The organism is Rectinema subterraneum (assembly GCA_009768935.1).
Taxonomy (GTDB): domain Bacteria; phylum Spirochaetota; class Spirochaetia; order Treponematales; family Rectinemataceae; genus Rectinema; species Rectinema subterraneum.
In genome coordinates, this window is sequence record WESA01000012.1 from 1 (window position 1) to 54,946 (window position 54,946).

Consider the following 54,946-nt stretch of genomic DNA (forward strand, 5'->3'; position numbering starts at 1 on the left):
CCTGCAACGCCACACCATCTGCCAATCGCTGACCAATGACGCCATATCCTGCTACGCCAACTTTCACTTTTGCCATAAAAACCTCCTCTTAGATCCCCGCCTTTTCCCGGATATATTGTCGCGCCTTTATCGCATATTCAAGCGGATTGGCAAGCGCCGGGTCCTGCTCGGCCTCCACAACCCACCAGCCTTTATAGCCGGCATTTTTCAATATCTCGAAAACCGGCGCAAAATCCAGACCTCCGTCCCCGGGCACTGTAAACGCGCCGTTGCGGACTGCCTGCAGGAAACTCCATTTTTCGCGCTTTGCCCGCTCGACGACATCAAAGCGCACATTCTTGAGATGCACATGCCAAATTCGCTTTAGATATTTTTTCAGCACTGCAAGATGGTCTTCGCCCGAAAACACAAGGTGCCCAGTATCGTACAAAAGGCCGACAAGGTCAGGGTCGGTCATTTCCATAAAGCGGTCGATTTCCTCTGTTGTCTGTACCCCTGTCCCCATGTGGTGATGGTAGACAAGCCGCATGCCTTTTTGCTTGGCGATTGCGCCAAGATGGTTGAGGCCTTCGGTAACGCGCTTCCATTCATCTTTGGTGAACCGGGGTTTTGCATCGAATATAGGCAAGGGCTTGCCCTGTATGGAATTCCCTTGTTCTGCCGCGCCAATCACGCGCGCGCCGACTGCATACAGAAAATCGCACTGCTGGACAAAATCGCGCTCGACTTCCTTGAGTGGCTTGGTCGTCAGAAAAGAAGAAAACCAGGCATTGCAGATCGTAAGACCGCGCAGCTTAAGCGCCTTGTTGAGCACTTCCGGATCGCGGGGGTATTTGTTGCCGACCTCGCTGCCCTCGAACCCTGCAAGCGCCATTTCTGAAACGCACTGCTCGAACGGGATTTCGCCGCCAAGCTCGGGCATGTCATCGTTCGTCCAGCCTATTGGCGCGATCGCCAGTCGAATGTTCTTTTCCATAGTGTATCCTCCTCGATTGAATGGATGCCGCGCGCATGGAGCGAGCGAGCAGAGCGTGCGCTGCTTGAGCCTATGACTCAGCGCTAGGCGAGCGTACCCTTTTGGCAAGCGCGCTTCCGATACCCATTAGAATTTGCGCGCTTTTGCAAGCTCGGCCTTCATCTCCTCTGCAGCACGCACGACCTCGGGGTTGTCCGATACTTCCGCGGTTCCCACACGCCACCAGGATTCATAACCGTGGGTCATGGATTTGGGTGAGACGCGGGCATGGATCACGACGGGGCCTTTTGCTCTGAGCGCGCGGCGGACTGCTTTGCGGAATTCTTCTACCGTGCGCGCGCGAAGTCCCAGCGCACCCCAGCTTTCGGCGTTCTTCGCAAAGTCAACCTGAACCTGCTCGCCGGCAAGGAGGCCGGTTTTCGGGTCGCGCTTTCGCCACTCGTTGCCAAAATGAGCAATTCCCTGGCTGTGCTGAAGATTGTCGATGCACTGAAAGCCCGAGTTGTCGCACACGACAACGATGATTTTGCGGCCTTCCTGCACGGCGGTGAGCAGCTCAGTGTGGAGCATGGTGTATGCTCCGTCCCCGACAATTGCCACACATTCGCGCTCGGGCATGGCGAGTTTGGCCCCGAGGCTTGCGGCGATTTCGTAACCCATGCATGAGAAACCGTATTCCATGTGGTAGGTACCGGGAACGCGAGTACGCCAGGTGCGCTGCATATCGCTCGGAATCGAGCCCGAGCCGGAGACGACAATGGCATTCTTCGGCAAAAGCACGTCGTTGAGCTCGCCGATGACGCGGATCTGGCTCAAGCCCATGGGATCTTCTTGCGTGTAGAGTGAATCGACTTCGCGCGCCCATTCTTCGCGGGCGCGGGCAATTTTGTCGCCCCATCGGGCTTTATAGTCGGCTGCGCCCAGGGCCCGGCTCATAGCCAGCAAGGTGAGTTTTGCGTCGGCGATGATAGGCTCGGCGTTCATCTTGTTCGCATCGAAGGGGGCCACATTGATCGATACAAAGCGCGCCTTCGGGTTCTGGAAGAGCCACTTGGAGCAGGTGGTGAAGTCGCCGAATCGGGTACCCACACCAATGATAAGGTCTGCTTCCTTGGCGAGGCGGTTTGCGGCGAGACTCCCGGTTACTCCGATACCAGAAAGATTGCATGGGTGATCCCAGGGGACAGAGCCTTTGCCTGCCTGCGTCTCCCCTAAGGGAATGTCGAATTTTTTGCAGAAATCGGCGAGGGCCCGGCCGGCTTCGGAATACCGCACGCCGCCGCCGCAGATCACATAAGGCTTTTCTGCGCTCTTGATCAACGAAACAATGCGCGCGACTTGGGTACTTGTCGGCGGCCGTCGCTCGATATGGTGGATTCGCTGGTCGAAAAGCTCGACAGGGTAGTCGTATGCCACGCCTTGCACATCCTGAGGAAGCGCAATGGTCACCGCGCCCCCCTGTGCGGGGTCGGTGAGCACACTCATCGCATGGATGAGCGCAGTCATAATCTGCTCTGGCCGGGTAATGCGGTCGAAATAGCGGCTTACGGGACGGAATGCGTCGTTTGCGCTGATGGTAGCATCGTGCGGTACCTCGAGCTGTTGCAGCACGGGGTCTGGCTGGCGGTCGGCAAAGACATCGCCGGGCAGAAAAAGCACAGGGATATGGTTCACGGTTGCGGTGCCAGCTGCGGTGACCATGTTGAGGGCTCCCGGGCCGATTGAGCTGGTGACGGCCATGATTTTTCGCCGGTTGTTCTGCTTCGCATAGCCAATGGCCACGTGGCCTGCGCCTTGTTCATTCTTAGCCTGAATGAAGGGGAGGTTGTGACCGGGAGCAGCAAGTGCTTCCCCGAGCCCTACCACCACCCCATGCCCGAAAATCCCGATTACACCGCCGACGAATTTCTCGACCTTTCCATCGAATTCGATGTACTGGTTGTCGAGAAACCTCACAATCGCCTGACCTACGGTCATTCGAATTGTTTCCATAATGATTCCTCTTTTCTCAGCACGCCATCTATCGTGGCATGCCTATAAGATTTCCCCTGAAAAACGCGCGCATTGCTGCGCTCCTGTTTATTGTCGTTCGCGACGCATCTCCCAAATCTGAGCTCCGGGCTTGTCGACCCACACATGATCCGGGTTGAACTCGGGCGAGATATAGGGGTTTCCGTCCAGATGGCGGATTACCCACAGATACCACATGGCATATCCCGGAGCTGCGACCTGCGGATGATCTTTACTGTCGGTGATGAGCAGGGTATCCCGATTGCGCACTAGATACGCCTCTGTCCCCAATGCGGTCATGCCAAAGCCTTGCTCCGGATAGAATCGGTAGTGATAGATTTCTGGTTGAGGATGGTGGTGAGGCGGATAGCTTGACCAGCGCCCAGGCTGATTGACAACCTCGCCCAGCACAAGGTTCGACCATGGTGCATTGGTTTTGTTGAAGACCGTGCGCACGATACGAGTACTTGTTTCCTGCAGAGTCCCCTCGTTGCGAAATTCGGTCTGGCACTCGAACGGCAAATACAGGCGCGGAGCAAACCGGGCGTCATTTGATGTCGCCGACACATAGAGTACTGCGCGCTCCGAAAGCGCCTGGATTTCAACCTCTGTCCCCGCCGGCAAATGCAAAACTATCGGATTCTCCTCGAGAAGGCTTGTGCGAGAGGCGCGGATTCTGGTGCCTCCTTCAGCCAGCGATTCGATGTAGATAGATTTCAAATCTGGAATCCAGTCTTCGCTCGAGCCGACCCATTCGACTTTTGTGCTCACCAAAAACTCGACCATGCCTTCGGCAAGCAGGAACGCGCGCTCGTCGTTCGCATTGGATCGCCATGAAGTGCCTTTTTGAAGGCTGAGCGATGCAAAATCCATGAGCATATGTGCTCGATCTCCAGATCGAAGGACTAAAAGCTCATAGCCTTCTGCATAATCGCCCGAATGATGTAGTACCATATGCTCCTCACAGCACTTCGGAGACTTTTACCGGGCGATGCTCCGCGAGCGACTTCTTTGCTGCAAGTCCGATGGCAAGGTTCATGAGCCCATCGTTTCCAGTAACCGGAGTCTCGCTGCCAGTTTTGATCGCCTCGAAAAAGGCTCTCATTTCGGCAATGAAGGCATCGCGGTAGCGCTCGAGGAAGAAATAGAGCGGCTTGTCGCCATGGACACCGCTTCCGTCGCTCAGGCGTACCTGCGATGGCGTATCGTTCTCGGTGGCTGCGCAGCCGCCCGAACCGAACACTTCGACGCGCTGGTCGTAGCCATAGACAGCTTTGCGCGAATTATCGATGACGCCGAGCGCACCGTTGGCGAATTTGAGCGTGATGATGGCGGTGTCGACGTCGCCGGCTTTGCCGATTTCGGGATCGACGAGAACTGCACCGCTTGCAAACACTTCTTCGACTTCGCTCCCCGCCTGGAAACGCGCCATGTCGAAATCGTGGATGGTCATGTCGAGAAAAATGCCGCCCGATACTTTGACATAGGCCAAAGGAGGCGGCGCTGGGTCGCGCGAAGTTATTTTAACGAGCTGTACTTGACCGAGCGCGCCGGACTTTGCGAGCTCGCGAATATGGGCAAAGTTGTGGTCAAAGCGACGGTTGAAACCGATCTGGAGGCGGACGCCTGCTTCTTTGACCGCGGCGAGGGCGGCTTTGACTTTTGCGATCGTAAGGTCGACCGGTTTTTCGCAGAAAATGTGCTTGCCTGCGTGTGCGGCTTTGATGATGTAATCCGCGTGGGTGTCGGTCGAAGAGCATATGAGCACCACGGAAATCTCCGGATCGCGCAGCATTTCTTCGGCATCTTTTGTGACATGCGGGATACCGAGGCTTTTTGCCCATGCTTCGATTTCAGGCGTGAGGTTCGCATCCGCGACAGTTTTGACTCTCGCTTCAGGCATATAGTACACAATATTCGAAACATGAATCTTTCCGATTCGGCCTGCGCCGATGACACCGACTGTAATCTTGTCTGACATATCTTTTCCTCCTGATAACGAATTCTTTACGCGTGCGAGAGATATTCGATGCTTGCCCGTAACGCAGAAGCGAGTTCTTTCGCGCCGAGCGCCTGAACTTCCGCCGAGAATGGTTCAAACGAATACATGCCGCGATATCCAGCCTTTTCGAGCCTGGCCATGAGGGCGGCGCTGTTCATGACATCAGCGGGGCCTGGCAGCACGCGATGCGCATCCGAAAATTGCGATTTCGGTATCGATGCCTCGACGCCCGATACATGGACGAGCCCGATCTTTTGGATAACCGCTGGATCATCGAACATCGCCGGAGAATCGGGGCCAAGATAACTATGGAATGTATCGACGAGCACACGATAGCAGGAAGCGCCGCTTTCGTGTATTGCCTTCAGGGCCACTTCCGCAGATGCAAGCGAGGAAATGCTAAAGCCAAGCGGCTCGACATACCCGAGTACGCCCGCCGCGCTGAAAAGGGGCGCATAGGTGTTCAGCGCTTCGACAGTGTCGTGATATTTCTGCTCTGGCGATCGCGCATCGTCGGCGCGATTATTGGGACAAAGCACAAGCGCAGGGCATTCGATTTCCTTGCAGAGTGCAAGCAGCGAATCGAGCTCATCGAGCGCTTTGGCGCGCGCACTCGGCAGATTGAACTGCTGCAGAGCATTTATCGTGATAATCCGGACGCCAGCCTCTCTGGCCAGCTGCACAACTTCGGAGGCCTTGAGCCCGTTGGTTACTGCTCCGTCCCTGATGTCGTTGCGCAGTTCAACCGCGGAAAGCCCCAGCTCAGCTGCCAGCCCGAAAAATTCTGCCAGTCTCAGCGCCGGCGCCGCAATTCGATTCAGCGCGAATCGCCTTGTTTCTATCATATTATTATCTCCTTTTCACACAAACAAATCTGAGGCTGGCTGCACTTCAGCCCTGTCTGCGCCTCTCATTTCTGCCGCGCATTCTTGCGCATATCGAATACTACCGCCGAAACAATAATCACGCCCTTGATAACCTGCTGCAAATACGGCGAAATGCCCAAAAGCAAGAGCCCATTATTCAGTATTCCTAAAATGAGAATACCTGCAATAATGCCGGGCACCGTTCCAATGCCGCCCGTATGGCTTGTACCGCCTATTGTCGCTGCAGCGATCGCGTCGAGCTCATAGTTGTTGCCGAGCGTTGCAATGCCCGAAGCAGCTCTCGCAGTGATCAGAATACCGGCGATCGAAGCGCAGAACCCGGAGACAGCGTAGATCGCTATCAGGTTCTTGCTGACCTTGATACCGGAGGTGCGGGCGGCATTCACGTTCCCGCCGATTGCATATACATTCTTTCCAAACCGCGTATGGCTGAGAATGACATAGGCAATCAGTGCGACCAGCGCGAAAACAATAACGACATACGGAATCGGGCCGAGAAGTCCCTGACCGATAATCTTGAATTCGGGGCGCAACATGGGCACGGGGTATGCATTGGTCAGAATAAGCGCCAATCCGCGCGCGATAATCATCGAGCCGAGCGTTGCGATAAAAGGAGGGATTGCGGTGTAAGCAATGAGCGCCCCATTGGTGATTCCCACGATTGTACCTGCCGACAAGCCTGCGATTACCGCGACAATAGGCGGCAACAGCGGCAGATTGGGGAATATTCGCGCTGAATAACTCGGCTCCTGCACAAGGCTCGCCGCAATAACAGAAGTCAGCGATACAATCGAGCCGACTGACAGGTCGATGCCTCTCGAAATAATGGTAAAGGCCACCCCGATAGCCAAAATGCCTCGCCCCGATTCCGTAATTAGTACATTGATGAGGTTTTGCGCCGTAAGAAAAGAAGGCGAAAGGAATGACAATACGACAATCATCACGACAAGAACAATGAAAATCGCGTATCTATTTATGAATTTTCCGACATCGCTCTGTTGTGCCATGACATTCTCCTTCAGGCTACTTGATTATTATTGTACTTTGCTGCGGCGTACCGCATGATAGTTTCCTGGTCAGCTTCCTTGCGGTCGAGTACTGCGGTGATCTGGCCGCGGCTTACTACCAGAATCCTGTCGCTCATGCCAAGAATTTCCGGCATCTCCGAGCTGACCATGATAATCGATTTGCCTTCGCAGGCGAGTTTTGTGATGATGGTATGGATTTCGGCCTTTGCGCCGACATCGATGCCTCGTGTTGGTTCGTCCAGTATGAGGATTTCCGGATTGGTGAGCAGCCAGCGTGCAACGAGAACCTTCTGCTGGTTGCCGCCCGAGAGGTTCTGGATGAGCGCTTCGAGCGATGGCGTGCGGATTTTGAGCCGTTCCTTGTATTCTTCGCAATCTTTAGAAATCTTTTTATGGTTGAGAAATACGCCAAACTTTGTATAATGTGCAAGGTTGGCGACAATGGTGTTGATTTTGACGGAAAGGACAGGAATTATTCCGTTGAGTCTTCGGTCTTCGGTCAAAAATCCGATTCCGGCTTTGATCGCGTCTGCAGGGGTTCGGATATCTGTTTTCTTGCCATCGATGAGAATCTCGCCGGCGCTTCTTTGTCGCAGGCCAAAGAGAGCTTCCATCAATTCAGTGCGTCCGGCTCCTACTAGACCTGCCACTCCTAGAATCTCACCCTTGCGCAGATCAAAAGAAATATCATGTAAAAGGCCTGGAACTTCGAGATGGCGCACCGACATTTTCACATCGCCAATCTTGCTCTCCATTTTCGGGAACATCTCGGTGAGCCGCCGCCCAACCATAGCGGAGATAAGCGAATCGATTGTCATTTTCTCGATTGGTTCGGTAATTATGTGATTCCCGTCGCGGAGCACAGTGACCTCATCCGCGATCTGGAAAATTTCTTCCATTTTGTGGGTGATATAGATGACCGCAACATTGCGTTCCTTGAGCTTGCGGATCATATCGAAAAGATGCTTGACTTCATTAGGAGTGAGCGCGGAAGTCGGCTCATCCATAATGACAATATCCGCGTTATACGAAATTGCCTTGGCAATTTCGATCATCTGCATTTTTGCGACAGAAAGTTCTTTAACCTTGATTTTCGGGTCTATATCGATTTCGAGCTCGCTAAGAAGCTGCCTGGTCTGCTCGTACATCGCTTTATGATCGACAAGAAAGCCGGCAGCGCCCCGCATCATAGGCTCTCTGCCAAGCCAGATATTCTCCATGACGCTGCGCTCGAGCACAGGGTTTAGCTCCTGATAAATCATTGCAATACCAAGCTTTAGCGCAGTATAAGGGTTGGGAATCGTTACTTTCTTTCCTCGCAGCCAGATTTCTCCAGAATCGGGAGGGTTAATGCCCACAAGGCACTTCATGAGGGTTGACTTGCCTGCGCCATTTTCGCCCATAAGGCCATGGACCCGGCCAGTTTTGACCTGCAAATCAACGCCGTTCAATGCACGGACTCCTGGAAATGTCCGCACAATTCCTTTCATTTCCAGAATGTAGTCTTCCATTGCTGCTCCAGATAAGGGAAGGCGGAATGCCCCTCGGCCACAGGCTCCGGGGCTCCGCCTCAATCAATGTGACCGCTCAGTACTTTGCAACGTTTTCAATCGTCACAGGTTCGAACGGTACCCAGCCGAATTTTTCGATCTTCTGGCCTTGAGCTGCCTTGAGCGCGAAATCGAGGGCTACTGCGCCCTGTGCTTTGGCGTTCTGGAACACGGTCATGGCCATTTCGCCCTTCTTTACCGCTTCTTTTGCGGGCGGGGTTGCATCGATGCCAACGACGGGGATCTTCTTGAGATCCATCTTGAGGGCTTTCATAGCTTCGATTGCGCCGAGCGCCATCTCGTCATTGTTGCAGATAACCACGTCGAACTGTTTGCCGGTGCCGAGCAGTTGCTGCATCTGGTTCATGGCTTTCCAGCGGTCCCATTCTGCCGTGTCTTCATACACTTTAACAAGCTTGAAGCCGGCTTTTTCGAGGGTTTCCTTCACACCGCGGGTGCGCTCATTGGTGTTTTCAAGTCCGAGTTGGCCCATGAAAAGCACATAGCGAAGCTCGGTTTTGCCCTTGAAGAACTTGGCGAGGAATTCGCCCTGCATGCGGCCGGCATCGTATTCCTGCGAGCCGACATAGGCTGTCTTGACGCCATCGATGACAGCATCGCGCGGGCGGCGGTTGACGAAAATGACAGGGATGCCCCTTGCGCGCTGGATGATGGTCTCGACAGTGTCGGTGTTGATCAAGTTGACGATGACTGCGTCATATTTTTTTGTTGCGAAAACGTCGACCTGAGCCATCTGCTGGTTCACGTCCTGCTTGGCATCCTGCGAATCGACGACGACGTTGGGATACTTCTTCGCCGCTTCCAGAATTGCCTGCTCAAGCGAGGAGATGAACTGATCGCGGTCATACAGTGTGACACCGATGTGGTAGGTCTTCTGCGCGAATGCAGTTCCTGCCACAAGCGTGAGTGCAATGACGGCCAGGATCAGTTTTTTGCCGATACTCATAGTGCCTCCAAAAACATTGATTTTTCTCAGCAGGCAACGCCTGCTGGTTTTAAATTTGGGGGTCTGACCCCAAAATTTAAATTTGCAATTTCACTACTGTGCCCTTGCGAAACGATTCGGTCATCGCCATGCCGACACGGGTGGCCGCGGTACCGTCCTGGGGCCTTATTTCAGGTTTGCGGCCTTCGCGGATACACGCAACAAATTCGCGGGCTTCGGTGATAAAGCCCTCTTCGAAGCGCTCGTAGAAATCGCGCACACAATCGGTGCGGGCTCCAGCAGAATCGAAAATTTCGACGCGGTTTTTGCGCGGGGTGGTGCCAATTTTGAGAATGCCCTTTGTTCCGACAATTTCGGTGTGGGTGTCGTGGCCGTGGAAGGCTGTCCGGCTCGCGGAGAGCACGGCGATGGCTCCGTTTTTGAAGGTGGCAAGGCAGACGGTGTTGTCCGCGTCTCCAAGCGTGGCAAAGCCTTGATGCACAAAACTGCCGCCTACGGAGTGCACCTCAGCGATTTCGGAGCCGATAAACCAACGCGCCAGGTCGATATCGTGTACATTCATATCGAGAAAAATCCCGCCGCCGGTCTTTACAAATTCGAGCTGGAACTCGGCATATTCATCGAGGTCGCAGGTCTGCGAGCGGACAAGGAAGGGTGTGCCAATTTTGCCGGCTTCGATAAGATCTTTCGCATACCGATATGAAGGATCGAAACGACGCACGAATCCGACGAGGAACACCTGATTGGAGTGGGCTTGCACGGCTCGTTCAATCTCCGCACATTCTTCGAGCGTCACCCCCATAGGCTTTTCGACAAACACATGCAGCCCGCGCTCGAGAGCAGCGAGCGCCTGCTGCGCATGATAGGTCGAGGAACTGGCTATCCAAACCGCGTCGAGCGAGGCCTGCTCGAGCATTTCATCAAAAGAAGCATAGAGCTCAGGCACGCCGAGCTCCGTCCCCGCCCACTCGCATTCGGCTCGGATTGGAGAGCAGGCCGCGATGAGCTCTGCTCCTGGAACGAGATTCGCGAGATTGTATGCATGGCGCTTCCCAAGCCGGCCAAGGCCGACGATGCCGATTTTTACTTTATTCATGAATTCTAACCGGTTCCTTTCTCAATTTAATCCGGTCCGCCTGCGCTTGCCGCGCACCCATGATGCATGGGGCAAGGGAAGCAAATATTCGCGCAAGCCTGCAAACGTTTTCTGAAAACGTTTGCATACGGTGAAGATATTATTGCTCAGGTTTTTGAATCTGTCAAATGGAATTTTGAAATTTTTTTGGAATAAAGAAACAGGGTATCCTCAGCTATAAAGAATGCCGCACGCAGGCTTCGTTTCATGTGCTTTTTATTATACCGCCATTGTGCTCAGCGCGCACGATCGACACATTCAGCGCAACAATGACGAGCGAAAAAAGCGCATATGTCAAAAATCCAGTCCGGATGCCCCATGCCGCAGAAATCCCCGACATAAGATAGGGAAATGCGAATCCACCCATGCCGCCGCCCATGGCTGCAAAACCGACAGCTTCGCTCTGGGTGTGGGGAAAGAAATCCCCGATAATGCTCATAACAGTCGGGTAGATGATAGAGCAGCCGAAGCCGGAAAGCATAACCAGCATGCCGGCAATAACATTGAGCAGCGCTCCCGTGCCCAAAAAACCGACCGTTGCGAGCCCGATGACAGAAACTGCCATCACCACCGAAAGCGAAATGAGTATCTTCTCTCTTGTAATGCTTCGCTGAATGACCGGCAATCCGAATCGCCCCAAAAGCAGGCCTGCCCAGAACAGCGAAACCATGAACGACCCTGTCGGAATCGGCGTTTTGAACACGCTCACAAAATATTCCGCGATCCAGTTCGAAATGCCCAGCTCGACGCCCACATACACAAACAGCGCAAAAAATCCCAACCAGTATGCAGGATGCTTGAACAAATCGCGCCTGGAGCTGCCGGGAGCATGACCTCTGTCCCGTCCAAGCGCCGAAAGCGGCATGAACTGCAAAAAGATTGCTATCAAAAAGAAAAGGACACCAATTCCTCGGTACACCAGTGTCCATTGCAACCGAGCGCTGATGAGAATTGCAATAATGAGCGGGCCGACAAAGGCTCCAATGGAGAATGCGCCGTGCATGAGGCTCATTGCTCGCCCGCCACCAGGCCCTTCCATACGGAGCGTCCCCCAGTCTACTGCAAGCTCGATGCCTCCCTGCCCGACACCGACGATAAAATACAGCAGCATATTGAGCCACGGCGTCGGCGTTGCAGCGAAAAACTCGAGCCCGATAAAAATGAATAGCAGCGCAAAGCTGATTGTTAGGCGAAATCCCAACGCCGAGAGCAAAATGCCTGCGACATAGCTTGAAAGGAAGTAGCCGACCGAGCCCAAAGCGATCACTGCTCCGGCTGTTGTATATGACCAGCCGAAATCAGCAAATATCTTTGGAAGGGTAGCGCCGATGACAGTCATGGAAATGCCGAACAGGGTGTATACACAAAAAAGCACAATGTAAAGCGGAAAAAAGCGTTTTTCGACGAGCATAATGTGCTATTGTGCAATTGCCCGCGTTCTTCGTCAACGGTGCGGGCGAACTGATGAAGGCGGACCGCCGGCGGACTGCCGATTACCGCGCGCTCATCCTGCCGACGGAGGGGGCCTTCTTCAAACAGAGCCTAGATGAAAATCTATTCAGAAGCTATGATAGCATTATATGACAAGCATTAAGGATATCGCGCGGCTTGCGGGTGTTTCTCCTTCCACGGTTTCACGGGTGCTGAACGAGCGCGAGTACGTGCGTGAAGAAGTGCGCCAGCGCGTTCTCGATATTGTGAAAGAGCAGGGCTACGTGCAGAATCATGTCGCGCGGTCGATGGTGCTCCAGAGAAGTTTTACAATCGGTGTCGTAATTCCTTATCTGTTCAATATGTTCCAGCGCCAGCTCTTTGCGTCGATGGAATTCTTTCTTGAGCAGCATGGCTACAAGACGCAGTTTTTCTTTTTGCGCTGGTCGGAAGCGAGCGAGCAGGCATTCTTGCGGCGGCTCAAAAGCGAAACGCTCGATGGTATCATTTTTATTCATGAGCTGGATAATCCCATCATTTATCAATATATACAGGAAAGAGAACTTCCGGTCGCGCTCTGTACGTTCGAGAAAAGCGAATTCGGCTTTCCCGCGGTCCATGTCGAAGAAGAGGCATCGGCTTCGCTTGCGGTGAATTATTTGCTCCAGAAGGGGCATCGCAATATTGCGCTCATAACCGGCGAGCACTTCAGTTTCGGGCGCCAGCGCGAAGCGGGTTATAAAAAGGCTTTGGCTGCGCATGGCCTGCAGGTAAATCCCGAGCTTATAATCCGGGCCGCATCGTACAATCCCGAAGCAGGGCGTGCCAGCATGCTGACCCTGATAAAGCGAAAACAGCCCATGAGTGCAGTATTTGCGGTGACTGACGAGCTTGCGATTGGCGCAATGAAGGCGCTCTATGAAGCCGGGCTTCGCGTGCCGGAGGATGTGAGCGTGATAGGTCTTGATGACATCGATATTTCTGCGTTTACCACGCCCGGCCTTACGACAGTGCGCCAGCCGATTTTCGAGATGGGCAAAAAAAGCGCGGACCTTGTGTGCGATTGGATTGCTCATGGGCGCGCGCAAGGGAGCGCCGAGCTCTTTTCCACGACAATTGTAGAGCGTGAATCGGTACAAGCGCGCGTAAAAGAGTAGGAGTGCGCCTAAAACTGCTGGCGAGCAAGCGCAATGCCTTGTGCTCGAGGCAAATTCAGGCGCGGACGCGAAGCTGCGGACGCGCAAAACTACTCGCGCCCGCCATTCCCTTCCGACTCAAAATGGCTCGCTGACTCAAAACGGCTCGAACTGCTGCTCCTCGAACCAGAATTGGCGCGATTCTTCCTGAATTTTCAAAAGTTCTTCGTAATGGCGCATCTCCCATTCAGAAAGGGAATTGAAAAAAGCTTTAAGGTGAGGCTCCTTTGCGAGTTCCGCCATTTTCTGGTAGTGCTGAGTGGCATTCAATTCAAGCAACACGGCGCTTGATACTGCAGCGCTGACATGACGATCGGATGCCACACGAGTGAGGAATTCCTGGCTGAAGATGGGACTTCGGTGCTGGACTGTCTGGATCTCGGCAGCAAGGTTGGTGGAAGGCATCTGCCCGCCGAGCAATTCTTTATAGTAACTCAATAGCCAATTATAGTGACGTTTTTCTTCATCAGCCCTCAAGGCAAAAAATTGCGCAACATCGCCTTCGGCACGGAGCGCGGCTTCTGAATAGATGGTCACGCTGTCAATTTCGCTTTTCATGGCATTCTTGATTGCCTGCATGAGTTCGTCCATGGAAGCCTCCTTCGTTCTTATTCACTATACAATATAAGATAACGCAAAATTGGGCGCAGGGGGAGCCAGGATACAAATTTGCAAATCACTTGCAATTTTTGGCCGGCATGGATATATTTTGCAAGTCATTTGCAAATTTCGCTGAAGCAAAATGCAAGACAAGGAGCTATGATAATGAAAAGAATGCTTCGGGCGCTGTTCTTTATTCTGTTTGCGTTGGGGCTGGCGGGCGCTTCGTTCGCGCAAGCAAAAAAACCTGCCCTCAAAATTGCGGTAAGCATTCCACCCATGCAGGAATGGGTTTCGCGCATTGCGGGGGACAGAGCTTCGATCACTCTTGTATTGCCGCCTGGGTCGAGTCCTCACGCATTCGAGCCATCGCCGCGCCAATTGGCAGAGCTTGGACAGGCTGATATCTGGTTCACCATCTCGGTTGAATACGAATACTCGCTCAGGCCGAAAGTGAGCGCCATGTTCCCCAAGCTCTCGATTGTCGATGTGACAAAGAATGTCAAATTCCGGACCTTGCGCCCCGGAGAACAGGAGACTGGCGAACCAGCCAGCGTCGGCCAGCTCGACCCAGCCCTGACGAATCGCGATCAGCACACCTGGCTCGGCTACGAACAGGCTAAGGCTGAAATCACGTTCATCCGCGATACCTTGATTGCAAAGGATCCTGCGGGGACAGAGGTTTACAAGAAAAACTACGATGCATATCTAAAAGAAATCGATGCGGTTTATAATTCTCTGCGCACAAAACTCGCGCCGCTCGCCGGATCAAAGGTGTTTGTGTATCATCCCGCGTTTGGCTATTTCCTGGATATGTTCAATATTACACAGGAAGCGGTTGAACTTGGCGGCAAAGAACCAACACAAAAAGAGCTCACCGCACTCGTCGAGCTCGCAAAAAAAGAGAGGGCAAAAGCCATTTTTGTGCAGGCACAGTTTTCGCAAAGTGCAGCGCAAGCGGTGGCGAAAGCTGTCGGGGCTGCAGTTGTGCCGATCGATCCTCTAGCTTCGGATTGGCTTGCAAATCTAGGGCGCATGGGACAGGCTTTGCTGAATGCGGGGCAAAGGGGTAAGTAGCATGGGCAGTGCAGTAGCTGCAAAAGTGGCGGCTGAAACGGCCGCGGCGAGCACAGCGGGCGCAGTGGCCGCTCCAAGCGCAGCGGGCGCAACAGAATGCGCTGACTCAATCAATGCCGCCGAGGAACATCTCCCCCACCTGCCGGAAAATGTAGCAATTTGGTGCCAGCACCTCGCGTTCCGCTTCAAGGACATCGAAGTATTCGACGATGTCTCGTTCCATGTTCATCGAGGAGAATTTGTCGCGCTGACAGGCAAGAACGGGGCAGGCAAAAGTACGCTCCTCAAGCTGATTGTGGGGCTTCTCGAGCCGTCGCGCGGCAAAGTTTTGGTATTCGGCGCACCGCCTCGCGGCCGGATTGAATCGATCGGCTACGTACCCCAGCACGCGGGGTTCGACCCCGCCTTTCCTATTCAGGTCGAAGAAGTCGTCGGTATGGGAAGGCTCTCGGGGCTCTCGCCCATTGCAAAGCACCAGAAAAAAGAAGAAATCGAATGGGCGCTGCGCCAGGCTGAGGTGCATGACTTGCGTGCGCGGCCATTTTCAGCGTTGTCGGGAGGACAGAGGCGCAGAGTGCTTGTCGCGCGGGCGCTTGTAGGGCATCCCAAGCTCTTGGTACTTGATGAGCCAACCGCGAACATGGATATGGACAGCGAAAAAAAATTCTATGAAACGCTTGCGCGCATAAAAGGCACGACAACGGTACTCATTGCAACCCACGATTCGGATTTTGTGTCGGCGCTGGCAGATACGGTGCTCTGTGTCGGACAGAATGTAGACCATCCACATTCGGTGCATCGGCATGCGATCGAACGGGCGGTCAATGCGCCTGCCGAGCTCTATGGCGGCGAAGTCGTCCGTGTCCGGCACGATATCGAGCTGCCGGACAATGCGTGCTGTGAGGGGAAAGAATAATGAGCGGTTTTTTGCAGGCTCTACTGAACCCGGCCGTCCCTTTTGTGCGCAATGCGCTGATTGGGAGCGTTTTGGCAGCTTTTCTGTTCGGGGTGCTGGGATCTTTGGTAACAGTGCGGCGGATTGCGGGGCTGGCGGGAGCTATTTCGCATACGGTGCTGGGGGGCATCGGGCTTGCGCTGTTTTTAGCCTCGCGCGGGGCGCCGAAATGGATAAGCCCGATGCTGGGCGCGCTGGTGTTCGCCATTTTGGCGGCACTGACTATCAGTGTGGTGTCGCTAAAGGCAAAACAGCGCGAAGATACAGTGATCAATGCGCTATGGGCGATCGGCATGAGCCTCGGTGTGGTGTTTCTTGCCAAAACGCCGGGCTATGCTGACCCTATGAGCTATCTGTTCGGCAATATCCTTCTTGTCACGAGCGGAGATTTGTACCTGCTCGCAGCGCTCAATGTGATCGTGATTGCGCTGGTTGCACGGTACTATCGGCATATCGAGGCAGCTTCGTTCGACGAGGAATTTGCGGCGACCAAAGGTGTGCCGGTGACGGCGATATATCTTGGTCTTCTGCTTATCATTGCGATTGCTATTGTGCTGCTGCAAACGTTCGTAGGGATTGTCATGGTGATTGCTATGTTGACCTTGCCTGCGGGAACGGCTGGCTATTTTTCGCGCAACCTTGCGGGAATGATGATACATGCGACGATTCTGTCGCTGGTGTTTTCGGTGAGCGGTCTTGCTGTGTCCTGGACGTTTGACCTGCCTGCGGGCGCGGTGATTGTTCTGCTGTCGGGGGCGGTCTTTCTGGCCTTTTCGATAGGGAACATGCTCTCGAAGCGAAGCAAGCGCAAAGCGGACCAGCAAACTGGGCTGGAGGGGAGCGCATGATATGACAAAAGCGCGAATGCATGTTCTGGAAAGCATTTCCAGGGCAAAGGAGCCGCTCTCGGCCCGGCAGCTCTGTGAACGCTATGCGCAGGAGCACGACCCTGCAACAATTTACCGCGCGCTGCATTATCTGGAAGAAAAGGGCAGCCTTGACTCATTCATTCTCCACTGTAGCGAACACGGGACCGAGCGCTATTATGTAGTGCATGCCGGCGAGCATCGGCACTGGTTCCATTGCGAACATTGCCATCGCTTTACCGACCTTGGGCTTTGCCGCTTCGATACGCTCGTTGACCAGATGAGCAAGGAAAAGGGCCTTTCCGTCACCTCGCACACGTTTTATGCGACGGGAATATGCAAGGAATGTCGCGATAAGGGTTTCTAAGAGCCCGCTCAGGCTGAAAACCGCATCAAAATCGCCAAAAAGCCGCTCCAGGTTGTGGCGCTCACGTTACAATTTTAAAATTGCTCCGCAATGGCACAAAAGCGCGGGCCTGCGCTATAATTTCAAAATCACACTAAAATCGCGGCGCGCCCCTACAATTCCGGTTTGCCATGCATTACGATTATGAGTGACGGAAGGAGGGGCGCGTGATCAAATTCCTCAAACAACCGATGATGCGCAAAGTGCTCATAGCGCTGGCGCCGATTTACCTGTTTTCCATCTGGATGTATGGGCTTCGGGTTGTCGCGGCTGCGGTCGTGGTTTTTGTCTGCGGCATCGCCACCGAATGGCTGTTCGAGCGAAAGCGCCAGGGAAAGGTCAGCGAAGCGGTACTGGTGAGCTGTGCGCTGTTTGCGCTCGCATTTCCGCCTAAAACACCGCTCTGGATTCTGGCGGTGGGCATCATTTTTGCTGTTGCGATGGCCAAAGGTGTGTATGGCGGCTTCGGGCGGAATATCTTCAATCCCGCGATTGCGGGGCGTGCGTTCGTCTACATCAGCTTCGCGATAGTGCTGTCGAGGGCGTATACGGGGTTTGGAAATTTTGGTATTGGGGCTGTCGATGTGCTTTCGTCGGCTACGCCGCTTGCACAGATGCGGGCAGGGGCGAAAGTTCCGCTGTCAAGCCTTGTGTTCGGGCTGAGGCCAGGCGCGCTCGGCGAAAGCATGACCTTGCTCATCGTGCTTGCGGGTGTTTACCTCATTCTGACGAAGACCGCGAGCTGGAAAATCATCGTGTCGACGCTGGTAGGGGGCGCGGTGACAAATCTCATTCTGCTCGCCGTGGGAGCAGCCAAAGCGCTGCCGATGGAAAGCCTTCTTGCGGGATCCTTCCTATTTATGTCGGTATTCATGGCGACGGATCCTGTCTCGGCTCCGAAACGGCAGCAATCGCACTATGTGTATGGCGCGCTGATCGGGGCGACAGCAGTGCTCATCCGCACCTTCTCGGCTTTTCCCGAGGGTACGAGTTTTGCGATTCTCTTCGGGAACACCTTTGCGAACCTGATTGATATTGCGGTTGATTCGCTGGTCAAAAAGGCGCCTGCCCAGGCGAAGGCACCTGCCAAGCCGGAAGGAGGCGCATGATGAAACTGAACAGGAATTCGGTCATCTACGCGGCAGTGTTCACCTTTGTGGTGTGCGTCGCCTTTGTGATCATTCTGGCGATTGCGAATCAGGTCACGTTAGCCAGGGTCAATGCGAATAAGAGGCTCGAGTCGCGCACCGCCGTTCTGAAAGCCTTCGGGCTTGCTGACAGTACAACCCCATCGAGCGAAATCGATTCAAAATACACCCAGCTTGTCACCGAAAAAAGCGTAGAAAAAGCAACCGCCTACACCGCAACCATCGACGGCCAAACTTATGTTGCGGTCAAACTCACTATGCCAGGCCTCTGGGGACCGATCACCGCAGTGCTTGCAACCGACCCTGCAGGCACCGTCGTGCGCGGCTTCGAGATTGTCGATCAGCAGGAAACGCCAGGCCTTGGCGGACGCATTTCCGAACCATGGTTCTCGGCACAGTTCAAAGGAAAGAAAGTGCTTCCCGATGGTACGATCGCCTTTGAGCAAGGCTCAGGCAAAGGCAACTTCGATCCAAACAATGGCACCGTCGATGCAATCACCGGCGCAAGCCGCACGAGCGATTTCGTCCGTGCGCTTGTAAATCGTTCGTTGGCGCTCGCCCGCCAGATAGGAGGAACGCTGTGAGTGACACAGGAAAAACGAGTGCCCCCGCAAAAGTGAGCCCTGCCGGCAAGGTGATGCGGGATGGCCTCTGGTACAATAACCCCATATTTGTGCAGGTGCTGGGTATCTGCTCGACCCTGGCTGTCACCAACAATCTTCGTAACACACTCATCATGGTGCTGGGCGTGAGTTTCGCCACATCCATGGGGAGCATGACACTGAGCGCGCTTCGCGAGCTCATCCCGCGCAAGGTGCGCATGATTGTGCAAGTGCTTGTGCTGTCGTTCTATGTCATCATTATTGATATTGTGCTGAGGGCGTATCAGCCGGCGATATCCAAGCAGCTGGGGCCCTATGTCGGCCTCATTATTACAAACTGTATTCTGATGGGGCGCGCTGAGGCGTTTGCGGCATCGAATCCTCCAGGGCTTGCGTTTCTGGACGGGCTTGCGAATGGGCTTGGCTATGGCTGGGTTCTCCTTGTGATAGCGATTGTCCGCGAATTCTTCGGATTCGGCAGTCTGTTCGGCTTCAAACTCGTGGGCGATTGGTTTACTCCATGGACCATCATGGTGATGGCGCCGAGTGCGTTCTTCCTGGTTGCGATCGCGCTGTGGATTGCGAACAACTACAAGGCGAAGGTGGCGGCGGCAGCCAAGGCTGCTGCTCCTGGAGCAGCCGGCGCTCCAGCCGGACAAGGAGGCAAGCCATGATCGATGCACCAAGCGTTGGATTACTGTCGCTTTTCCTGGCGAGCATACTCACGAGCAATGTGCTCCTTGCGAACTTCCTCGGCACGTGCTCCTTCATTTCGATTTCGAAGGATTTCAAGAGCTCGATGGGGCTGGGCGTGGCGGTGACTCTTGTGATCGGCATCACGGCGGCGGTGTGCTGGGCCGTGCTGTACTTTATCATACAGCCGCTCGGCATCGAGTATCTTTCATTTATTATTTTCATAATCGTGATTGCGGGCGTGGTGCAGATGCTCGAGATGATTATCGACCGCTTTTCGCCGGCTCTGTACTTGGCGCTTGGCATTTTCCTGCCGCTCATCACTGTCAACTGCGCGGTCCTCGGCGTCATTCTTTTTATGCAAATCCGCAAGTACAGTTTCCCGCAGGCGGTGATATTCGGTTTCGGCTCGGGTGCGGGCTGGTGGCTGGCTATCATGTTGCTCGCGTCGATCCGCAAAAAGCTCGATTCGAATAACGCAATTCCTGCAGGGTTGAAGGGAACCGGTATTACGCTGATTACCATTGGCTTTATGGCGATGGCATTTGTCGGGTTTTCCGGCATGATCGCGGTGCAGTGAAGGAGGCGCTCATGAGTCCGATTCTGGTTGGTCCACTGACAGTAGCTGGCATTTCGGCCGTGCTCGCGCTTATCATTGCTGTACTCGACAAAGCCCTCAACAACTATGGCGACGTTGAAATATCGATCAACGGCGGCGAAAGAAAACTCGAAGTGAAGGGCGGCTCGCCGCTTCTCTCTACGCTGGCCGCCGAGAACATCTTTGTGCCGTCGGCATGCGGCGGTCGTGGCACCTGCGGTGCCTGTAAATGCAAGGTCATTTCGGACGTTGGGCCTCACCTTCCGACCGAGCTGCCTTTTATGTCGCCCGATGAAATTGCGCATAATGTGCGCCTCTCCTGCCAGGTCAAAGTGCGCAAGAACATCGAAATCGAGCTGCCGCGCGAGCTATTCAGCATCAAGAAATACAAAACCCACGTCGAAAAAATCCGCGATGTCACCCATGATATCAAAGAAGTGCTTTTTGCCCTCGATTCCGGCGAAATCGATTTTGTTTCAGGCCAGTATGTTCAGCTCGTTGTCCCGCCCTATGGGGACATCAAGGAGTCAACCCAGCGCGCGTATTCTATGTCCTCAAAGCCCTCTGACAAGAAGCATGTGGAGCTTCTCATCCGGCTGGTGCCGGGCGGCATTGCGACGACATGGGTTCACAAATTCCTCAAGGAAGGTGATGCGGTCGAACTTGTCGGCCCCTTCGGCGAGTTCCGTGTCCACGATACCCCCGCCGCGATGATCTGCGTTGCAGGAGGCTCCGGCATGGCGCCCTTCAAGAGCATTTTCTACAACCTGTACGAAACGAGCGCCTTCCCCGAGAAAGATATCTGGTATTTCTTCGGTGCCCGCACGAGCAAGGACATGTTCTACTTGGAAGAGCTGCGCGAACTGCAGGCAAAGTGGCCGCGCTTCCATCTGGTAGCTGCACTCTCCGAACCAAGCCCCGAAGAGAACTGGGCAGGCGACACCGGCCTCATCACCGATGTGCTCGACCGCTATCTCCAGACTGTTATTCCCAAAAACGACAAAGGATGGGAAGGCTATCTCTGCGGGTCCCCTGGTATGATCAACGCCTGCATCAATGTGATGAAGAAAAACGGCATCACCGAGGACAAGATTTATTATGACAAATTCGCCTGAGCCAAGGAGGATTGGATGAAACAGTCACCCGCCGACAAACAGGCTTTTGAAAGAATGGCGCCCGGCATAATCACCGCCGCCGGTTTTCTTGGATTCGACGAACGGAGCCCTGACCGCATCATCGCAGAGGACGAGAGAGCCTTTGAAGAGCTCGGGCTTGATTTCAATAACGTTGCTGACAGACTCGAAGAGTTGGCCCACAAAGGCGAAGCCGGCCTAGGCGAGCCCATCACTGTGGGGGAACTCCTTGTGCAATCAGGCGATGCGCGCGGTATGCTCCCTTGCCCGTGGGAAGATGGATTTTTTCATAAAAATGCAGTGTCGGTGAGCCCTGCGGATACTCCGCTCGAGGCGTGCGTCGAGGGCGAAGACATGCTCATTTACAGCGAACTTTCGATTCATATGCTGAGGGCGCACCACTTTTGCCAGGGGCGGGGCTCACCATTCAGGCTTGAGCCGACGTTGCTGAAGCAGCTGCTGTTCTGACAAGCAAGAGGTTCTGGCCGGGTCTCGAAACGATGTTCCTTTTTGAAGTATGATGGTGTCGTCTGAGGCCTATTCTCAGAGTGCCTCAAGGAGCATCTGTATGGAAAAGAGAACAAAGATCGTTGCGACCATTGGTCCGGCATGCGAAAGCCTTGCGACAATTAAAGACCTGATCCGCGAAGGCGTCGATGTCTTCAGGCTCAATTTTTCCCACAAGACATATGAAGAAGCCACTCGCGATGTAACCATGATTCACGAAGCGCGCAAAGCACTCGATAGACCAGTAGCCATTATGGCGGATATTAAAGGCCCAGCCGTGCGGCTTTATGGCTATGCGGAAGAAATTGCCCTGAAACCGGGGACAGAGCTCACCATTGAGAGCGCAGACCCTGCCGGAATCGAAAAACTGGTTTCTTCCAAGCCTCTGCATGTCTACACCAATCTGCCGGATATCGATCGCATCTGTGCAATAGGCCAGAAAGTTATTTTGATGGACGGCTACTTCAGCGGAAAAGTTGTCAGGAAGGCGCCGAAAGCCGTGGTGGTCGCGGTGGAAAATGAAGGGGGCTTGCGGCCAAAAGCGCATCTCACGCTTCCTGGCGTCGATTATCCAATCCCATTTCTTTCCGAAAAAGATATCAATGACATCAGCTGGGCGGTCGAAAAGGATATCGATTATATCGCGCTTTCTTTTGTTCGCTGTGCGACGGATGTTGAGGAAGTTCGGCGTCTTGTGCAGCGCACCGCGCTTTCGCAAGGCAAAACGACGAACATCAAATTGATCGCGAAAATCGAGTCATCCCGAGGGCTCGAGAACATTGACGAGATTATCAGAGCAGCTGATGGCATAATGGTGGCTCGCGGCGACATGGGCGTCGAAATGCCCATAGAAAATGTGCCGATCGCCCAGAAGCAAATCATCCGCAAATGCTATCTTGCCGCAAAGCCAGTCATCACCGCGACCCAGATGATGGAATCGATGATGGAAAACCCTATGCCGACCCGCGCAGAAGTATCCGATGTCGCAAACGCTTGTTTCGATTCCACCAGCGCGGTCATGCTTTCAGGGGAAACCGCAATCGGCAAATATCCCGTCCAGGTCGTTCGCATGATGCGCACAGTAGTCGAGACTGTCGAAAAAGAGTTCGATTATATCGATTTTCACCACGATGTGCCGCCGGAAGTGCAGAACGGCGACATACCGGCAATAATGTCGTATAACGCAGTTTCGGTTGCTTATCGCTGCGACGCCAATGCTCTCATCGTCCTCACGGAAACCGGCCATGCGGCGCGCTTGCTTTCGCGTCTGCGCCCAAGAATGCCCATATACGCCTTTCTGACGAACGAGCGCCTGTACCACCAGATGGCGCTCAATTGGGGCGTCGAGCCTTTTATCCATTCAGGAAAAGGAACGCGCCTCGATGCAGTCGTCGCGGAAGCCATCTCGATTTGCAAGCGCAAAGGGCTTTTGAAAAGTGGTGACCGCGTGGTGATTGTAGCTGGCCTGCCGCTCGCGCATCAGGGCACGACGAACATGATTCGGGTGGAGACGATTGAGTGAAGAGCGAGCGCGCTGCGAAAGGTGCGATGCTGGACAGCGGTCAAGCTGCAGTCATGAAATCCGGCGACATGCGCCCCGAAATCGACCTCGAGCTGCTCTCGAAATTGAAGGAGAAGAATCTTGCTGCGCTCGGACTTATTGTTCTCGAAGGGCGCATTGTTATAGAAAAGGCGCTTGAAGCGGGGGTTGTGCCGCGCTTGCTTGTATGTACGGAAGCTGAAGAAGAATATTGGCAGGAAAAATCCCGAAACCGGACTGTAGTGCAGGGTAGTGCGGCGCCGCAAACGCGTACCCCAGCGCAGAACAGCTCAAAGCCGCAAACCGGCGCCTCATCCTTTCCCGTGCGCGTCATGAACCACGAAGCCCTCTGCGCCTTTGTCGATTTCAAATTCCATCGAGGCGCGATCGCAATCGCTGAAATGCCGCGGATTAGGCGGTTCGAGGCGGCGCAGAACGAGCTGTCGGCCAGCCAGGCGAGTATGCTGAGCATGGCGCGCTTGCCGCGGCCAGATGACAGCGTGGCCCGCACAATTTATGAGCGCTCCAGAGAAGCCTTTCTTTGCCTCTGGGACATCACCGATCCCTCGAATCTCGGCGCACTCATACGGACAGCTGCCGGGCTCGGCGCCTCAGGAATCTTGCTCGGCCCAGGTTGCGCAAACCCGTATTACCGAAAAGCCATCCGCGCTTCGATGGGAAATGCGTTCAGTGTGCCGCTCTGGAGCGCGGACCTTGCCCTTCTCGATACGCTGCGTCTAGGCGGAGCGGAAATAGTCGGCGCTACACTTTCGGAACAGGCAGTGTCGCTTGATGTATGGGCTGCACAGCAAGGCGGCTTTCTCATCCTCATCCTCGGCAACGAAGGTTATGGCCTGCCGCAGGAAGTCCTCTCTCGCTGCACCAGCGAAGTATCTATCCCGATGGCACGCGGCGTCGATTCGCTCAATGTTGCAGTGGCGGGCGGGATTTTGATGTACGAGTTGTTTGGGAAAATACGGGGAACTGAAAAAGAAAGCCAACAAAAAGCGCTCAAGAAAGTGCCGAAACTCGGCATCAATGGAGACCGCTATCCTGATTCGGTCGACTTGATAAGAGAGGACAGAGAGCAGTGACTATTACTTTCATTTCATCGATAACTGTATTGAATTAGAATCGCCATGTTGGTTCCCTGGTAGATTGCATTCCGGGCCGCAGTGCTTGCTTTCACTTTTTACTGCATTGCGATATGACAGCTGTATTATCTCTATGTTAGCATAATTCGAATTTTTTCAATTAAACATTGACAAATGAAAAAAACCGTGCTTTCGTATAAATTGTTACATTATGAAACCACTCTCATTATGTAACAATAAATACCTAAGGAGGCATCGGATATGAAAAGGAAAAGCATTGCTATGGCTTTTCTACTCATTGTTGCATTCGGTTTTCTTGCAGTGCAAGGAGCGTTTGCACAAAAATCCCGGCTTGTATTCATGACCGCTGGCGATGTAAATATGCTCGCGCTCGGGCAGAATGTGTTCGCTCCCGGCTTTATGGCTGAAAATCCTAACGTGCAAGTTATCACAATTCATACTGGCCCGGGGAATGCAGGTTCTCAGACAATTTATGAAAAGCTGCTAGCGGAAAAGAAAGCCAATAAAGCGGCGGGCGATGTGGACGTCGCACTTGTACACGAGATTTTCATGAAATGGAGCATGGATCAGGATTTACTGCAGCCTTACGCGCAAATGACAAACACCTGGAAATATGTTACATCGCCTTTTGCAAAGACTTCGTTAGGAATCAATATTGAAGGCTATGTCATGCCACTTTTCCAGAGCCAGACTGCCATAGCCTACAATCCGGACTATGTGAAAAATCCACCAAAGTCCTATGCTGAACTCAAAGAATGGGTCAAAAAGAATCCCGGCAAGTTCGGATACAACGGCATCAAGGGCGGTGCATCCGGTGTTGCATTTGTCATGGGATGGGTATATGCGGAGACAGGGAAATACAAGAAATACGCGGTCACCGGCCCATTTGATAAGGCTGAAGTCGATTCTTGGGAACCAGCTTACAAAGCGCTCAAGGAATTCAATAAAAATATAGTCATCACTGCAGGAAATGTTGGCACTTTGGATGCCCTGAACAGAGGCGAAATCTGGATGGGACCAGTATGGGTGGATATGTTCTTTACCTTCATGAATGAAGGAAAGCTGGATCCAAAGATGCGGCTAGCCCTTCCCGAACCAGGGATGCCCGGCCAGCCCATGTTCTTTGTCATCCCAAAGAATGCTCCTAATCCTGAACTGTCTCGCAAGTTTATCGAATATGTCACGAGCCCTAAAATTCAGGCAAACGAGATTGTAATACGGTTCAATTGGTACCCTGGCATCGATGGGTCTGCGCTCAAAGGCTCGATTCCTCAAGAAGTCTTCGACAAGATTTACCGCGATGTAACGCCCGCGGATCTGCAGAAAAAAGGATTGGCTTTCCCGCTGGCTGACTATTACAATGCAATGCTCGAAGCATACGAAAGATGGGCTCAATGACATCCTTGCAACCGAAAATGTGGGGGGAGCGAAAGCTCCCCCCGTATGTTCTGCTTCTTTTCCCGGCAGTCACCTTCATGGTGCTCATGTATGCGTGGCCATTCATTTCTTCTGTGCTGCAGAGTTTTATTATAAGCGGAAAAGAGGGTGGGCTTACTTTGGCAAACTATGTCAAAGTATGGGAATTATATAGAAAGGATATTGCATTCACTTTTGCGGTAACGATTTTCAACACATTTCTGGTAGGGGTCGTTGCAGTAATATTTTCTGTTTATTTCCGTCTCCGCCAGAATCGGGTCAGCGCGCTGCTGAGTGCAATTTTCAAATTGCCGATTTTCATTCCCTTTGTTGTCGTATCGCAGATGATGAACAGCTTTCTTGCGCCGCATGGATTATTGAACACTGCCCTTGCACAGCTTGGGTTGGTGAATCTGGATAAGCCGCTTCAGCTTTTCAATTTCGCCGGGCTTTCGTTTGGCTTCGCGTGGAAACAGATTCCTTTTGCAGTGCTTATCATCCATGGCGGCTTTCAGATGATCGACAACAGCTATATCGAAGCAGCGCGGAGCATCGGAGCGAAGTTGCCGAGTGTCATACTGCGCGTGCTTGTGCCTATGAACAAGTCGAGCATTATTGTGGCGCTTGTTCTTGTGTATTCGCAAATTATCGGAACATTCACATTGCCGTATATGCTGATAGGAGGCAAAGTTCCTACGACAATTACGGTGGATATTGCGCACAGGGTGAATTATTTCCGCGATTTTGGCGTGGCGAACGCGCTCGGTGTATGTTCCTACATCATGGTTCTTTTTACGGCAGCATATTATCTGAGGTCGAAAATTAAAGAAGCACGGCAGGAGGTTTCACAATGAAACGAATCCTGAAAAAATCCGCAGAGCTTGCGCTGCTGGTCACCGTGTTCTTAATTGTTATCGGACCAATGGTAAGCCTTTTCCTCTGGTCGGTTGCGCAAAAGTGGTACTGGCCCCATCCTTTGCCACAAGCGATTACCTTTGATTACTGGGCGCAGGCGCTCGGGCTGAAAACAAGCCTGGCTATCGGTGCAGTGAGCATTGTATCTGCATTCACGCTTTCAATATTGATTGCATTGGCGACAGTAGTCATTGCGATGGCTATAGCGATTCCAGCTGGCTATGCGCTCGCAAAATATAAAATTCCTTTTGGTACAATAATTTTGTTCTTATTTCTCTTGCCAAATGCATTCCCTCAGCAGCCGGTATTCGTGAATATTTTGCAGGTATTCACAAAAATTGGCCTGTCTGGAACGATCCCTGGCGTCATGCTGATCCATATTCTTGTTGGTCTCGTATACGGCGTATGGATTACAAATGCAACATTTCGCTCGATTCCTCCCAGCATGGAAGAAGCAGCGCGGAGCGTCGGAGCAACAGCATTTAAAGCTTTCTATAAAATTTCATTGCCACTTGCAGCTCCTGGCTTGTTTTCGAGTGCAGTTTTTGTTTTCCTGACTTCGCTCGATGAATTCACGGGGACTTTTTTCATCGGCTTGCCATTTATCAACACACTCCCGCTTACTCTCTACTCATCCAGTGGCTACAACATGCAATTCGCTTCAGTTATTGCGCTTATCCTTCTCGTGCCGAGCGTAATTTTTATGCTTCTCATCCAAAAAGTTCTGAAAGCTGAATATGTCGGCGGTATGGGTTGATTTGTATAATTTGTATAAAAGGGGAATACTTCGATGGCTGAATTAGTGCTCAAAGATTTGGTGATCAAATATGGTAAAGTAACCGCGCTGAACAGACTCAATCTGACAATCAAAGATGGAGAGCTGGTCACGCTTCTTGGTCCATCCGGCTGCGGGAAGACAACGACATTGCGTTCGGTTTCGGGTTTTCTTCCTGTCCAGGAAGGAGATATTTTTCTCAATGGCAAGCGCATTACCGATATCGCGCCAGAGAATCGAGGTATCGGACTGGTTTTCCAAAACTATGCTTTGTGGCCGCACATGACGGTTTTCAAAAATCTTGCTTTCGGCCTGGAATTGAGAAAACTGCCTGCCGAAGAAATAAAAAAGAGAGTTGCAGCTGTTCTGGCTTCAGTCAAAATGGATGAATACGCGGACAGATTTCCGCGACAGCTCTCAGGTGGCCAGCAACAGCGCATCGCACTAGCTCGCGCGATTATTCTCGAGCCAGATATTCTCTTGCTTGATGAGCCGCTTTCGAACCTCGACGCACTCCTGAGGGAGCAGATGCGATTCGAGATTGCCGCGATCCATAATAGGCTGGGCATAACGACCATGTATGTCACCCATGATCAAACAGAAGCCATGGTGATATCCAACCGGATTGTCGTCATGAGAAATGGAAAAGTGATGCAGGAAGGAAAACCGGAAGACATTTATATGCGCCCGCGCAATAAATTTGTTGCCGGTTTTATGGGGACCACTTGTTTTTTAGAAGGCATTGTAGAGCGCTTCGACGGTGAGCGCTGCATTCTCAAAACTAATGATGGTTTCGAGTTGTATGGTATAGGCACAGAGCTGCAAATTGGCCACAAAGCCTATGCCGCAGTCCGTCCGGAATATATTCTGCTTGGCAAGCGCGCTGAAGCATCTTATGGGTCTTCGGAAAGGAACTGCTTCAAGGCTATAGTAGATCGCTCCAATTTTACCGGTGAATTGTTGGATTACCAGCTTAAGCTAGGCAGTAATTTCATCCGCGCCAAAGAATATGAGGCAAAAACGATTTATGGGATCGGGCAGACAGTCGATGTGAAAATCGACGAGGAGCGGTTGCCGATAGTGCATGATACCGATCCGGAAGCTGTAGCAGTATGAGACTATGCTTTTTTGGTACATCCAGCGCTATACCGAGTGCAAGGAATGGATATACTTCATTTCTCATCGAATTGGCGAATAAAACCGTGCTGGTAGATACCGGAGATAACGCAATCCGATCCATGCTCGAGATGGGTCGCGATCCCATGATGCTCGATGCGATTATCCTGACTCATGAGCATGCGGACCACCTCGGAGCATTCCCGGCGTTTATTGCTGCGCTTGAATGCATGAATCGGACGAAAAAACTCTTGGTCATCATGCAGCCCGAACTTGAAAAAAGAGTGCTGACCTTGCTTGCTTTATTTGATTATTACCCTGAGCAATTGCATTTCGAGCTAGAATTTGCGGCAGAATGGCATACCGACGGCTTGAAAATCGATCTATTGCCCGGGAATCATAGCAAGTTCACCATGATGCCTCGATTTGTGGCGGATAACCGGACGCTGCTCTATACTGCAGATACTCGGTATAAGGCTGGACAGTATGCAGCGTTAGGCGCAGCGTGCCATACGCTCATCCACGAGGCAACGTATTCGCATCCAAAATTGCCGCAGGATACCAGGCATAGTTCAGCGTTGGAAGCCGGTATGGCTGCGAGCGAAATCGGAGCAAGGAATCTATTTCTATGCCATTTCCAGGACGATGCATATAAAAATCCTACCGAGCCAGCCATAGAAGCAGCACAATCCTTTGGTGGCGAAATAATTGTTCCCGGGCTGATGCAATGGTACACGATAAAAGAGGACTGAACGTGACAAATGCAACAATCGAAGATGTCGCGAAAGCATGCGGCCTTTCTCGGGCTACTGTTTCTCGCGTCATCAATGGTGAGCCAAATGTCAAGCCGCTCACTATAGAAAAAGTCAAAAAAGCAATTGCCGAACTAGGATATCACCCAAATATCCACGCGCAGGCACTTTCTGGCGGCGGAGCGAAAACTGTCGGCATTATGCTGCCGCGCATATGGCGTTCTTATTATTCTTCTTTGCTTTCAAGCATAGAAGAAGTCGCGGCACAGGAAGGTTATTACGCCCTTATCATGGCAAAAGATTATTTGAAAAATGCGGAAAGAATTTTCGACGAGGGGCGTGTCGATGGATTCATTTTCAGAAATATGGACCATGTAGAAGAGCATGAGAGACTTTTTCTCAGGCTTCGAAAGCGAAATGTGCCTTTTGTGCTAATAGGGAATCCTTTGCGCGATTATCCAGCGATTACGATTGACAATGTGGGGGGTGGGAGAGCGGTTGCAAAACATTTTGCTATGCATGGATTCAGAAAGATTGTGTATCTGGGCGGCCCATCCGACAATGTCGATTCAAATGATCGTTATTTCGGCTTCCGTATCGGTTTTGAAGAAAGCGGAATGAATCCTGAAGGAATTCTCAGGATTAATGGAGATTATTCGACAAAGAGCGGTTATAATGCAATAAGCGAAATTATGCTTACGCAAAAGCCGGATGCAATTTTTGCCGCGAATGACAGGATGGCGCTTGGCGCCATCCTGTACTTGCACAAAAATGGTGTATGCGTGCCCCAGGATATCGCGATTGCGGGATTCGACGATTCATATTTTGCAAAATATATTACGCCAGCCCTTACAACGGTGCGCCAGCCGTTCCGAGAAATGGGCACCGCAGCGATGAAGCAGCTGTGTTCAATGCTTAAAGGGAGTTCAGCGAATCCCGGTAAAATTATCCTGCCAGCGAAGTTTATCGTTCGCGCATCCTGCAGCTGTCCCTATAGCCACGACGATTCGCTGGACGTTTTGGACGCTGTCGAGAATAGCGAGTGAATATAGGGGGCTGCCTATTTTAGGGCAGCAAAGCTAGGATTCTTTCTTCCCTGTCTTTTCTTCAAGCCTTGTCCCCCAAAATACTGAAAACGCGAGGAGCGCGGTGACCGCCATGAGCGAAGTGGTAAAAGACCCGGTGGCGTTGTTGATCGCTTCCATTGCATAGACGAGGAGTACCGATACCTGCCCGGCAAGGGTGACCAGGCCATTCGAGGTTCCCTCTGGCGTAGGACGCGCGACCTCGGCGGCATACTGCATGCCTACGGGATTCACGGCGATGAGGAAAAAACCGAGCACAAAAGCGGATGCCGCAATCAGTGCAAATCCCGGAGCGAGCGCAAGGCCGAGGAGTCCTGGAATTGCGCCAGCGAGCCCCAGAATAATGAATGGAGTTCGCCTCGCCGAGCGGTCGGAGAAAAAGGGAATGATAACTGCCCCTGCAACTCCGCCCACCAGCATAATCGCGCCCAGCATTCCTGCTTGGCTTGAACCAATTCCGCGCGGCCGCACAATCCCTTCGACCCACGTCGTCACGCCGTTGAAAATGCCCATGCCGATAAACGCGATCACAAGAAAGCGCACAAACGAGGGCGTGCGCAACGCATGCTTGAGTCCCTCGATCATGAACGCGCGCTCGCGGCACGCCGACTCATCCGGCGGCAGCCTCGGCTTCTCCCTCGCGGCCAGCACAAACACCCCCGCGGCCACACTCGCCGCCACCCCGTACACCAGCTGCACCTGCGCAATGCTCATGCGCTCGGCCAGCATCGGCGTCAACACCAAGCCTGCCGCCGTGCCCAGAATGCTCGCAATCGTAATCAGCCCCACTGCCGTCGCCCGCTCGCGCGCCGGAAACCACGCGGCCGGTATTTTCGTCCACGAATTGAGCAGAAAAGGCTGCGCCACCGCAATGCCGCAGGTGACCGCAAAGGCAAGCGCGTAATTGTGCCCGGCCGCGCCGCGCAGCAACCCGAATATTCCCACCGCCATCGAAGCGGCCCCGACCGTCCACACATATCCGAACCTGTCGATGAGCCACGAAGCGGGAATTGAAAACGGCACAAACGCGATCATGAAGGACATCGCGAAAAAGCCGACCGCCATCTCCGAAACGCTGTAGTAGGCGGCTGCGGCGCTCGTGATGGGCGAGTACGCGATCCACAGGGTCTGGATGGTGAAATTGACCAGCATGGTCGCCGCAAGGATTACCCAGCGGTACGGATAGACGCGGTAGGATGTATGTTCCATGGATGACAGTATGGAGGAAAAGGGCGGGTGGCGTAAACTGGCCGATGGTCGGGGCTGCTACACAGTGGTGTCCTGAGCGGGCGGCAACACTTGGCGCTTTGGGGTGCCCCAGGACGGGTGGCGTAAACTGGCGGAGGGCCGGCACATCGAGGCGCCCCAGGCCGAGTGGCGTAAACTAGCGGAGGGCCGCATATTATAGCGCCGCCTCAAACGTATTCTCAGTAATGATATCGAAGCTGGGCAATGAAAACCGTATCTTCAACCACTTTGTAGATAATACGATGCTCTTCGGTGATCCGGCGCGACCAGTAGCCTTTGAGGGCGAATTTCAAGGGCTCGGGCTTGCCCTTGCCTGAAAACGGCGTTCTTTGAATCTCCAGAATCAGCTGGTTGATTCTCTGCAGCATGGTGGGATCACTATTTTGCCAGAAGAGATAATCTTCCCAGGCATGCTCGGAAAACAGCAATTTCATGAGTCTATCGAGTGCTCGATGCCATGGCCGCTTTCCAGTTGCTGAATGGACTCAAGCAAGCGCCGCGCATTGGCTGGACTTTTCAGAAGATACGAAGTCTCTTCGAGCGACTGGTAGTCTTCAAGCGACATAAGGACAACGGCCTGGTCGCTATTCCGGGTTATTATAACAGGGTCATGATTATCACAGACCAAGTCCATGGTTTTTGCGAGGTTTGCCCGGGCTTTTGTATAGGTAATCGCTTCCATATATGGTCTCTGTACAGGATAATGTACATATATTATTGAAGTTTGTCAATTGAATGGAGGCGCCGCGCATCAGTTTTTGAAAAAAGCCAAGATCGGCCGTGCTTGCATTGGTACTCAAAAATAGCCCTTGCCGCCCTCTCCCCCCGGTGCCAAAATGCGCTATAATACGCCCATGGACCGCAATTCAAACTACATCCTCGCCCTGGATCAGGGCACAACGACATCGCGCGCCATTCTGTTCAATCATGATGGCATCATTATCGGTGTCAAGCAGATTCCGTTCAGGCAGATTTTCCCCAAGCCAGGCTGGGTCGAGCATGATGCCGAGGAAATTTGGCAAACCCAGCTTGCCGCAGCGCGTGGGGCCATAGAGGCAGCGCAGATCGAGTCGGGCCAGATCGCCGCAATCGGCATTACCAATCAGCGCGAAACCACGGTGGTGTGGGAGCGCGCCACCGGCAAACCGGTCTACAATGCGATTGTCTGGCAGTGCAGGCGCTCAAGCGGTATTTGCGACGAGCTTCGCGGGCGCGGCGCCGAGCCGGAAATCCGCGCACGCACTGGCCTCGTGCTCGATGCCTATTTTTCGGGGACAAAGCTCACATGGCTGTTCCGCGAGTATCCGGAACTCAGAGCGAGGGCTGAACGCGGCGAGCTCATGTTCGGGACGATCGACTCGTGGCTCATCTATAACCTGACCGGCGCGCACGCGACCGATCCTTCGAACGCGAGCCGCACGATGCTCTTCAATATTTACGAGCGCCGCTGGGATGAAGAGCTTCTGCGCCTGCTCGAGGTGCCGCCTCAGATTTTGCCGGAAGTGCGGCCTTCATCGGGGATTTTCGGAAAGGCGAAGCGCGAGCTTTTCGGAGCGGAGATTCCGGTTGCGGGCGTTGCGGGCGATCAGCAGGCTGCGCTCTTCGGGCATGCGTGTTTCGAGCCGGGCGATGTCAAGAATACCTATGGTACGGGCTGTTTTACGCTCATGAATACGGGGCCATTCCCGGTCGAATCGAAGCACAACCTTCTAACGACAGTTGCATGGGACCTCGGCAAAGGCTATACCTATGCGCTCGAGGGCTCGGTATTCATCGCGGGAGCCGTGATCCAGTGGCTGCGCGACCAGATGGACCTGCTCGCGGATTCGGCAGAGAGCGAACAGCTGGCGCGTTCGGTCGAGGATAGCCAGGGGGTGTATATAGTGCCGGCTTTTGTTGGGCTTGGTGCACCGTACTGGGATTCGGAGGCGCGCGGCACGGTCGTAGGGCTGACACGGGGGACTTCGCGGGCGCATTTTGTACGCGCGGCGCTCGAGTCGATCGCGTACCAGTCGATGGATCTGTTCGAAGCGATGAAAAAGGATTCGGGAAGGGCACTTTCGTGCATAAAAGCGGATGGAGGTGCCTCGGCGAATTCCTTCCTCATGCAGTTCCAGGCGGATATCACAGGGACGCGCGTCATTCTGCCCGAGGTGAGCGAAACGACAGCGCTGGGGGCAGCGTATCTAGCCGGGCTTGCGATTGGATACTGGTCGGGGCTTGATGATGTGCGCAAGAATTGGCGCATGCGGCGCGAATTTATGCCGCGGATGGCCGAAGAGGTTCGAGCTGAGCTCATCGACGGCTGGCGCAAGGCAGTGGCGACTGCCAGAAATTTCAGATAGTTTGATAGCAGGAGCTCAATATGCAATATGAGCGTTTCGAGGGGCGGTGGTTTCTCAAATCGAATTGGCATTTGGTCAAGAGCGGCCAATCCGACCAGATGAAAGGTGTACCGGTGCCGCTGCAAGAAGAGCCGCCCGCGCCAGAGGATTGTGTCATCTCTTTGCCGCCTCCGGATGCATTGCTCGCGCACGATGGAGGCGCCGCTGGTTCCGTTGCGAGCAACGCGCTTTCGACTGCGCTCTATCGCATGCTGGTGGGCCGCAAATCGCGCAGAAAATACTCGAAGGAGCCGCTCAGTCTTGAAGAGCTTTCGTATTTGTTGTGGGCAATCGAAGGCGTCAAGGAAAATAAGGGCAAATTTTCGTTCCGTACCACACCTTCGGGAGGAGCGCGGCATCCGCTCGATGTCTATGTCTTTGCGCATAAAATAAAAAATCTCAATGTGGGTCTGTATCGCTATCTTCCCGTGGAACATCAGCTCGTCCTCGAGCGCCAGGGAGACGACTCCGAGGCGCTGGATGAAGCGCTCAACGGCCAGTTCTGGAATGCGGCATGCATTGTCATGTGGGCAGCAGTGCCGTATCGCTCGGAGTGGCGCTATGGCAAGGCAGCGGACAAGCTGGTGGCGCTCGATGCGGGGCACTCATGCCAGAACCTGTATCTGGCCTGCGAGGCGCTTGGGCTTGGCACCTGCGCAATCGGCGCCTACGACCAGGAAAAGCTCGATGCATACCTCGGCCTCGATGGCGAGGACATGTTTGCGCTCTACGCGGCGCCGGTTGGCAAGCTCCAGGGCGGGGCTTGAGCTGAATCCGCGCCGCCCGTTCATGGGCTGAGTGAATCGACCTGATATCTATCATATTTCTGAGGAGGGATTTTGCAATGACCATCGATACGGTAAAACTTGCCTTTCCAGAAGATTGCAACATCATCGTCGGGCAATCCCATTTTATAAAAACAGTCGAAGATGTGGCTGAAATAATGGTTTCCTCCGTCCCCGGCGTCAAGTTCGGGCTCGCGTTCAACGAGGCCTCGGGGCCTTGCCTTGTGCGGACAGAGGGGTCAGACCCCGCCCTCATCGAAGCAGCGCAAAAAATGGCGCTGTCGGTTGGCGCGGGCCACACCTTCTATCTTGTGATCGGGCCAGGGGCATACCCCATCAATGTGCTCGACCGGATCAAAGCAAGCCCGGAAGTTTGCCGGATTTTCTGCGCTACCGCGAACCCTGTGGAAGTGGTGCGCAGCGTGACAGAGCAGGGCGCGGCAATTCTCGGTGTCGTCGATGGCTTTGCGCCCAAAGGCGTCGAGGGCGAAAGCGATAAGGCGGCACGCAAGGCAATGCTGAGGAAGTTTGGGTACAAGTTCTGAGGGCGAGGCACGCGTATTTCAAAAGCTATCTCGCGGAGCGCGGCCTAAAAGTTCCTGTAAGGCTATCGAACGCTACTGTTGGCAGATCGAATGCCCGCCCGATCGCTCCCGAGCGGGCAACCACAAACGGCGCACCCGCAGTAAAACGGTGTTCGCGGTCGAGAACCCACAGCTCATCGGCTGTTTTCAGCGCAAGATCGACTTCGTGCGTGCAGAGCACAACTGCTCTTCCAGCCTCCTGTGCAAGCCGCTCCGCAAGCCGGAAAATTTCTATGCGCGACGGGGCATCCAGAAAAGCAGTAGGCTCATCGAGTACCAGCACAGGCGTATCCTGCGCTACTGCCCGCGCAATCTGCACTTTTTGCTTTTCGCCATCTGAAAGGCTTACAAATGTACGCTGCGCAAAACTATTCATCCCCACGAGCGCGAGCGCTGCTGCAATTTTATGCTTGTCCTCAGAGGTAAGTCGATTCCGCGCATTGGTATAAGGGTAGCGCCCGAACGCAACAAATTCCGATACCGTGAGATAGCCGCTTTCCATGCGCTCGTTGAAGACGCAGGCGAGGAGGCTTGCCCGTTCCTCGACTGGTATCTGGGCGATATTCTTGCCAAGCAGCGAAAGCAGCCCGCCGCAGGGCGCCTGCAAACCCGCAATAGTTCTTAAAAGACTAGATTTACCCGCGCCATTGGGGCCTACGAGCGCGACAAGGTGCCCGGCGTATACTTTGAAACTGATATTCTGTGCAAGAATGTGCTTTTTTCGCCCTTGTTCCCAGCCAATAGCAAGCGATGATGCTTCGAGCGATGCGCGACCGGGCGCTTCGTTTTGCTTGAAGGTGATGCCTGCAAGCCGCGATCCTGCCAATTGCGGCTCAACCAGCCCTCTGCTCGTTTCAGGAATGCCGGGAATATGGCGGGGTAATCGTTCGGGACTCATCGCGCTTCCTCTCCGATTGGTCCTTTCTCTCTTCTAAAAAACATCGAGATGATAATCGGCGAGCCGATAAGCGCAAGCAAAGGATTGATGGGAAGCACAGCTCCTTTGCCAGGAAGCGAGGACAGAATATCAGCTAGAAGCGCGAAACATATGCCGATCAGCGCAGCGCTGGGCACGAGGATTCGATGTTCCGCACTGCGCGTGAGCATTCTCGCACCATGCGGCGCGGCGATGCCGAGAAAGGCAATCGGCCCACAAAACGCGGTCACGCTTCCAGCAAGTATCGATGCTGCAATGAGAAGCTTTGTTCGAGAGGTGCGCACCCGAATGCCGATTGTCGAAGCGAAGCGCTCGCTGATGAGGAATGCGTTCAGCGCTTTCGTCTCTCCGATGATGAGCACAAAACCGAGGGCAGCAGCGCCAGCCAAATAAGGAAGTTCGCCGGTTCGCACGCCGCCGAAAGATCCGTATGTCCATGCAAGGTAGAGCTGGACTTTTTGCGGCGAGCCGAAATACACAAGAAGCGAAACAATGCTCGAAGTCAGATACCCTACCAGCAACCCCATGATGAGCACCGTCACTACTTGCTCGAATCTTCTTGAAATAACGAGAATGACGAGCAAAACGGCGCCCGCGCCCGCGCTTGCCGCGACAACAAGCAAGGTATAGCCAAGTGCCGGCAAGTTTCCGAGAAGCGCGCCGCCAGCTACGCCAACGCCCCCCGCTCCCGCGCCAAGCGCTCCCACCGCACTCCCCGCAAACATCAATACTGCCACCCCGATCGATGCCCCTGCTCCAATACCCAAAGAATCCGGCCCCGCCAGCGGATTGCGGAAAATCGATTGCAGCACAAGGCCCGAAATCGAGAGGCTCGCGCCTGCCACAATCGCGGTCGCTAGCTTCGGAAGGCGAAATATCCGGATAATAGCTGCCCATTCGGGACTGGGCGGCTTGCCAGCCAGCGTATTCCAGACATCGACAAGTGGAATGCGAACCGAGCCGATAGAGATATCGATAAGTGCGAGAATGAGCACACAGAGGCCCAGCCAGACCAGCATAAACCAGCTGCCGCCTCTATCAAAGCGATTATTCATTTAACTTCTTGTAGTACATAAATTTATGACCTGGCAACAGCTCAGGATGGAATATTGCGATAAGATCCGCAAGCACGAGATTCGGGTTCATGACTGCAGATTCAAAATAATCGTTGCCGCCGCCGGGCGACATGCGCAGTTCATTTGTCCAGATCTGGCCTTTTTGGAGAACCGGTAACGCTGCAAAACGCGGGTCGAGGGCTCGGATATCGGCTATTCGATTTGCGCCGTATACCGGATTGAGCCAGATGTCGGCACGCATGGCCCGCTCGAAGACTGCCTCGATAGAGAGATTGAGTCCTCCGGTATCCTTGCTGTCCGCCCAAAGGTAATCCCCTCCTGCATCCTGAATAATCCGCGCCATAAAGCTCTGTCCCCCGGAGACAGTCCAGATTCCCCTAAAAGGTCCATTGACGAGGACTTTGGGGCGGGTCGCCGAGCCGGCGGCAAGGCTCTTGAGTGTGGTATATGCTTTTGCCAGCGCATTGACGCGTTCAAGCGCTTTTTCTTCTTTATTGAAGAAGGCAGCAATGAATACCGCCCACTGCGCTCTCGCAATCGGATCCTGCTCGTTCCAGTCGCCCAGGAGTACGACAGGAAGGCCGACTTCCTGCATTTTAGGGAATGTGTCCCATTCATTGCCAAGGCCATAATTGAAAATGACATCCGGCTTAAGCGCAATCAGCCGTTCGATGTCGGGCATCCAGTTTTTGGAAGTTTCAATAACCTTGCCAGCCTGAATGCGCTCCCGCAGCGCGGGACTGTACACATAGCTCGCATTATCGACACCGACGATCGCCTCGAGCTCGCCAATTCCCTCGAGAGCCGGGATATAGGTGGTTGAATACAAAACAACGCGCTGGACAGGCACCTGGATGAAAAGGTCGGCTTTGATGTCTTTAGGCGGCTGCGAGCCTCGCGGGTAGAGCACATAGGTGCGCGTTGCGTTCGCGCCAGGCCACAGGTTCGAGACTGTGAGGATTTTGTAGCCTGTGCGTTGCTCGATTGAAAAACCTGCGCGTATTTGTGAGCCCGCCGGGACGCCTGCTTGGGCAGCAATCTGGACGCTCGTTTGCGGTCCTATTTGTGCGCCAGTTTGTGAGCCGGCTTGTAGGCCACCGCTCTGGGCAAATGCACAAGTGCTTGCAATAAATAGAAATGCAAGAAAAATGCCGACAGTTCGTCGCATATCCGTCTCCTCCCGCCGAAGAGTCTGGATACTGCCGCTCCGGGCAGGTTTCCTGGCTTGCCGGCCGACACCTGAAGGTTTTTCTTGAACCTTAGGGCGCCCCGTTCAACCTTCCTTCCCGGCTCGCGAGCATTTTGCATGCGGCGCGGTCCAGTGGATCAGGGCCTAACCCTGCGGCAAGACTTGGCTTGCCGGATTGGACGGATACCGGCTCACAGTAGCGGGGGCTGCAACGGTTTTTCACCGTATTCCCTTTTCCGCTCTTCAGCAACGCTGAAAAAGCGGCACCACGGAGCGCGTATGAGGAAATTGTAGCCTCTTGGCCGTGTTTTGGCTAGAACCTGCGGGCAGCTCCAAAACTGCGCCAGCTCATTCATCCAGAAACGCCATCTCCTCAGGCCGGGCGACGACATGCGGCGCATCGGGGCCGAGCAAGGCATCGATTTCATCGGATCGCTTTCCCATTACGGCGAGGAGCTCAGCTGACGAAAAATTGCTGATAATCTTGACGACACCGTTCACGAGCACCACAGCTCCACGCCCGAAATCGCCTTCGACTGCGATCACGCCGCGCGGTAAAAGCGAGTTGCGTTCCCGGATAGCGGCAAGGGCTCCCTGGTCAATAGTGAGCCTGCCTCGGGGCTGGGAATTTTTGAGCCAGCGGATGCGGTTCTTGAGGGCGTGGGCGGCATCGAAAAGAGTTCCGATGGGTTCACCAGCCGCGACGCGCGCAATGACATTGGGTTCGCGTCCATGCGCGATAACCACGCGGCAGCCAGCGTCGCGTGCGATAGCGACCGCAGCGAGTTTTGTCTTCATCCCGCCGGTGGAGAACTCCGAGCCGCGTCCCCCAGCAGCAGCGAGATGCTTTTCCGAGAGTTCGCGGACATAGGGAATTGGTTTTGCGTTCGGATTCTCGCGCGGATCGGAATCGTAGAGGGAATCCACGTCCGAGAGGATAATGAGCAATTCCGCGTCGATTTTGCTTGCGACATAGGCAGAGAGGCGGTCGTTGTCGCCGAATGCATTGCCGATTTCGGCAGTGGAAACAGAGTCGTTTTCGTTGAAGACAGGAATAACGCGACTTTCGAGCAATGTTTCCACTGTCTCGCGGAGGTTGAGGTAGCTGGCGCGGTCGTCCCATTCATCGCGGGTGACGAGGAGCTGGGCAGCAACCAGGCCGAATACGCCAAAAGCCCGCCGGTATTCTTCCATGAGTATAGGCTGGCCGATAGCAGCACATGCCTGGCGCATGCGCACTTCGGTCACGCGCTTGGTGAGCCCGAGCTCACGGGCACCCATGCCGATAGCGCCCGAGGTGACAAGAATGATCTGCTTGCCTTCCTGAACGAGGCCGGCAAATTGCTCGGCAACATGATAAATATATGCGGTATCTATATTTGTACGGCCTCCCGCTGTGGCGCTTTCTTCAGGCAAGAAGCTTTTTCCGTCCGGGCTGAATGCGCGCGTCAGGCGAGCGGGGGTGCTTGCAGGTTTTGTGATGGTGGCGGTGCCGATTTTGACGACAATTCGATTGGCTTTGGCGAGCGCGGCGCGAGCAGCTGCGGCCTCGGCGGTGGCTTCGGGGGTGGCTTTTGTCTCAACTTCAGTAGCGGCGGTCTCAGCTTTGGCCGCGGCTTCGGCGGCAAGTTCTGATAATTGCATGTGTGCTCCTCCTCCTGCGATTATTGGGCGTGCGGGCTTTCGTCGAGGGGCAAATCCTTATGCAGAAAGCGCTTAGCGCCAGACGCATAGTCTGCGACGATGTGCCCCTGGCCTTCGAGAAGCCATTTGTACGTCAGAAGCCCCTGGAGCCCGACAGGCCCTCGCGCGTGCAATTTGCCGGTTGCAATGCCAACTTCTGCGCCAAGCCCATAGCGGTAGCCATCGGCAAAGCGCGTGCTCGCATTATGGTAGACCGAAGCTGAGTCCACGCCCTGCATAAAGGTGCGCGCCGCGAGTGGGCTGGCGCACACGATAGTGTCGGTGTGCCCGCTGCCATATCGGTTGATGTGCGCAATCGCCTCATCGAGCGAGTCGACGATTTTAACCGCCATGCGCAGATCGAGATATTCGACTGACCAATCGTCGTCGGATTTGAGGTTGAAGGGAATATCGGGGCTAATCATGCGCGCCGTCCTCGGGCACACATCGAGCACTACCCCCGCCTGCGCAAGAAATTTAAGTAAAGGGGTCAGACCCCCAAATTTAAAATTTACCAAAAGTACTTCAGCCGCGTTGCAGGAGGCTGGATACTGTGTTTTTGAATCGATCGCAATTGCCGCGGCCATAGCCGGGTCAGCATCTTCATGCACATACACATGGCAGACGCCGTCCGCATGCCCGAGCACCGGTATGCGGCTCGTTGCCTTGATGCGGGCTACAAACTCTTTCGAACCGCGCGGCACGACCAGGTCGACATACTGGTCATACATCAATAACTCGCCGATTTCCTCGCGGCTTTCGAGCAGTGTGAGCCAATATTGAGGGAGCCCCGCTTCTTCGCCAGCCCGGGCGATAATCGAAGCAAGAGCAAAATTGCTCGCGCGCGCTTCACTTCCGCCTTTGAGCACGATGGCATTGCCGCTTTTTACCGCGAGCGAAGCCATCTGCACGAGCGCATCAGGGCGGCTCTCGAAAATCATCGCAATAAGCCCGATCGGACAGCTCACGCGGCGTAGGACAAGCCCGTCATCGAGGAGGCGTGCCTCGAGCACGCGACCAACTGGGTCCGGCATTGCGAGCAAATCCCGAATGCCCGCAAGGACATCAGCCAGCTTTTTGTCGTCAAATACAAGGCGCTTGAGAAGGGGAGCCGGCAGGCCGCTTGCTTGCGCTTGCGCAAGATCTCTCTGATTAGCACGAGCAATTTCCTCTCGGGATTCTTCGAGCTTCTGCGCAATGCGCATAAGTGCGGCATTTTTGACCTCTATCCCTACAGAGAGAAGCTGCGCCGCAGCCCGAGACGCGTGTTCAAGGCGTTCCTGCATATTCATGCAATAGACTATATAAAAAACTCATGGTATCGACCAGAGGTCGAAACTTGCCGGATGGTTTTTTTGCCCAATATTTGATGATATTATTAATAAACTGTATATGCACGCAATTCTTTCATATTGAAAACAAGAATAAGGAGCAACCGATATGCCACAGAAAACAATCGGTTTTATTGGCCTTGGAGTGATGGGCGGCGCAATGGCTGGTCATATTCGCGCTTCGGGAGAGCGGCTACTGATTTACACCCGTACGAAAAGCAAGGCGCAGATGCTTCTCGATGCGGGCGCCGAATGGCGGGATTCTCCCAAAGAGCTTGCCCACGAATGCGATGTCATCTTCACCATGGTGGGTTATCCCTCCGACGTCGAGGAGGTCTACTTCGGGCCTGAAGGACTTATCGAGAATGCCAGACCAGGCGCCATTCTCGTTGATGCGACGACATCCCGGCCGGACCTCGCCGTGCGCATCTATGAAGCAGCCAAAGCGCGCGGGCTCGGAGCACTGGACGCGCCGGTCTCCGGCGGCGACATCGGCGCGAAGAACGCCACACTCACCATCATGGTCGGCGGCGACGAAGAAGCTTTCCAGTCTGTGAAGCCGCTTCTCGAAGTCATGGGCAAAACCGTAATCCGCCAGGGAGGGCCGGGAGCAGGTCAGCACACCAAAATGGCCAACCAGATCGCTGTAGCGGGCAACCTGCTAGGGGCTGTCGAAGCCGTAACCTATGCGCGCAGCGCGGGGCTCGATCCTCGGCGCATGCTTCTCTCTATTGCAAATGGCGCGGCGCAGAGCTGGCAGCTGTCGAACAATGTGCCAAAAATGCTCGATGGCAATTTCGATCCGGGCTTCTACATCAAGCACTTCCTCAAAGATTTGCGCATCGCGCTCGATGCGGCTCATGTGATGAAAATCGAACTTCCGATGGTGGCGCTTGCCGAGCGGCTGTTTGCGAAGCTTGTCGCAGAAGGCATGGGAGACCTGAGCACGCATGCGATTTATCTTTTGTACGAGCGCGGGCTGGTGTAATCGCGTTAGTGCAGTTGTGTTAGTGTAATTGCGTTAGTGTAATCGGGCTGGTGTAATGGCGCGCATCATAATCGAAGGAAGAGAAGATTGATAGAATTGGCGATAATAGAAATATTGATCTACAAAGAGCCTAAATAATCTCTAAAATAGTATTTCTTTCTAAAACGAAGGATATTGCATAGCAATAAGTAACTTCATGAAGTTGACTATTCCAATGTTTTACTTAATTAATTACATCCGTATAGATAAATTTTATTTTGCGCGTGCGAGGCGTCATACATGAGCGATGCGTACGACCAGTGGCAAAGAATATTTGCCTCATCTGCAGCAGGTTTTGTCGTGCATGTGGATGGCGTGATTGCTGATATAAATGAGACGGCAATCAAAATACTTGGCGGTGCCGATAAAAATGATTTTATCGGCAAACGCTTTATGGAAGATTTCATTCATCCCGATTTTCATCCGATTATCAAGCTGAGGCGAGAGCAGCTGAAGAGCGGTGGGCAGGTTCTTGCACCCGTTGAGATGCGTATTAGGCGCCTCGACGGTTTTCTCGTGGATGTGTTGAGCGCTGCTACTGGGATACTGTCGGGAGAAAGTCTATATGTAGAAGTCCTGTTAATAGATATCACTTCAGTTAAGCGGCGGGAGCGGCTTCTTGAGGCGTTTTCCGAGATGATGAATATCACTACTGAAGAACAGAACCCTCTGGATATAAAAGGTGCAATGCGACATTTGCAGCAGGCAATGCAGTGCTTATATCCAGAAAGCGCGTATGCTGGGTATGTATCTTTCTTTTCGATGGCGAAACACTTGCCTTTTGCGAGCAGAACCATGCAGAAATATATGCAACCCACTGTCTATACATTTTCACCGCTTCCTGCTGGTTTTGAAAAATGGCTCATGGATACCGCTTCTGACTATTCCCAGCCGTGGGATGATGATTCGGCGCTAACGGCTATAATTGATATTCCTTCCAGCGTTGAAAATGAGGGGAAGGCTGTGCTGCAGCCATTTGTCATGGATGGAAGAGCTTTTGGATGCTTTTTCTGGACATTTAAAAAGGGCGGAATCCCCATTCGCCTTGATGAAGATAAAGAGCGGCTTAAGGCTTTTTCTCTCGCGGTTTTAAGCTCTATAAAGACATTTTTTCTCAGGCAAGAAAATGTACAGAGAACCTCCGATCTCGGCATACTTCATCAGGCCACACTTCAGATCGGCAAAATTGACAATCTTCAGGATATTGCGAACGCTGTGCTGGACATATTACAAAAAGAAAAGGGCTGGCGCCCTGCTGTCATACGATTCAAGTCTCGCACCGCGGATATTCTCGAGACTACTGCTTGCCGTCCTGCGAGAGCCATGACAGAAGAAGAATTGCGACTTTACATCAGAAAAATAAATGATCTTGTCCGCAAGCCAGGGCAAGGCATGACGGGCTATGTCATCGAGCATGGCGAGCCAATCCGTTCGCTCGATCTGCCCTCAGATCCTCGCTATATCGAAACAGATCCAGGGATCCGCTTTGGCATCTATGCGCCAATCCCTATCGAAGGCAAGGTTGAAGGAGCGATAGGGGTCGAAAGCGCGGATTATGCATTCTCTGAATCTGACCTTGCGTTTCTTTCTTCGCTGGGTGAGCTTACTGGCATGGCTGTCCGCTCAGTGCGGCTTATTGAGGTGCTGAGCGAAAGGGTGCGCTGGCTGGAGATTTTGCATGAAATCAATCTGCAGGTGGGAGTAGAAGCAAAACCTGAAGAGCTGTATGGAATTCTCATCAACAGGGCAATGAAAGCGACAGGCGCGGAATCCGGTGCACTTCTCATCTATGACGCTGAGCAGAACGTGCTGAAATCGCATGCAGCTCGAGGATGGCTTAAGACGATTACCAAAGAACCATTTACCGCGCGCGATGGAATTACCGGGACAGTATTCAGCACAGGGCGGACGCGCCTTTCGCCACATCTTGAAGATGACCCTCTGCTTTTGTCGCGAAGTCGCGCATTCGTTCCAGCGGGCAGGGCTAACATCGCTGTTCCAGTCAAAGCAGGCGGAATGGTCATCGGTGTCTTTCACTTGGCGATGAAGGCTCCTGTTTCGTTTAGCCAAGAATTTATAGAACTAGTCGAGATGTTCGGCTCATATGCAGGAATCATTATCAGAAGAATACAGCTTATCGATGCGCAGCGCAGTGCTCAAAGCGAGCTGCGCAAAGCCTACGACGAAACGCTTGAAGGCTGGGCACGGGCAATTGGCATGCGGGATGACGAAACACTCAGGCATACATCGAGAGTTGTAAAGATTGCGCTCGCCATTGGGAAAGCGATGCATCTCGATGCACAATCGCTCGAAGATTTGCGCCGAGGTGCCCTTTTGCATGATATAGGGAAAATAGGCATTCCTGACAGCATTCTGCGCAAACCCGGATCTCTCAGCAAAGAAGAACAGCGAATCATGCAGACGCATGTGTCATTCGCCAATGAGCTTCTAAAACCAATCAAATATCTTGAACGGGCAATAGTCGTTCCCTATTCCCACCACGAGCGTTGGGATGGCACAGGGTATCCGCAGCAGCTTAAGGGCGAAGATATTCCGCTTCTGGCGCGGATTTTTGCTGTTGCGGATGTCTACGACGCGATGACGAGCGACCGGCCGTACCGCAGCGCCCATACAAAGGATGAGGCTTTGATCTACGTCCGCACGCAGGCCGGGAAACATTTCGATCCAAAGGTGGTGGAAGCATTTCTTTCGGTCGTTGATTCGATCGATGCCCAGATGGATGAGCAGTAGCAAATGTCGCGTGCGCGGGCAAGAGCTGGCGCGAACCAGACAGAGCCCGCCATGGGCTTTCTGAAAATGCAGCCCTCAGGCTAGAGTTGGCGGCTCTGCAGGTAATGCATTTTGAAACGGGCGTGCTGTCATAGCTGGCGGCTGCTTTTCAGTTTTTCCTCAAAGCGCTCGAGTTCTTTTTTGGAGAGGAGGGAGACCGAAGAGCTAGAAGGCTGGTTGGCGGCCGGCTCTGAAAATTGCGGCGGCTGGTTCGTACCAGGCGCGCTTTCCGCGCTGTCCGCTCTGTCGTGCTGGCCCAGACCGAGCCGCCGGCGAAGTTCATCCATTTCGGGCCCGGAGAAGCGCACTCCATGCAGAATATGCTTTTCGAAACTTGCGGTGGCGGCCGGCGCCACCTTGCGTGTGATGTCCAGAATCACCTCCGCATACTGGCGGATTTCGCGCTGGGCGTGCGAATCGAGGCGGAGCATAAGGAAGCGGAAGAGGTTATGCAGGTCGATCTGCCAATACCATTCTGTGTAGAGCGAAAGCGGCAGTACGATGCGCGCGATTTCCCGGGCGAGGCCAAGGTCGAGGAGGCGTTGGTATTGCTGGTAGGAGAGCTCGCCGCCTTCTTTCAGGATTGCCCGAATCCGGTTGGCGGTTTCAGGGTCGAAGGGAATGTCTGCGCGGCCCTGTTTGTTGTCCTCGCTCTGTGGCGCGAGCGCCTCGGGCTCAGGAAGAAAAAATTCATCTTTCATGATCGAGTAGCGGCCTGAGATTTCGTTCACGCGGGCGGTGCGGTGGCGGATCCATTGGCGCGCGACAAAAATCGGCAGCTTTATATGGAATGTCAGCACGACTTGCTCGAAGGGGCTCGTGTGCTCGTGGCGCAAAAGGTAATCGATGAGCGCAGCATCTTCGCGATAGCTCTTGGTGCCTTCGCCATAGGAAACACGGGCGGCTTGCACAATGCGCTGGTCTCCGCCAAGGTAGTCGACCAGGCGCACAAAGCCTTTGTCGAGTACAGGGAATTCTTTGTCGAGGATTGCTTCAGCTTCGGGGACAATGCAGTGGGCCATGGGAGCATTGTAGCAGAAAAGCCCGAGCGCTTGTAGCGCCAGCTTGCGAACCGTTCTGTTCGCGCACTCTCCCGCGCGGGCTGTCTTTATGGTAGAATCCTGCATCTATGAATCCGACTATTGAGGCTACATTTCAGAAAATACCCGGCGATGTGCTGAAGATCCTGTTTCGCGCGCGTGAGGATTTTTCGTGCGATGAGCCGCTCCTGGAGCTTGGTGAGTTTGAGGTACGGGAGCTGTGCCATGCTTTGGGGAACGAGTGCAGGGCAGCCGAAGAAGCCTCGGGGCAGAAGGCCGTGGCGCTCGAGAGGTCGCGCTCGCGCTTTGTGTGGATAAACGGCTGGCAGTCGTGGTCGTTTGCGGGGGAAATTGCGAGGATGGAAAGGCCGCGCCGCGCCTTTTACAAGCGGGTTTTGAATGTTTTCGTGGACCATCCGGCGGAGGTGGCGCTGCGGCAGCGGGCGCGGCGCTTCTTGCACCGGCACGACATCATTTCCCACTTCATGCTCGGGCTGCGGTCGGGAGACTTGCGCTTGGCGCTCGTCTCGGACAATGTGGCGCGCTATATGGGGACGAGCGCTATCGGAGCAGCAGGCGTAGGGCGAGCAAGCGGGACGGCAAGTTCTGGAAGTGCTACTGATGAAAAAGCAGGTGATTCTGCAGTCTCAGGCGCGCGGCTAGTTGATACTTTTGGTGCTTCTTTGTACCTGCCGCCAATCAGTTTTCTGTTGCGGGGCAACAAAATCAGAATTTTTGCGTATGCCGAAGGCGGCAACTTCAGGCGCGGCCAGATTGTCGCGCGGGTCGCAGTTCTGATCGCTCCGGGTTATTTCGCCCTCAAGGACAAGATTGCCGGGCTCTGGGGTGCACACGGGCGCTTTGAAGACCTTCGCTGGCTTTCTTTGGAAGCGCAGAGCGCCAAGGGCGCGGGGTTTGAAGGTGGAGGCGCAAGCTCCGGGGCGAGGGCTGGGCAGGGCTCGGAAGAGCCTGCGCATCCTTTCCAGGGTGTTATCGGCGGCTACGAGAGCTGGTATAACCACTATACCGCGATCGATGAGCGTATTATCGGAGCTGACCTCGCATCTATCGGCGCAAATAACAATATAGTAAATAATTATTTTATCCGCCGCGGGCGCCCCACTGTGTTCCAGATCGACGATGGCTGGGAACTCGCGATCGGCGACTGGGAAGCGCATCCGGAAAAATTCCCCTCGGGAATGGCTGCGCTCGCCTGCCGTATTCGCGACAAGAACCTTATTCCCGGGCTCTGGCTGGCGCCGTTTCTCCTCATGCCCGATTCGAAGACCGCCAAAGCCCATCCCGAGTGGATTCTTCGCGACAGGGACGGGGCTCCTGTCCGCGCCGGATGGAACCCGAACTGGGGCGGCGATGTGTGGTGCCTCGATCTTTCCCTGCCTGAAGTCGAGGCCAATCTTGCAAGTCTTTTCGACATGGTGGTGAATGAGTGGGGCTACCGCTACCTCAAGCTCGATTTTCTGTATGCGGGGCTCATGCGCGGGGCCTTTGCCGGCAGAAAGGGCGGAGCCTGGGAGCACTACGCCCGTATAATGGCGCGCATCCTTGAATTCTCGATCGCTGCTGACGGAAGCCCCGTCGCCTTCCTCTCCTGTGGTGCGCCCATCGAATCGACGGCGCCATTCATGCCGCTCATGCGCTCAGGAGCGGATACGCGCGAGCACTGGGAATGGCCGCAGCTCAGGCTGATTGGCCATCAGGGGCGCCCTTCGGCGAAACTCAACATGCAGGACAGCATCGGGCGCGCGATTCTCGACAAAACGCTTCTCCTCTGCGATCCAGACGTGATCTTCTGCCGCACTGAGCGCACAAGCCTCAAAGATACCGAAAAATTCCTGGTGGGAATGGTCGCTGCCATGTTCGGTTCCCAGATTATGAGCTCGGATGACCCAGCCGGTTTCGGGCGCGTACCGCCGCAAAGCGGTCAGCTCAGCGAACCAGAATTCACGAATCAGATCCTCGACTGGTATCAGCGCATCGAGAGCAAGAAATTCGGCGTCGAACGAAGCAGTGTGCGCGTGCGCGAGGTGTACCGCTTTTTTTCGAGGGAAAAAGCTGTGTATGGCATGATAAATCTTTCTGACAGAGAGCAATTTTCAGATGGCGCGCCAGTACCGAAGCATTCCATGCTCATTTTTGGTGCGTGAAGTGGGCGCTGCAGAGGCACGAGCATGCAATACATCCAGGCAATCAGGGTTTTTGCTCTGTGCTGAATCATAAACGCAGGGAGATGGTATGTCAAAAACGGTCTATGTCATCGGGCACAAGAATCCCGATACCGATTCGGTTGTGGCCGCCGCTGCATATGCGGCACTCAAGCGCGCACAGGGACAACCGCAGGTCAAAGCAGCTCGCGCGGGCGCGGTGAATCCCCAGACCGAGTATATTTTTCAGCGCTTTGGTGTGCCGCTGCCGGAATTCATCCCCGATTTGATTCCCAAAGCTGAATACTACATCGACGAACTGCCGCCTGTGATCCGCGAGCATACGCCTTTGTGGGAAGCGCTGGTGCTTCTCGAGCAATCACCGCGCCAGGTCATGCCCATTGTCGATGCCATTGGCGCCTATAAGGGGCTTTTCTATTACAATGCGTTCGCAAAGAATATTCTCACCAAAATCAATCCTCACCGCAAAGCGGTTATCCCTACCTCAATCGGGCACCTCATCGATACCATCAAGGCCCAGCCGCTCGTTCCCACCGATTGCGAAGCCATGTTCAACGGGCGCATTGTCGTCGCCTCGCTCTCTGCCGAACGCTTCCAGGACTATATCCACGCCGAGCCAGCCCACAACAAGGTCGTACTGGTTGGCGACCGCGAAGAAGTCATGCGCATCGCCATCGAGGCTGGGGTACGTGCCCTCATCATTACGAACGGCTTTATCCCTTCAAAAGACATCACAAAGCTTGCCGAGGCCAAGGGCGTTGCGATTCTCATTTCTTCGTATGACACCTCATCGACGTCTTTACTCGCGCTCTATTCGACGCCGGTTATCAGCGTCGCCGATGCATCGATAAAGCCGATCGGGCCGCGCGACTTCATGAAAACCGCAAAGCTTGCCATTGCCGCCTCACCGGCGCGGGCTGTGCCTATCGTCGATGATGGCGGAAAAGTTGTCGGGCTTCTCACCGAAGGCGATCTTATCCGCGAGCCGAATATCGAGCTCATCCTTGTGGATCATCATGAATTTTCGCAGGCTGTGGACGGAATCCAGAACTATCATATTCAGGAAGTGATCGATCACCACCGAATCGGGACGTTTTCGACGCCATATCCCATTACGTTTATCAACCGAGTGGTTGGCTCGACGAGTACGATTATCACTTCGATGTATAGGGAATCGAGGACGCCGCTCGACCGCGCAATTGCCTCGATCCTGCTCTGTGGGATTCTCTCCGATACCTTGGTGTTCAAATCGGCGACGACAACCGACACCGATCGCGAAATGGCTGATTATCTGGCATCAATCACCGATCTGACGATTGAGGAGCTGGGCCGGGACATTATGGGTTCGGCGTCGCTTGCTGCCCGCCTGCCGATCGATCAGCTTTTACGCATGGACCGCAAGGAATACGAGGTGCAGGGCAAGAAGCTCACAGTGAGCCAGATCGAGCTGACAAACTCGCAGGAACTACTCGCCAGGCAGGAAGAAGTGCTCCAGGGACTTGCGCACATCCGTACTGAGATGGGAGCGTATCTCGCCGCGCTTATGGCGACGGATATTACCAAGTTCGAGAGTATACTGTACATCGATGCGGATCGCGAATTCTATGCGTATCTCAGCTATCCGATGCAGCAGCCGGGCATTTATATTCTGAAGGATGTGCTGTCGCGCAAGAAGCAGCTCATGCCGGCGCTGACGGAGATGGTGCAGGCTGCGCTGGGGTGAGAGGGGGACGGCTGAATTTGGCAGCCTGAGCAGCCGCGCCGGGGCCGCGGCCTGTCAATGCGGTGCCCTACGCTCGCAGGCGCCCTTGCAAAGCGCGCTCCATGACAGCAGCTAGTCGCGCCACCTACCCGATCGCTCTCGACGCCAGAATCGGCAGCGCGATAAAGTTTCCGATCATCCCGCCGATGCTCGACAGGAAAAACACAAGTAAGATGTGCGTGATGCGGTTTTTGTAAAATCCCTTGAAGCTGGTGACATCATCGGCGAGATTTTCTGCATCCTGCACGGTCGGCTTACGGAAATATGCCTCGATCACCGCCGCGAAGAGCCCTATCGCGAGCACCGGGTTGAGGGTCGCCACCGGCGCTAGCAAGAATGACGCTATAATCGTCACCGGATGCGCCATGCATACGAGTGATCCCAGCGCCGCCAGCGAGCCATTCAGCAAGATCCATCGTTCGATCATCGCGAGGCTCGCCTGAGAGCCGGAACGAAAAAAGCCGATTGCGATGAGCGCCACAATCAAAAGCGGTATGAGCCAGCCGGCCGATTTCGCAAACCAGCCCGGTTTCGGCATGTCTTCGATATCGGAAACATCAGCGGCGACTTCTCCCCGCTGGAGCTTGCCGAGCCACTGCTCGATACCGTTCATGTGCCCGGCGCCGACAACGGCAACTACCTTCTGTTCGGTGGTTTCAAATATTTTCGTAGCCAGATAGCGGTCGCGCTCGTCGATGAGCACTTCCTTGACCGATGGCATAAATTCGGCGAGTTCGTTCATCATCGACTCGAGTTCGTTGCTCTCTTTGAGCTTTTCGAGGTCGCTCTCGCTCACTTTTTCGCGCGAAAATGCGGACTCGATAAGGCTTGCCAAAAGCTTTGACTTGTTCCAGAGGTTGGATTTTGCCCATGCGCGCTTGAGGGTGAGTTGGACTTCGCGGTCGATTGCTGACCAGGGAATCCCCATTTCCTGCGCTGTCTCGATTGCTGCCATCATCTCCTCACCGGGCTTTGTGCCGAGGTCTGCGCCAAGACGCTTCTGAAAGCCTGCGAGCGCCAGGTTTGCAAGGAGGAGAAAGCCCTTGCCTTCTTTGAGAACTTTGATGATATCGAGCTGTTCCCAGCGACTGTCCTGCTGGATAGCCTGGTAGCGCCCCATGTCGATTTCGACGCAGACACGTCCTGGCTCTTCCTGGCGGATGGTCTCTTTTGCTTCTTCGATGCTTTCTTTTGAAATATGGGCGGTGCCGACGAGTATGATCTGTCGTTCGCCGAGCTGAATTGTTCTGATTGTTTGCGGCATACGATGTCCTAAAGCACAAGATGCGGATAGATGCCTTGCTCGCTCCATCCGGCGGCAGCAAGTCCCTGTCCTTTTTCGGTGATTATAGAGGTAATAAGAAGATGCAGCAATTGCCGGTCGAAGACGCTGCCAAGCGGGCCGCGGATGGCGCCTTCGGTTTCGGAGAGCGCAACAATAATGCGCCGGCAGTCTGCAGGGGAATAGCGCTGGAGCGCGGCGCGAATCTGTCGTTGGATAGTCTTCGAGCGGGCTTGTTCGCGCAGGCATACATCCTCGAAGCGTTCACCGCGGGCGAGTGCTTCGCCAATCCGCTGGAGGCGGCGGAAACTCCACACAAGAGCGGCGATAATCTGGTTTGCATCGCCCCGGCGCGAATCGAGCACGCTGTTGAGCACTTCGAGCGAGACTGCAAGGTCTCCCTGTGCGATTCTGTCGAAGAGGGTAAAGGCATCCTCCGGCTTTGAGCGAAGAATAGCTGCTTCCACATCTGGCGCAGCAAGCTTGGTGCCGCTTGGAAAGCTCGCGCTCAGAATGAGGCAGGCAGCTTTGAGGGCAGCTGTGTCGTGCGGCACAAGCTCAAGCAAGGACTCGAGGGCTTCCTCATCGAGGGTGAGCGCAGCACCGGAAAGCTCGCAGCGCACCCACCCAGCCAGCTCGTTTTCGAACAGCTCAAAAAAAGTCTTCCGGCAGGAAGGCGGAACAGTTTTTTCGATTGCCTTGGGGACGGAGTAACCATCGGTTTCGAGGAGCAGCACGGTATTTTCAGCTGGCGCGCCACAGTAGCTCGCAAGCGCGTCGATATCAGCTTTTTGGCTAAGTTGCTCGGCATTGCGGAATTCGACAATCACCCAGGACGAAAAAAGCGAGCTGTTCTGCAACAGCGAAATTGCTTCGAGAGGCAAGGTGTCACCAGCATAGATGCGATGTACTTCCGGCTCGTCGCCTCCGAGTTTGCGCGCTTTGCCAATAATATCAGCGACAAAGGCTTCCTTGAGCCCGATTTCCGGCCCGGCAAGTATCCACACTGGGGGAATGAGCGCTTCTGCCATGAGTTCAGTAGCTCCTGTAGATACCGCGAAGCCTGCCAAGAATTCTCAAATCCTGCGTATAGATAGGTGCATAGCGCGGATTTTCGGCCTGGAGCCGGTAGCGGTTGTTCTCTATAAAAAAGCGTTTAAGCGTCACATTCTCTTCAAGCAGGGCAACGACGATGTCGCCGTTCTGCGCGGTCTCGCATTGCTCGATAATGGCGATATCGCCGGAAAGAATGCCTGCGCCGATCATGCTGTCGCCTTTTACGCGGACCGCAAAGTGTGGAACGCGATTGGCGACAAGGTCTGCCGGAATGGCTATTGTCCGTTCAAAATTTTCGTCGGCAAAAATGGGCCTCCCCGCTGCAATTTCGCCCAGAAGTGGAATTTGAATGACCGGGGCATCGCCCTGCGGCGGGGCAATAAGCTCGATTGAGCGGGAGCGCTTTTCCGATGTTTTGATATGGCCTTTTTTTTCGAGGGCTTTGAGGTGGTCGTAGGCGCCTTTGACTGAAATTGAGAATGCTCGCGCGGTTTCCCTAACAGTGGGGGGATAATTATTCGTCTGAATATATTCGTGGATGAAATTGAGAATTTCTTTCTGGCGCGAGGTCAGGTCTTTCATCGGGGCTCCTGTGGGTGTGTATAGTATACAGCATAAAAAGGGGTCGCATGCAAGTGCCTCTTTAGTGCTCCCAACCTTGTGCCAGAGTTGAAGTAAGCATTCACATTCTCGCGTCTACCTCTATGAGAAGACTCACCACTCTCTATGGAGGTAGATGCCGATGGAATCTTTCCCTTTCTGCCCGAATCCTCACTGTGTCTGGCACAGTAACGCACCAGATTTCGCTTGGGCAAAGCCCAAGGGCTTCTATACCACCAAGGCATTTGGCCGCGTCCAACGCTACCAGTGTTCCGCCTGCCACAGGACCTTCTCTTCCCAAACCTTCTCGTTAGCCTACTATGTGAAGCGGCCAGTGGCTTTACCCGATATCGTTGCTCGCCTTGTAAGCGGCGAAAGCTTAAGGGCCATGAGCCGCAACCTCGCAGTCTCCCTCAACCTCCTGTCCAATCGCATCGATCGGCTTACCCGCCAGGCAATCGCCCTGCACAGCATCTGCCTTGCATCCCGAGCTGGGTATGACGATATCTGTATCGATGGCTTTGTCTCCTTCGATACTTCCCAGTATTTCCCGAGCGAAATCCCCATCGCCATCACTGCCCATTCCCAGTTCATCCTCGACTTCAGCCATGCCAGCCGCCGCAGGTCGGGCACCATGACGGCTGCCCAGAAGGCAAAGGCGCGGGAGCTCTACCGTCGTATCCCCTTAGAGCGCGGCGCACTCGCCCGCTCCTTCCGCGAAACCCTCGTACACGCCCTGCAGCTGCAGCCACCCGCTCCCTACCGGCCCTTTGTCCTCATCACCGATGAAAAGCCCGACTATCAGCGCGTGCTCCATAGGCTTGCAGCCTTCCGCACGCAGACTGAACACACTCGCCTCGTCCACTGGACGATCAGCTCGAAGCTGCCCCGGACGCTCAGCAATCCCCTTTTTTCTTCCAACTACATCGACCGGGAGCTGCGCAAAGACCTCGCGCACCACCACCGGGAAACAGTCTGTTTCAACCGCAATGTCGCAAACGGCATGATGCGCCTCAGCTTGTACCTCCTTGGCCACAACTACCTCAAGCCCTTTCGTATTCGCGCACATAAAGGAGCGCATCCTCGTACACATGCTGAGGCAGCGGGGATTCCGGTGCAGCTTGTGCAGCACTTTGTGCAGGCGCTCACTGGTGGGATACGGGCATTCTTGAGCCGCTGCACACTCTCCGAGACGATGCGGCGGACCTGGGAGAAGCGCTGGAAGACGCCAGGGAAAACAAAGGCTGAGTACATTCCGAAGTATGCGCTTGCATAAAATGGTTTCGGGAGTGAAGAAAGAAGGATGCGCTGGTCTCGCGCATCTGAAGGGAAGATCAAGGAAGAGAGAGGTGCTGGCTTGGTAGTGCGCGCTGTTCGCTTGGCACAAGGTTGGGAGCACTACATATTGCCTGCCGAGCTAAAACACGGTAGCCCTTCTTCCGCAGTTGAAACGCCAAAAATGAACGCAAGTTATTGCTATGGAATTAATTATGCTGTTTGGTCGGAAA

The 54,946-nt window shown here is 54.1% G+C and carries 51 protein-coding genes and 1 riboswitch; of the genes, 28 read left to right on the top strand and 23 right to left on the bottom strand.

Going from position 1 to position 54,946, the window contains the following annotated elements:
- Positions 1-88: 88 nt before the first annotated feature.
- The 10 genes from iolE to GAP13_RS04820 all read right to left on the bottom strand — a co-directional run bounded on the left by iolE (position 89) and on the right by GAP13_RS04820 (position 11,966).
- Positions 89-976 (bottom strand): myo-inosose-2 dehydratase, encoded by an 888-nt coding sequence (gene iolE, locus GAP13_RS04775; RefSeq protein WP_158906736.1) that lies wholly within the window; start codon positions 974-976, stop codon positions 89-91.
- A 126-nt stretch (positions 977-1,102) separates the two neighbouring features.
- The gene (gene iolD / locus GAP13_RS04780; protein ID WP_158906738.1) at positions 1,103-2,968 is read right to left on the bottom strand and encodes a 3D-(3,5/4)-trihydroxycyclohexane-1,2-dione acylhydrolase (decyclizing); all 1,866 of its coding nucleotides are present in this window, start codon (positions 2,966-2,968) and stop codon (positions 1,103-1,105) included.
- Positions 2,969-3,055: 87 nt separating this feature from the next.
- Positions 3,056-3,940 (bottom strand): 5-deoxy-glucuronate isomerase, encoded by an 885-nt coding sequence (locus tag GAP13_RS04785; RefSeq protein WP_158906740.1) that lies wholly within the window; start codon positions 3,938-3,940, stop codon positions 3,056-3,058.
- Between the two features lie 7 nt (positions 3,941-3,947).
- Complete coding sequence (iolG, locus tag GAP13_RS04790) at positions 3,948-4,967, bottom strand: inositol 2-dehydrogenase (RefSeq protein ID WP_158906742.1); 1,020 nt, start codon at positions 4,965-4,967, stop codon at positions 3,948-3,950.
- 26 nt (positions 4,968-4,993) lie between these two features.
- Positions 4,994-5,833 (bottom strand): TIM barrel protein, encoded by an 840-nt coding sequence (locus GAP13_RS04795; RefSeq protein ID WP_158906744.1) that lies wholly within the window; start codon positions 5,831-5,833, stop codon positions 4,994-4,996.
- A 65-nt stretch (positions 5,834-5,898) separates the two neighbouring features.
- Complete coding sequence (locus tag GAP13_RS04800; protein WP_158906746.1) at positions 5,899-6,882, bottom strand: ABC transporter permease subunit; 984 nt, start codon at positions 6,880-6,882, stop codon at positions 5,899-5,901.
- A gap of 11 nt (positions 6,883-6,893) precedes the next feature.
- Positions 6,894-8,414 carry a sugar ABC transporter ATP-binding protein gene (locus GAP13_RS04805; RefSeq protein WP_158906748.1) on the bottom strand — a complete coding sequence of 507 codons (1,521 nt, stop codon included), beginning with the start codon at positions 8,412-8,414 and terminating at the stop codon, positions 6,894-6,896.
- A 76-nt stretch (positions 8,415-8,490) separates the two neighbouring features.
- Positions 8,491-9,420: a substrate-binding domain-containing protein gene (locus GAP13_RS04810; protein WP_158906750.1), complete on the bottom strand. Its 930-nt coding sequence runs from the start codon at positions 9,418-9,420 to the stop codon at positions 8,491-8,493.
- Positions 9,421-9,496: 76 nt separating this feature from the next.
- Entirely contained in the window at positions 9,497-10,516 is a 1,020-nt protein-coding gene (locus GAP13_RS04815) for a Gfo/Idh/MocA family protein (protein WP_158906752.1), read from the bottom strand.
- Positions 10,517-10,760: 244 nt separating this feature from the next.
- On the bottom strand, positions 10,761-11,966 hold the full coding sequence (locus GAP13_RS04820; RefSeq protein ID WP_158906754.1) for an MFS transporter: 1,206 nt from the start codon (positions 11,964-11,966) through the stop codon (positions 10,761-10,763).
- Between the two features lie 169 nt (positions 11,967-12,135).
- Between GAP13_RS04820 and GAP13_RS04825 the strand changes: the two genes are divergently transcribed.
- Positions 12,136-13,143 (top strand): LacI family DNA-binding transcriptional regulator, encoded by a 1,008-nt coding sequence (locus GAP13_RS04825; protein WP_158906756.1) that lies wholly within the window; start codon positions 12,136-12,138, stop codon positions 13,141-13,143.
- Between the two features lie 135 nt (positions 13,144-13,278).
- Here GAP13_RS04825 and GAP13_RS04830 read toward each other — a convergent pair whose 3' ends face one another.
- Positions 13,279-13,773 carry a ferritin family protein gene (locus GAP13_RS04830; protein WP_158906758.1) on the bottom strand — a complete coding sequence of 165 codons (495 nt, stop codon included), beginning with the start codon at positions 13,771-13,773 and terminating at the stop codon, positions 13,279-13,281.
- Positions 13,774-13,947: 174 nt separating this feature from the next.
- Here GAP13_RS04830 and GAP13_RS04835 point away from each other — a divergent pair, with 174 nt between their 5' ends.
- From GAP13_RS04835 to GAP13_RS04920, 18 genes are all read left to right on the top strand, one after another.
- On the top strand, positions 13,948-14,859 hold the full coding sequence (locus GAP13_RS04835) for a metal ABC transporter solute-binding protein, Zn/Mn family (RefSeq protein WP_158906760.1): 912 nt from the start codon (positions 13,948-13,950) through the stop codon (positions 14,857-14,859).
- Between the two features lies 1 nt (position 14,860).
- Entirely contained in the window at positions 14,861-15,775 is a 915-nt protein-coding gene (locus GAP13_RS04840) for a metal ABC transporter ATP-binding protein (RefSeq protein WP_158906762.1), read from the top strand.
- Entirely contained in the window at positions 15,775-16,662 is an 888-nt protein-coding gene (locus GAP13_RS04845) for a metal ABC transporter permease (RefSeq protein ID WP_158906764.1), read from the top strand. The genes GAP13_RS04840 and GAP13_RS04845 overlap by 1 nt, the downstream gene beginning before the upstream one ends.
- A 1-nt stretch (position 16,663) precedes the next feature.
- Positions 16,664-17,047: a Fur family transcriptional regulator gene (locus tag GAP13_RS04850; RefSeq protein ID WP_158906765.1), complete on the top strand. Its 384-nt coding sequence runs from the start codon at positions 16,664-16,666 to the stop codon at positions 17,045-17,047.
- 206 nt (positions 17,048-17,253) lie between these two features.
- Positions 17,254-18,195: an RnfABCDGE type electron transport complex subunit D gene (locus tag GAP13_RS04855; RefSeq protein WP_241864291.1), complete on the top strand. Its 942-nt coding sequence runs from the start codon at positions 17,254-17,256 to the stop codon at positions 18,193-18,195.
- Positions 18,192-18,818 (top strand): FMN-binding protein, encoded by a 627-nt coding sequence (locus tag GAP13_RS04860; protein WP_222126150.1) that lies wholly within the window; start codon positions 18,192-18,194, stop codon positions 18,816-18,818. Before GAP13_RS04855 ends, GAP13_RS04860 begins: the two co-directional genes overlap by 4 nt.
- A complete protein-coding gene (locus GAP13_RS04865; protein WP_306769193.1) occupies positions 18,815-19,510 on the top strand; it encodes an NADH:ubiquinone reductase (Na(+)-transporting) subunit D in 696 nt (231 codons plus the stop codon). Before GAP13_RS04860 ends, GAP13_RS04865 begins: the two co-directional genes overlap by 4 nt.
- A complete protein-coding gene (locus GAP13_RS04870) occupies positions 19,507-20,109 on the top strand; it encodes an electron transport complex protein RnfA (RefSeq protein WP_158906767.1) in 603 nt (200 codons plus the stop codon). The genes GAP13_RS04865 and GAP13_RS04870 overlap by 4 nt, the downstream gene beginning before the upstream one ends.
- 11 nt (positions 20,110-20,120) lie before the next feature.
- On the top strand, positions 20,121-21,242 hold the full coding sequence (locus tag GAP13_RS04875; RefSeq protein WP_158906768.1) for an NADH:ubiquinone reductase (Na(+)-transporting) subunit F: 1,122 nt from the start codon (positions 20,121-20,123) through the stop codon (positions 21,240-21,242).
- A 15-nt stretch (positions 21,243-21,257) separates the two neighbouring features.
- The gene (locus tag GAP13_RS04880; protein ID WP_158906769.1) at positions 21,258-21,728 is read left to right on the top strand and encodes a hypothetical protein; all 471 of its coding nucleotides are present in this window, start codon (positions 21,258-21,260) and stop codon (positions 21,726-21,728) included.
- A gap of 100 nt (positions 21,729-21,828) precedes the next feature.
- Positions 21,829-23,289 carry a pyruvate kinase gene (gene pyk / locus GAP13_RS04885; RefSeq protein ID WP_158906770.1) on the top strand — a complete coding sequence of 487 codons (1,461 nt, stop codon included), beginning with the start codon at positions 21,829-21,831 and terminating at the stop codon, positions 23,287-23,289.
- Entirely contained in the window at positions 23,286-24,401 is a 1,116-nt protein-coding gene (locus GAP13_RS04890) for a TrmH family RNA methyltransferase (RefSeq protein ID WP_158906772.1), read from the top strand. The genes pyk and GAP13_RS04890 overlap by 4 nt, the downstream gene beginning before the upstream one ends.
- A 261-nt stretch (positions 24,402-24,662) precedes the next feature.
- Entirely contained in the window at positions 24,663-25,820 is a 1,158-nt protein-coding gene (locus GAP13_RS04895; protein ID WP_158906774.1) for an extracellular solute-binding protein, read from the top strand.
- The gene (locus tag GAP13_RS04900) at positions 25,817-26,692 is read left to right on the top strand and encodes an ABC transporter permease (protein ID WP_158906776.1); all 876 of its coding nucleotides are present in this window, start codon (positions 25,817-25,819) and stop codon (positions 26,690-26,692) included. Before GAP13_RS04895 ends, GAP13_RS04900 begins: the two co-directional genes overlap by 4 nt.
- Entirely contained in the window at positions 26,689-27,510 is an 822-nt protein-coding gene (locus tag GAP13_RS04905; RefSeq protein WP_158906778.1) for an ABC transporter permease, read from the top strand. Before GAP13_RS04900 ends, GAP13_RS04905 begins: the two co-directional genes overlap by 4 nt.
- Positions 27,511-27,543: 33 nt before the next feature.
- Positions 27,544-28,644, top strand: coding sequence for an ABC transporter ATP-binding protein (locus GAP13_RS04910; RefSeq protein ID WP_158906780.1), 1,101 nt, complete (start codon positions 27,544-27,546; stop codon positions 28,642-28,644).
- Positions 28,641-29,396, top strand: a complete 756-nt coding sequence (locus tag GAP13_RS04915; protein WP_158906782.1) for an MBL fold metallo-hydrolase — start codon at positions 28,641-28,643, stop codon at positions 29,394-29,396. Before GAP13_RS04910 ends, GAP13_RS04915 begins: the two co-directional genes overlap by 4 nt.
- A 2-nt stretch (positions 29,397-29,398) precedes the next feature.
- Positions 29,399-30,442 carry a LacI family DNA-binding transcriptional regulator gene (locus GAP13_RS04920; protein ID WP_158906784.1) on the top strand — a complete coding sequence of 348 codons (1,044 nt, stop codon included), beginning with the start codon at positions 29,399-29,401 and terminating at the stop codon, positions 30,440-30,442.
- Between the two features lie 33 nt (positions 30,443-30,475).
- Here GAP13_RS04920 and GAP13_RS04925 read toward each other — a convergent pair whose 3' ends face one another.
- From GAP13_RS04925 to GAP13_RS04935, 3 genes are all read right to left on the bottom strand, one after another.
- The gene (locus GAP13_RS04925) at positions 30,476-31,690 is read right to left on the bottom strand and encodes an MFS transporter (RefSeq protein ID WP_158906786.1); all 1,215 of its coding nucleotides are present in this window, start codon (positions 31,688-31,690) and stop codon (positions 30,476-30,478) included.
- Positions 31,691-31,908: 218 nt separating this feature from the next.
- Positions 31,909-32,163, bottom strand: coding sequence for a Txe/YoeB family addiction module toxin (locus GAP13_RS04930; RefSeq protein ID WP_158906788.1), 255 nt, complete (start codon positions 32,161-32,163; stop codon positions 31,909-31,911).
- Entirely contained in the window at positions 32,160-32,411 is a 252-nt protein-coding gene (locus GAP13_RS04935) for a type II toxin-antitoxin system Phd/YefM family antitoxin (RefSeq protein WP_158906790.1), read from the bottom strand. Before GAP13_RS04935 ends, GAP13_RS04930 begins: the two co-directional genes overlap by 4 nt.
- Positions 32,412-32,583: 172 nt before the next feature.
- Here GAP13_RS04935 and glpK point away from each other — a divergent pair, with 172 nt between their 5' ends.
- The 3 genes from glpK (at position 32,584) to GAP13_RS04950 (ending at position 35,443) form a co-directional block, all read left to right on the top strand.
- The gene (glpK, locus tag GAP13_RS04940) at positions 32,584-34,074 is read left to right on the top strand and encodes a glycerol kinase GlpK (RefSeq protein WP_158906792.1); all 1,491 of its coding nucleotides are present in this window, start codon (positions 32,584-32,586) and stop codon (positions 34,072-34,074) included.
- Between the two features lie 20 nt (positions 34,075-34,094).
- Positions 34,095-34,880, top strand: a complete 786-nt coding sequence (locus GAP13_RS04945; protein WP_158906794.1) for a SagB/ThcOx family dehydrogenase — start codon at positions 34,095-34,097, stop codon at positions 34,878-34,880.
- Positions 34,881-34,957: 77 nt separating this feature from the next.
- On the top strand, positions 34,958-35,443 hold the full coding sequence (locus GAP13_RS04950; protein ID WP_158906796.1) for an adenosine-specific kinase: 486 nt from the start codon (positions 34,958-34,960) through the stop codon (positions 35,441-35,443).
- A gap of 25 nt (positions 35,444-35,468) precedes the next feature.
- Here GAP13_RS04950 and GAP13_RS04955 read toward each other — a convergent pair whose 3' ends face one another.
- From GAP13_RS04955 to GAP13_RS04975, 5 genes are all read right to left on the bottom strand, one after another.
- On the bottom strand, positions 35,469-36,380 hold the full coding sequence (locus GAP13_RS04955; protein ID WP_158906798.1) for an ABC transporter ATP-binding protein: 912 nt from the start codon (positions 36,378-36,380) through the stop codon (positions 35,469-35,471).
- Positions 36,377-37,474 carry a FecCD family ABC transporter permease gene (locus GAP13_RS04960; RefSeq protein WP_158906800.1) on the bottom strand — a complete coding sequence of 366 codons (1,098 nt, stop codon included), beginning with the start codon at positions 37,472-37,474 and terminating at the stop codon, positions 36,377-36,379. The genes GAP13_RS04955 and GAP13_RS04960 overlap by 4 nt, the downstream gene beginning before the upstream one ends.
- Positions 37,467-38,663 (bottom strand): ABC transporter substrate-binding protein, encoded by a 1,197-nt coding sequence (locus GAP13_RS04965; protein WP_158906802.1) that lies wholly within the window; start codon positions 38,661-38,663, stop codon positions 37,467-37,469. Before GAP13_RS04965 ends, GAP13_RS04960 begins: the two co-directional genes overlap by 8 nt.
- Positions 38,664-38,688: 25 nt before the next feature.
- Positions 38,689-38,971, bottom strand: a riboswitch (cobalamin riboswitch).
- Positions 38,972-39,032: 61 nt separating this feature from the next.
- Positions 39,033-40,328 carry a glutamate 5-kinase gene (gene proB, locus GAP13_RS04970; RefSeq protein ID WP_158906804.1) on the bottom strand — a complete coding sequence of 432 codons (1,296 nt, stop codon included), beginning with the start codon at positions 40,326-40,328 and terminating at the stop codon, positions 39,033-39,035.
- Between the two features lie 20 nt (positions 40,329-40,348).
- Entirely contained in the window at positions 40,349-41,659 is a 1,311-nt protein-coding gene (locus GAP13_RS04975; protein WP_158906806.1) for a glutamate-5-semialdehyde dehydrogenase, read from the bottom strand.
- Positions 41,660-41,807: 148 nt separating this feature from the next.
- On the opposite strand from GAP13_RS04975, the gene GAP13_RS04980 reads away from it, so the two are divergent.
- The gene (locus tag GAP13_RS04980) at positions 41,808-42,686 is read left to right on the top strand and encodes an NAD(P)-dependent oxidoreductase (RefSeq protein ID WP_158906808.1); all 879 of its coding nucleotides are present in this window, start codon (positions 41,808-41,810) and stop codon (positions 42,684-42,686) included.
- Positions 42,687-42,965: 279 nt separating this feature from the next.
- Positions 42,966-45,476, top strand: a complete 2,511-nt coding sequence (locus GAP13_RS04985; RefSeq protein WP_158906810.1) for an HD domain-containing phosphohydrolase — start codon at positions 42,966-42,968, stop codon at positions 45,474-45,476.
- 128 nt (positions 45,477-45,604) lie between these two features.
- Here GAP13_RS04985 and thyX read toward each other — a convergent pair whose 3' ends face one another.
- Positions 45,605-46,537, bottom strand: coding sequence for an FAD-dependent thymidylate synthase (thyX, locus tag GAP13_RS04990; RefSeq protein ID WP_158906828.1), 933 nt, complete (start codon positions 46,535-46,537; stop codon positions 45,605-45,607).
- Positions 46,538-46,644: 107 nt separating this feature from the next.
- Here thyX and GAP13_RS04995 point away from each other — a divergent pair, with 107 nt between their 5' ends.
- Both GAP13_RS04995 and GAP13_RS05000 read left to right on the top strand, forming a co-directional pair.
- A complete protein-coding gene (locus GAP13_RS04995; RefSeq protein ID WP_158906812.1) occupies positions 46,645-48,720 on the top strand; it encodes a glycoside hydrolase family 36 protein in 2,076 nt (691 codons plus the stop codon).
- An 88-nt stretch (positions 48,721-48,808) separates the two neighbouring features.
- Positions 48,809-50,461: a putative manganese-dependent inorganic diphosphatase gene (locus GAP13_RS05000; RefSeq protein ID WP_158906814.1), complete on the top strand. Its 1,653-nt coding sequence runs from the start codon at positions 48,809-48,811 to the stop codon at positions 50,459-50,461.
- Positions 50,462-50,585: 124 nt separating this feature from the next.
- Here the strand turns inward: GAP13_RS05000 and GAP13_RS05005 are convergent, their stop codons facing one another.
- The 3 genes from GAP13_RS05005 to lexA are packed head-to-tail and all read right to left on the bottom strand — an operon-like array spanning position 50,586 to position 53,420.
- Positions 50,586-51,764 carry a TraB/GumN family protein gene (locus tag GAP13_RS05005; RefSeq protein WP_158906816.1) on the bottom strand — a complete coding sequence of 393 codons (1,179 nt, stop codon included), beginning with the start codon at positions 51,762-51,764 and terminating at the stop codon, positions 50,586-50,588.
- Between the two features lie 8 nt (positions 51,765-51,772).
- On the bottom strand, positions 51,773-52,813 hold the full coding sequence (gene holA, locus GAP13_RS05010; RefSeq protein WP_158906818.1) for a DNA polymerase III subunit delta: 1,041 nt from the start codon (positions 52,811-52,813) through the stop codon (positions 51,773-51,775).
- 4 nt (positions 52,814-52,817) lie between these two features.
- Positions 52,818-53,420 (bottom strand): transcriptional repressor LexA, encoded by a 603-nt coding sequence (gene lexA, locus GAP13_RS05015; protein ID WP_158906820.1) that lies wholly within the window; start codon positions 53,418-53,420, stop codon positions 52,818-52,820.
- A 160-nt stretch (positions 53,421-53,580) separates the two neighbouring features.
- On the opposite strand from lexA, the gene GAP13_RS05020 reads away from it, so the two are divergent.
- Positions 53,581-54,714: a hypothetical protein gene (locus GAP13_RS05020; RefSeq protein ID WP_158906822.1), complete on the top strand. Its 1,134-nt coding sequence runs from the start codon at positions 53,581-53,583 to the stop codon at positions 54,712-54,714.
- A 27-nt stretch (positions 54,715-54,741) separates the two neighbouring features.
- The coding region (locus GAP13_RS13065; protein WP_222126151.1) for a hypothetical protein at positions 54,742-54,946 on the top strand (205 nt) is incomplete at its 3' end.

Coding starts and splice junctions, on each gene's coding strand:
- iolE (WP_158906736.1), bottom strand. CDS start 976: ATGGAAAAGAACATTCGACTGGCGATCGCGCCAATAGGCTGGACGAAC.
- iolD (WP_158906738.1), bottom strand. CDS start 2,968: ATGGAAACAATTCGAATGACCGTAGGTCAGGCGATTGTGAGGTTTCTC.
- GAP13_RS04785 (WP_158906740.1), bottom strand. CDS start 3,940: ATGGTACTACATCATTCGGGCGATTATGCAGAAGGCTATGAGCTTTTA.
- iolG (WP_158906742.1), bottom strand. CDS start 4,967: ATGTCAGACAAGATTACAGTCGGTGTCATCGGCGCAGGCCGAATCGGA.
- GAP13_RS04795 (WP_158906744.1), bottom strand. CDS start 5,833: ATGATAGAAACAAGGCGATTCGCGCTGAATCGAATTGCGGCGCCGGCG.
- GAP13_RS04800 (WP_158906746.1), bottom strand. CDS start 6,882: ATGGCACAACAGAGCGATGTCGGAAAATTCATAAATAGATACGCGATT.
- GAP13_RS04805 (WP_158906748.1), bottom strand. CDS start 8,414: ATGGAAGACTACATTCTGGAAATGAAAGGAATTGTGCGGACATTTCCA.
- GAP13_RS04810 (WP_158906750.1), bottom strand. CDS start 9,420: ATGAGTATCGGCAAAAAACTGATCCTGGCCGTCATTGCACTCACGCTT.
- GAP13_RS04815 (WP_158906752.1), bottom strand. CDS start 10,516: ATGAATAAAGTAAAAATCGGCATCGTCGGCCTTGGCCGGCTTGGGAAG.
- GAP13_RS04820 (WP_158906754.1), bottom strand. CDS start 11,966: ATGCTCGTCGAAAAACGCTTTTTTCCGCTTTACATTGTGCTTTTTTGT.
- GAP13_RS04825 (WP_158906756.1), top strand. CDS start 12,136: ATGACAAGCATTAAGGATATCGCGCGGCTTGCGGGTGTTTCTCCTTCC.
- GAP13_RS04830 (WP_158906758.1), bottom strand. CDS start 13,773: ATGGACGAACTCATGCAGGCAATCAAGAATGCCATGAAAAGCGAAATT.
- GAP13_RS04835 (WP_158906760.1), top strand. CDS start 13,948: ATGAAAAGAATGCTTCGGGCGCTGTTCTTTATTCTGTTTGCGTTGGGG.
- GAP13_RS04840 (WP_158906762.1), top strand. CDS start 14,861: ATGGGCAGTGCAGTAGCTGCAAAAGTGGCGGCTGAAACGGCCGCGGCG.
- GAP13_RS04845 (WP_158906764.1), top strand. CDS start 15,775: ATGAGCGGTTTTTTGCAGGCTCTACTGAACCCGGCCGTCCCTTTTGTG.
- GAP13_RS04850 (WP_158906765.1), top strand. CDS start 16,664: ATGACAAAAGCGCGAATGCATGTTCTGGAAAGCATTTCCAGGGCAAAG.
- GAP13_RS04860 (WP_222126150.1), top strand. CDS start 18,192: ATGATGAAACTGAACAGGAATTCGGTCATCTACGCGGCAGTGTTCACC.
- GAP13_RS04870 (WP_158906767.1), top strand. CDS start 19,507: ATGATCGATGCACCAAGCGTTGGATTACTGTCGCTTTTCCTGGCGAGC.
- GAP13_RS04875 (WP_158906768.1), top strand. CDS start 20,121: ATGAGTCCGATTCTGGTTGGTCCACTGACAGTAGCTGGCATTTCGGCC.
- GAP13_RS04880 (WP_158906769.1), top strand. CDS start 21,258: ATGAAACAGTCACCCGCCGACAAACAGGCTTTTGAAAGAATGGCGCCC.
- pyk (WP_158906770.1), top strand. CDS start 21,829: ATGGAAAAGAGAACAAAGATCGTTGCGACCATTGGTCCGGCATGCGAA.
- GAP13_RS04895 (WP_158906774.1), top strand. CDS start 24,663: ATGAAAAGGAAAAGCATTGCTATGGCTTTTCTACTCATTGTTGCATTC.
- GAP13_RS04900 (WP_158906776.1), top strand. CDS start 25,817: ATGACATCCTTGCAACCGAAAATGTGGGGGGAGCGAAAGCTCCCCCCG.
- GAP13_RS04905 (WP_158906778.1), top strand. CDS start 26,689: ATGAAACGAATCCTGAAAAAATCCGCAGAGCTTGCGCTGCTGGTCACC.
- GAP13_RS04910 (WP_158906780.1), top strand. CDS start 27,544: ATGGCTGAATTAGTGCTCAAAGATTTGGTGATCAAATATGGTAAAGTA.
- GAP13_RS04915 (WP_158906782.1), top strand. CDS start 28,641: ATGAGACTATGCTTTTTTGGTACATCCAGCGCTATACCGAGTGCAAGG.
- GAP13_RS04925 (WP_158906786.1), bottom strand. CDS start 31,690: ATGGAACATACATCCTACCGCGTCTATCCGTACCGCTGGGTAATCCTT.
- GAP13_RS04930 (WP_158906788.1), bottom strand. CDS start 32,163: ATGAAATTGCTGTTTTCCGAGCATGCCTGGGAAGATTATCTCTTCTGG.
- GAP13_RS04935 (WP_158906790.1), bottom strand. CDS start 32,411: ATGGAAGCGATTACCTATACAAAAGCCCGGGCAAACCTCGCAAAAACC.
- glpK (WP_158906792.1), top strand. CDS start 32,584: ATGGACCGCAATTCAAACTACATCCTCGCCCTGGATCAGGGCACAACG.
- GAP13_RS04945 (WP_158906794.1), top strand. CDS start 34,095: ATGCAATATGAGCGTTTCGAGGGGCGGTGGTTTCTCAAATCGAATTGG.
- GAP13_RS04950 (WP_158906796.1), top strand. CDS start 34,958: ATGACCATCGATACGGTAAAACTTGCCTTTCCAGAAGATTGCAACATC.
- GAP13_RS04955 (WP_158906798.1), bottom strand. CDS start 36,380: ATGAGTCCCGAACGATTACCCCGCCATATTCCCGGCATTCCTGAAACG.
- GAP13_RS04960 (WP_158906800.1), bottom strand. CDS start 37,474: ATGAATAATCGCTTTGATAGAGGCGGCAGCTGGTTTATGCTGGTCTGG.
- GAP13_RS04965 (WP_158906802.1), bottom strand. CDS start 38,663: ATGCGACGAACTGTCGGCATTTTTCTTGCATTTCTATTTATTGCAAGC.
- proB (WP_158906804.1), bottom strand. CDS start 40,328: ATGCAATTATCAGAACTTGCCGCCGAAGCCGCGGCCAAAGCTGAGACC.
- GAP13_RS04975 (WP_158906806.1), bottom strand. CDS start 41,659: ATGAATATGCAGGAACGCCTTGAACACGCGTCTCGGGCTGCGGCGCAG.
- GAP13_RS04980 (WP_158906808.1), top strand. CDS start 41,808: ATGCCACAGAAAACAATCGGTTTTATTGGCCTTGGAGTGATGGGCGGC.
- GAP13_RS04985 (WP_158906810.1), top strand. CDS start 42,966: ATGAGCGATGCGTACGACCAGTGGCAAAGAATATTTGCCTCATCTGCA.
- thyX (WP_158906828.1), bottom strand. CDS start 46,537: ATGGCCCACTGCATTGTCCCCGAAGCTGAAGCAATCCTCGACAAAGAA.
- GAP13_RS04995 (WP_158906812.1), top strand. CDS start 46,645: ATGAATCCGACTATTGAGGCTACATTTCAGAAAATACCCGGCGATGTG.
- GAP13_RS05000 (WP_158906814.1), top strand. CDS start 48,809: ATGTCAAAAACGGTCTATGTCATCGGGCACAAGAATCCCGATACCGAT.
- GAP13_RS05005 (WP_158906816.1), bottom strand. CDS start 51,764: ATGCCGCAAACAATCAGAACAATTCAGCTCGGCGAACGACAGATCATA.
- holA (WP_158906818.1), bottom strand. CDS start 52,813: ATGGCAGAAGCGCTCATTCCCCCAGTGTGGATACTTGCCGGGCCGGAA.
- lexA (WP_158906820.1), bottom strand. CDS start 53,420: ATGAAAGACCTGACCTCGCGCCAGAAAGAAATTCTCAATTTCATCCAC.
- GAP13_RS05020 (WP_158906822.1), top strand. CDS start 53,581: ATGGAATCTTTCCCTTTCTGCCCGAATCCTCACTGTGTCTGGCACAGT.